The organism is Acidovorax sp. LjRoot129, assembly GCF_964253765.1.
In the GTDB taxonomy this organism is placed as follows: domain Bacteria; phylum Pseudomonadota; class Gammaproteobacteria; order Burkholderiales; family Burkholderiaceae_C; genus Acidovorax.
In genome coordinates, this window is the sequence record NZ_CAXUSE020000001.1 from 4604215 (window position 1) to 4661292 (window position 57078).

General features: G+C 64.8%; 46 protein-coding genes and 2 pseudogenes (2 of these 48 cut by a window edge). 19 read left to right on the plus strand and 29 right to left on the minus strand.

Annotated elements, in window-relative coordinates:
* From ACSQ3Q_RS21000 to ACSQ3Q_RS21030, 7 genes are all read left to right on the plus strand, one after another.
* Nucleotides 1-856: the 3' portion of a peptide chain release factor 3 gene (locus ACSQ3Q_RS21000; RefSeq protein WP_436136265.1), read on the plus strand. It extends 776 nt beyond the left edge of the window; 856 of the gene's 1632 nt are visible here — the last part of the coding sequence; its start codon lies beyond the left edge, outside the window; its stop codon occupies nucleotides 854-856.
* A gap of 302 nt (nucleotides 857-1158) precedes the next feature.
* Nucleotides 1159-2595, plus strand: coding sequence for a hypothetical protein (locus ACSQ3Q_RS21005; protein WP_436136266.1), 1437 nt, complete (start codon nucleotides 1159-1161; stop codon nucleotides 2593-2595).
* 768 nt (nucleotides 2596-3363) lie between these two features.
* Entirely contained in the window at nucleotides 3364-3711 is a 348-nt protein-coding gene (locus ACSQ3Q_RS21010; RefSeq protein WP_436136267.1) for an EamA family transporter, read from the plus strand.
* 8 nt (nucleotides 3712-3719) lie between these two features.
* A complete protein-coding gene (locus ACSQ3Q_RS21015) occupies nucleotides 3720-4703 on the plus strand; it encodes a glycosyltransferase family 2 protein (protein WP_436136268.1) in 984 nt (327 codons plus the stop codon).
* Nucleotides 4704-4834: 131 nt separating this feature from the next.
* A complete protein-coding gene (locus ACSQ3Q_RS21020) occupies nucleotides 4835-6259 on the plus strand; it encodes a hypothetical protein (RefSeq protein WP_436136269.1) in 1425 nt (474 codons plus the stop codon).
* Nucleotides 6240-8096 (plus strand): hypothetical protein, encoded by a 1857-nt coding sequence (locus ACSQ3Q_RS21025; protein ID WP_436136270.1) that lies wholly within the window; start codon nucleotides 6240-6242, stop codon nucleotides 8094-8096. Before ACSQ3Q_RS21020 ends, ACSQ3Q_RS21025 begins: the two co-directional genes overlap by 20 nt.
* Before the next feature lie 52 nt (nucleotides 8097-8148).
* On the plus strand, nucleotides 8149-8976 hold the full coding sequence (locus ACSQ3Q_RS21030) for an HAD family hydrolase (protein WP_436136271.1): 828 nt from the start codon (nucleotides 8149-8151) through the stop codon (nucleotides 8974-8976).
* A gap of 58 nt (nucleotides 8977-9034) precedes the next feature.
* Here ACSQ3Q_RS21030 and ACSQ3Q_RS21035 read toward each other — a convergent pair whose 3' ends face one another.
* Nucleotides 9035-11125: a hypothetical protein gene (locus ACSQ3Q_RS21035; RefSeq protein ID WP_436136272.1), complete on the minus strand. Its 2091-nt coding sequence runs from the start codon at nucleotides 11123-11125 to the stop codon at nucleotides 9035-9037.
* 498 nt (nucleotides 11126-11623) lie between these two features.
* On the opposite strand from ACSQ3Q_RS21035, the pseudogene ACSQ3Q_RS21040 reads away from it, so the two are divergent.
* Nucleotides 11624-11795, plus strand: a pseudogene (locus tag ACSQ3Q_RS21040) (HAD family hydrolase); the annotation flags it as partial.
* A gap of 120 nt (nucleotides 11796-11915) precedes the next feature.
* Here the strand turns inward: ACSQ3Q_RS21040 and ACSQ3Q_RS21045 are convergent.
* The 5 genes from ACSQ3Q_RS21045 to ACSQ3Q_RS21065 all read right to left on the minus strand — a co-directional run bounded on the left by ACSQ3Q_RS21045 (nucleotide 11916) and on the right by ACSQ3Q_RS21065 (nucleotide 16667).
* Complete coding sequence (locus ACSQ3Q_RS21045; protein ID WP_436137045.1) at nucleotides 11916-13067, minus strand: ROK family transcriptional regulator; 1152 nt, start codon at nucleotides 13065-13067, stop codon at nucleotides 11916-11918.
* Nucleotides 13068-13207: 140 nt separating this feature from the next.
* Nucleotides 13208-13660: an RbsD/FucU family protein gene (locus ACSQ3Q_RS21050; protein WP_436136273.1), complete on the minus strand. Its 453-nt coding sequence runs from the start codon at nucleotides 13658-13660 to the stop codon at nucleotides 13208-13210.
* A gap of 152 nt (nucleotides 13661-13812) precedes the next feature.
* Nucleotides 13813-14619, minus strand: a complete 807-nt coding sequence (locus ACSQ3Q_RS21055) for an ATP-binding cassette domain-containing protein (protein ID WP_436136274.1) — start codon at nucleotides 14617-14619, stop codon at nucleotides 13813-13815.
* Nucleotides 14619-15578, minus strand: coding sequence for an ABC transporter permease (locus tag ACSQ3Q_RS21060; protein ID WP_436136275.1), 960 nt, complete (start codon nucleotides 15576-15578; stop codon nucleotides 14619-14621). The genes ACSQ3Q_RS21055 and ACSQ3Q_RS21060 overlap by 1 nt, the downstream gene beginning before the upstream one ends.
* 81 nt (nucleotides 15579-15659) lie before the next feature.
* Entirely contained in the window at nucleotides 15660-16667 is a 1008-nt protein-coding gene (locus ACSQ3Q_RS21065; RefSeq protein ID WP_436137046.1) for a sugar ABC transporter substrate-binding protein, read from the minus strand.
* A 135-nt stretch (nucleotides 16668-16802) separates the two neighbouring features.
* Here ACSQ3Q_RS21065 and ACSQ3Q_RS21070 point away from each other — a divergent pair, with 135 nt between their 5' ends.
* A complete protein-coding gene (locus ACSQ3Q_RS21070; protein WP_436136276.1) occupies nucleotides 16803-17927 on the plus strand; it encodes a PfkB family carbohydrate kinase in 1125 nt (374 codons plus the stop codon).
* 75 nt (nucleotides 17928-18002) lie between these two features.
* Here ACSQ3Q_RS21070 and ACSQ3Q_RS21075 read toward each other — a convergent pair whose 3' ends face one another.
* Both ACSQ3Q_RS21075 and ACSQ3Q_RS21080 read right to left on the minus strand, forming a co-directional pair.
* Complete coding sequence (locus tag ACSQ3Q_RS21075) at nucleotides 18003-19682, minus strand: NYN domain-containing protein (protein ID WP_436136277.1); 1680 nt, start codon at nucleotides 19680-19682, stop codon at nucleotides 18003-18005.
* Between the two features lie 85 nt (nucleotides 19683-19767).
* A complete protein-coding gene (locus ACSQ3Q_RS21080) occupies nucleotides 19768-20730 on the minus strand; it encodes a Bug family tripartite tricarboxylate transporter substrate binding protein (RefSeq protein ID WP_436136278.1) in 963 nt (320 codons plus the stop codon).
* 229 nt (nucleotides 20731-20959) lie between these two features.
* On the opposite strand from ACSQ3Q_RS21080, the gene ACSQ3Q_RS21085 reads away from it, so the two are divergent.
* A complete protein-coding gene (locus tag ACSQ3Q_RS21085) occupies nucleotides 20960-22210 on the plus strand; it encodes a GGDEF domain-containing protein (protein WP_436136279.1) in 1251 nt (416 codons plus the stop codon).
* 24 nt (nucleotides 22211-22234) lie between these two features.
* On the opposite strand, the gene ACSQ3Q_RS21090 is transcribed toward ACSQ3Q_RS21085, so the two are convergent.
* Nucleotides 22235-22666 carry an Lrp/AsnC family transcriptional regulator gene (locus ACSQ3Q_RS21090; RefSeq protein ID WP_436136280.1) on the minus strand — a complete coding sequence of 144 codons (432 nt, stop codon included), beginning with the start codon at nucleotides 22664-22666 and terminating at the stop codon, nucleotides 22235-22237.
* Between the two features lie 121 nt (nucleotides 22667-22787).
* Here ACSQ3Q_RS21090 and ctlX point away from each other — a divergent pair.
* A pseudogene (ctlX, locus tag ACSQ3Q_RS21095) lies at nucleotides 22788-23719 on the plus strand (citrulline utilization hydrolase CtlX).
* Nucleotides 23720-23914: 195 nt separating this feature from the next.
* On the opposite strand, the gene ACSQ3Q_RS21100 reads toward ctlX, so the two are convergent.
* Nucleotides 23915-24259: a hypothetical protein gene (locus ACSQ3Q_RS21100; protein WP_436136281.1), complete on the minus strand. Its 345-nt coding sequence runs from the start codon at nucleotides 24257-24259 to the stop codon at nucleotides 23915-23917.
* 373 nt (nucleotides 24260-24632) lie between these two features.
* Between ACSQ3Q_RS21100 and ACSQ3Q_RS21105 the strand changes: the two genes are divergently transcribed.
* The 3 genes from ACSQ3Q_RS21105 to ACSQ3Q_RS21115 are packed head-to-tail and all read left to right on the plus strand — an operon-like array spanning nucleotide 24633 to nucleotide 27392.
* The gene (locus ACSQ3Q_RS21105; protein WP_436136282.1) at nucleotides 24633-25655 is read left to right on the plus strand and encodes an ABC transporter substrate-binding protein; all 1023 of its coding nucleotides are present in this window, start codon (nucleotides 24633-24635) and stop codon (nucleotides 25653-25655) included.
* On the plus strand, nucleotides 25652-26539 hold the full coding sequence (locus ACSQ3Q_RS21110) for an ABC transporter ATP-binding protein (protein WP_436136283.1): 888 nt from the start codon (nucleotides 25652-25654) through the stop codon (nucleotides 26537-26539). The genes ACSQ3Q_RS21105 and ACSQ3Q_RS21110 overlap by 4 nt, the downstream gene beginning before the upstream one ends.
* On the plus strand, nucleotides 26532-27392 hold the full coding sequence (locus ACSQ3Q_RS21115; protein ID WP_436136284.1) for an ABC transporter permease: 861 nt from the start codon (nucleotides 26532-26534) through the stop codon (nucleotides 27390-27392). The genes ACSQ3Q_RS21110 and ACSQ3Q_RS21115 overlap by 8 nt, the downstream gene beginning before the upstream one ends.
* Before the next feature lie 126 nt (nucleotides 27393-27518).
* Here ACSQ3Q_RS21115 and ACSQ3Q_RS21120 read toward each other — a convergent pair whose 3' ends face one another.
* The 6 genes from ACSQ3Q_RS21120 to uvrA all read right to left on the minus strand — a co-directional run bounded on the left by ACSQ3Q_RS21120 (nucleotide 27519) and on the right by uvrA (nucleotide 39564).
* Nucleotides 27519-27908 carry a 4Fe-4S binding protein gene (locus tag ACSQ3Q_RS21120; RefSeq protein ID WP_436136285.1) on the minus strand — a complete coding sequence of 130 codons (390 nt, stop codon included), beginning with the start codon at nucleotides 27906-27908 and terminating at the stop codon, nucleotides 27519-27521.
* Nucleotides 27905-29563, minus strand: a complete 1659-nt coding sequence (locus ACSQ3Q_RS21125; RefSeq protein WP_436136286.1) for an FAD-dependent oxidoreductase — start codon at nucleotides 29561-29563, stop codon at nucleotides 27905-27907. The genes ACSQ3Q_RS21120 and ACSQ3Q_RS21125 overlap by 4 nt, the downstream gene beginning before the upstream one ends.
* A gap of 96 nt (nucleotides 29564-29659) precedes the next feature.
* Nucleotides 29660-31471 carry a twin-arginine translocation pathway signal protein gene (locus ACSQ3Q_RS21130; protein ID WP_436136287.1) on the minus strand — a complete coding sequence of 604 codons (1812 nt, stop codon included), beginning with the start codon at nucleotides 31469-31471 and terminating at the stop codon, nucleotides 29660-29662.
* 68 nt (nucleotides 31472-31539) lie between these two features.
* Nucleotides 31540-32721 (minus strand): sigma-54 interaction domain-containing protein, encoded by a 1182-nt coding sequence (locus tag ACSQ3Q_RS21135; protein ID WP_436136288.1) that lies wholly within the window; start codon nucleotides 32719-32721, stop codon nucleotides 31540-31542.
* A 234-nt stretch (nucleotides 32722-32955) separates the two neighbouring features.
* Nucleotides 32956-33459, minus strand: a complete 504-nt coding sequence (locus ACSQ3Q_RS21140) for a hypothetical protein (protein ID WP_436136289.1) — start codon at nucleotides 33457-33459, stop codon at nucleotides 32956-32958.
* A gap of 171 nt (nucleotides 33460-33630) precedes the next feature.
* Complete coding sequence (gene uvrA / locus ACSQ3Q_RS21145) at nucleotides 33631-39564, minus strand: excinuclease ABC subunit UvrA (protein WP_436136290.1); 5934 nt, start codon at nucleotides 39562-39564, stop codon at nucleotides 33631-33633.
* 220 nt (nucleotides 39565-39784) lie between these two features.
* On the opposite strand from uvrA, the gene ACSQ3Q_RS21150 reads away from it, so the two are divergent.
* Nucleotides 39785-40900, plus strand: a complete 1116-nt coding sequence (locus ACSQ3Q_RS21150) for an ABC transporter substrate-binding protein (RefSeq protein ID WP_436136291.1) — start codon at nucleotides 39785-39787, stop codon at nucleotides 40898-40900.
* 179 nt (nucleotides 40901-41079) lie between these two features.
* Complete coding sequence (locus ACSQ3Q_RS21155) at nucleotides 41080-42168, plus strand: ABC transporter substrate-binding protein (protein ID WP_436137047.1); 1089 nt, start codon at nucleotides 41080-41082, stop codon at nucleotides 42166-42168.
* A gap of 167 nt (nucleotides 42169-42335) precedes the next feature.
* Here ACSQ3Q_RS21155 and ACSQ3Q_RS21160 read toward each other — a convergent pair whose 3' ends face one another.
* From ACSQ3Q_RS21160 to ACSQ3Q_RS21190, 7 genes are all read right to left on the minus strand, one after another.
* Nucleotides 42336-42539 (minus strand): hypothetical protein, encoded by a 204-nt coding sequence (locus ACSQ3Q_RS21160; RefSeq protein ID WP_436136292.1) that lies wholly within the window; start codon nucleotides 42537-42539, stop codon nucleotides 42336-42338.
* A gap of 158 nt (nucleotides 42540-42697) precedes the next feature.
* Entirely contained in the window at nucleotides 42698-44371 is a 1674-nt protein-coding gene (locus ACSQ3Q_RS21165; protein WP_436136293.1) for an MFS transporter, read from the minus strand.
* Between the two features lie 168 nt (nucleotides 44372-44539).
* Nucleotides 44540-45193: a 2-hydroxychromene-2-carboxylate isomerase gene (locus tag ACSQ3Q_RS21170; RefSeq protein ID WP_436136294.1), complete on the minus strand. Its 654-nt coding sequence runs from the start codon at nucleotides 45191-45193 to the stop codon at nucleotides 44540-44542.
* Between the two features lie 155 nt (nucleotides 45194-45348).
* Nucleotides 45349-45660, minus strand: a complete 312-nt coding sequence (locus ACSQ3Q_RS21175) for a DUF1289 domain-containing protein (protein WP_436136295.1) — start codon at nucleotides 45658-45660, stop codon at nucleotides 45349-45351.
* Nucleotides 45657-46184 carry a YbaK/EbsC family protein gene (locus ACSQ3Q_RS21180; protein WP_436136296.1) on the minus strand — a complete coding sequence of 176 codons (528 nt, stop codon included), beginning with the start codon at nucleotides 46182-46184 and terminating at the stop codon, nucleotides 45657-45659. Before ACSQ3Q_RS21180 ends, ACSQ3Q_RS21175 begins: the two co-directional genes overlap by 4 nt.
* Nucleotides 46185-46209: 25 nt before the next feature.
* A complete protein-coding gene (locus ACSQ3Q_RS21185) occupies nucleotides 46210-47118 on the minus strand; it encodes a hydroxymethylglutaryl-CoA lyase (protein WP_436136297.1) in 909 nt (302 codons plus the stop codon).
* Nucleotides 47119-47295: 177 nt separating this feature from the next.
* Nucleotides 47296-48216 (minus strand): LysR family transcriptional regulator, encoded by a 921-nt coding sequence (locus ACSQ3Q_RS21190; RefSeq protein WP_436136298.1) that lies wholly within the window; start codon nucleotides 48214-48216, stop codon nucleotides 47296-47298.
* Nucleotides 48217-48328: 112 nt separating this feature from the next.
* On the opposite strand from ACSQ3Q_RS21190, the gene ACSQ3Q_RS21195 reads away from it, so the two are divergent.
* From ACSQ3Q_RS21195 to ACSQ3Q_RS21205, 3 genes are all read left to right on the plus strand, one after another.
* On the plus strand, nucleotides 48329-49309 hold the full coding sequence (locus ACSQ3Q_RS21195) for a 3-hydroxyacyl-CoA dehydrogenase family protein (RefSeq protein WP_436136299.1): 981 nt from the start codon (nucleotides 48329-48331) through the stop codon (nucleotides 49307-49309).
* A complete protein-coding gene (locus ACSQ3Q_RS21200) occupies nucleotides 49306-50154 on the plus strand; it encodes a 3-keto-5-aminohexanoate cleavage protein (RefSeq protein ID WP_436136300.1) in 849 nt (282 codons plus the stop codon). Before ACSQ3Q_RS21195 ends, ACSQ3Q_RS21200 begins: the two co-directional genes overlap by 4 nt.
* Before the next feature lie 75 nt (nucleotides 50155-50229).
* On the plus strand, nucleotides 50230-51288 hold the full coding sequence (locus tag ACSQ3Q_RS21205) for a Bug family tripartite tricarboxylate transporter substrate binding protein (RefSeq protein ID WP_436136301.1): 1059 nt from the start codon (nucleotides 50230-50232) through the stop codon (nucleotides 51286-51288).
* 35 nt (nucleotides 51289-51323) lie between these two features.
* On the opposite strand, the gene ACSQ3Q_RS21210 is transcribed toward ACSQ3Q_RS21205, so the two are convergent.
* The 6 genes from ACSQ3Q_RS21210 to ACSQ3Q_RS21235 all read right to left on the minus strand — a co-directional run.
* Nucleotides 51324-51782: a DUF3592 domain-containing protein gene (locus tag ACSQ3Q_RS21210; RefSeq protein WP_436136302.1), complete on the minus strand. Its 459-nt coding sequence runs from the start codon at nucleotides 51780-51782 to the stop codon at nucleotides 51324-51326.
* A 42-nt stretch (nucleotides 51783-51824) separates the two neighbouring features.
* A complete protein-coding gene (locus ACSQ3Q_RS21215; protein ID WP_436136303.1) occupies nucleotides 51825-52745 on the minus strand; it encodes a 2-hydroxyacid dehydrogenase in 921 nt (306 codons plus the stop codon).
* 93 nt (nucleotides 52746-52838) lie between these two features.
* Nucleotides 52839-54878: an acetyl-CoA carboxylase biotin carboxylase subunit gene (locus ACSQ3Q_RS21220; RefSeq protein WP_436136304.1), complete on the minus strand. Its 2040-nt coding sequence runs from the start codon at nucleotides 54876-54878 to the stop codon at nucleotides 52839-52841.
* A gap of 2 nt (nucleotides 54879-54880) precedes the next feature.
* Nucleotides 54881-55600: a DUF4126 domain-containing protein gene (locus tag ACSQ3Q_RS21225; RefSeq protein WP_436136305.1), complete on the minus strand. Its 720-nt coding sequence runs from the start codon at nucleotides 55598-55600 to the stop codon at nucleotides 54881-54883.
* A gap of 171 nt (nucleotides 55601-55771) precedes the next feature.
* A complete protein-coding gene (locus ACSQ3Q_RS21230; RefSeq protein ID WP_436136306.1) occupies nucleotides 55772-56575 on the minus strand; it encodes an enoyl-CoA hydratase/isomerase family protein in 804 nt (267 codons plus the stop codon).
* On the minus strand, nucleotides 56572-57078 hold the 3' portion of the coding sequence (locus tag ACSQ3Q_RS21235; RefSeq protein ID WP_436136307.1) for a DinB family protein. It continues 39 nt past the right edge of the window; the window shows 507 of its 546 coding nt (coding positions 40-546); the start codon falls outside the window, past its right edge; the stop codon is at nucleotides 56572-56574. Before ACSQ3Q_RS21235 ends, ACSQ3Q_RS21230 begins: the two co-directional genes overlap by 4 nt.

Below are 57078 nucleotides of genomic sequence, written 5' to 3' on the forward strand. Positions count from 1 at the left end.
CAATTTCGGTGTGATGGAAGTGTTGGACGCCGTGGTCGACATGTCGCCGCCGCCGGGCCCGCGCGTGAGCACCCTCGAAGTGAACAAGCAGCCGGTCGTCAAGACCATCCAGCCCGAAGATGCAGGCTTTGCCGGCGTGGTGTTCAAGGTGCAGGCCAACATGGACGCCAACCACCGCGACCGCATCGCCTTCGTGCGCGTGGCGTCCGGCAAATACATGCCCGGCATGAAGCTCAAGGTGCAACGCACCGCCAAGGAGCTGCGTCCCACCTCGGTAGTCACCTTCATGTCGCAGCGCCGCGAGGCGGTGGAAGAAGCCTACGCGGGCGACATCATCGGCTTTACCACCCATGGCGGCGTGCAGCTGGGCGACACCATCACCGACGGCGCCAATTTGCAGTTCACCGGCCTGCCTTTCTTCGCGCCCGAGATGTTCATGACCGTGGTGCTCAAGAACCCACTGCGCACCAAGCAGCTGCAGCAGGGCCTGGCCCAGCTGGGCGAAGAAGGCGCGATCCAGGTCTTCAAGCCCGACGCTGGCGGCAACATGCTGCTCGGCGCCGTGGGCCAGCTGCAATTCGAAGTGGTACAGCACCGGCTCAAAGCGGAGTACGACGCCGATGTGCGCCTGGAGGGCTGCCAGTACACCGGGGCACGCTGGATCACTGCGGATACCCCGGCCGATTTGCGTGCCTTCACCGACGCTTACCCGCTGCGCCTGGCGCACGATGCGGCGGACACGCTGGCGTATCTCTGCACGTCACCGTATGACGTTCGGCTGGCGCAAGAGCGGTTTCCGAAGATTCATTTTCATCCGCTGCGGGAGCATGCGGGGTTGGCATTGCAGGGCGCTTGAATCTGGACATATTCTGTAACCAAGAAACAATTTCGACATTGCTTTGGCACGTAAAATGTTTCCGCAGTTCAACGTCACTTTGTGACCGCAGAGCAAATCACTGATTAACTGATTGAATTTATCCAGGATAGTCGACGAGACTGCGAAGTACCACCAGCCTTAAGCACCCTGCATAGGGATGGCAGGCAAGAAAATCGATCTACCTGTTCGAGTCCATTCACTCAGCAATATTCATTCTTCAGTTACGCCGCGAGGTGCTGCACTGCCATACGTCGCACCGTGGCGTTGCCACAGACATCACTGTGGCTAACTACATTTTCTTATCACAAAGTTATTCTATGCCGCAGAAAAGCATTGTGGCGCCAACTCTTTCAAATGACCGGTTTCCCTGGCATCCATTTACGGTATTCCTGGGACTCTTGGTGCTGGTGTATGGCAGCTGGTTCATAGCATTCTGGCCTGGCGTTCTTGGCGAGGATAGTCTAGCGATACTGCGCGAGATCGAGAACCCGTCTAAACATCACTCAGGCAAGCCAGATTTCTGGTTCGCATTTGTACGCCTCATGTACGAAAGTACTCGACGTGTCGAGGTGCCGATAGCATTCCAGCTGACATTTACCGCTTGTGTTTTCGCGCGGCTTTTGGCTTGGCAATGGCAACACGATCTTCCGAAAATTGCGGTAGTGCTATTGCTACTGGTCTGTGCCGCTCCTCAGATGGTGTACTTCGCCGGATCGCTTTATCCGGACGGTATTTACGCTGTGGCGGCTACAGGGTTACTCTTCGAAATTTGGCGTGTTGTACGGGCCAATCGGGTTGACTTTGCCGGGCTGGCGTTCATAACCATGACGTTACCTTTCGCAGCCTTTGCTCGCCCCAATGGCATTGTTTTTCTGCTGCCTGTCGTTCTGGCCATCTGTTGGCTACGCGGCCTTGGGCGAATTCTCTTAGCCGCAGTGACTCTGCTCTGGATTGGGCTAAATGCAGTGGCCGATACGGGCCGACAATCTACCCCCACTCACGGCGTGCTATTCCCGTTGGCTATTTATGAAACCGCCAATTTCTTACAACCTCGGCCCATGAAAATTTGGACGCCCTCGCCGCGCGTGGCCCCGGAAACCATTCAGCTTTTACAGAGCCATGGCATATATGAGAAGGTCATAGAGTACTACGACCCCGACTATTGGGACCCACTCCTTTTTCGCGCGGATGGCCCGCGTGTGATGAGCATGCCGGAGGCTGACCGCGATGCTATCGTTAAGCAGTTTTTCACTTATAATCTTTGGCGCAATATTCCAAAATTTGTTGGCAGCCGAGTAAATGTATTTTTAGTAGCCGCCCTGGCGCAGGGAGGTCTTCCTGGGCACCATTACGCGCCATTCATACTCGAGCAAATTGATTCGCATTCCATCTTTCGCGCATGGCATTGGAAGAAAGGAGAATCTGCCCTATTTTCGTTATACGAATGGTCTGCGAAATGGCGCTGGCTACTATGGACGCCGCTCATTGGAGTCGGACTCACGTTGTGGGCCACCATAGCCGGTTGGAGGCAGCGTGATCGAGCACTCCTTCTCATGGCGGTTCCTATGGCAATCCAAATTGGGGCCATAGGGTTTTTTTCTATTGCTGGAGAATACCGTTACCTCCTGCCTTTTTTTATATTACCTGTTGCCATCGTTCCTGCGATCCTCCGAGCGGGCTCACCGACTAATTTATCGGAGGAACTAGAGATTATATGACTCCAGAAAAATTCAACCCTTATTTTTATATCCAATCTCGCTAAGGATGTCCTGCACCAATCCCTGAGCACTGTGATTGTTCAAGCCTGACGCCAAGACAATACGTGCAGCGAACCATTCTTAGGCCTGCAATACAGTCAAGCGGACGCCGAAGACAACAGCCTTTTCAGCGTAGACATGCAGGAAGAACATAGCACAGATGGTCACGCTGTTTGCGCGGTGCAATCTGTGGACGGCAAGCACAAGTTGATGGACTGCATAGGGCCACTTGTCTCCGAAGACTGCGGCACTAAGGGTATGTAATTTTTGGCTTAATTGAATAGCATCCGATATCGCCCGTCAGAGGAGAATAGCCTCCCGCGCCCATACAGTTTCAAGGGTTACCACTTTCTGCAACCTGCTTTTGCCATCGAGCAGTGACGTGTAGCTTTGGTCAACCCGCACTAGCATCACGAGTGCGAGAACAATACGAGAAATTCCTTTGCTATCGTTAGGAGAAGGGTATGTAGAGCTATTGATGAGTGACGTTTATGTTACCTACAGCGCATTCCGGACGATCTCATGCTCAGCATTGCGATGCATGCTGCCAATACCACCCATTGGGTGATCCCGAAGCGCAGGTTTTGGCAGGTGTGGCCATATACCACCTTAGTCCTATGAGGGTCGTGGCGCTTCCCAGCTCAGCGCTCTTACCGGCTCGCAACTCGAAAAATCCGCACGCTCACCTAGAATCCCCAACTTTCCGCCAGCCCCACTGACCTCCCAGGCATGACCCCTGCTCTCAGCTTCTACACCCTGCTCTGCGTCCTCTGCATCTCGATCGGCCAATTGCTCTTCAAGAAGGCTGCCGCAGGCCTGCCAGCAAGCCTTTCCCCTCTGGGGCTGCTGCAGAACGGGTGGCTCATCGCAGCGCTGGCGCTGTATGGGATCACCACGCTGGCGTGGATCTGGATATTGCGTCAGGCGCCGCTGCATCTGGCGTATCCGTTCATGGGACTTGCCTTCGTAATTGTTCCTACGTTGGCTTGGCTGCTCTTGGGCGAACCTATCGGGTGGCGCACCCTGGCCGGGGGCGCGCTGATTCTGGCCGGAGTAGCACTGGCGTCCACTAACTGAAGCACCCCATGCGCATAGCGGTCGCCATTCCTTGCTACAAAGTAACCCAACATGTACTGGACGTGATAGCGGCCATCGGCCCCGAGGTCGAGGCTATTTACGCCGTAGATGACGCCTGTCCAGACGCTAGCGGCAGGTTCATCGAGGAACGCAACCGGGACCCCCGTGTACGGGTGCTCTACAACCCTGAAAACCGCGGTGTGGGCGGCGCCGTCATCACCGCCTATAAAGCCGCCATTGCCCATGGCATGGACATCGTGGTCAAGATCGATGGCGATGGTCAAATGGATCCCGCACTTCTTCAGAAATTCGTGCGCCCGTTGCTGCGTAAAGAGGCCGACTACACCAAGGGCAACCGCTTTTTCCGACCCGAGTCGGTGCAGGGCATGCCCCCGGTGCGTTTGTTCGGAAACGCCGTTCTGTCGTTCATCACGAAACTCAGCTGCGGGTACTGGAATGTGATGGACCCCACTAACGGCTACACCGCCGCCCGTACTTGTGTACTGGCTGAATTGCCATTGGACAAGCTTGAGCAGCGTTACTTCTTCGAAACAGACATGCTGTTCCGCCTCAACACGTTGCGTGCGGTGGTCAAGGACATACCGATGGATTCGGTGTATGCCGACGAGGAATCGAATCTCAAGATCGGCAAAGTACTGCCGGAATTTCTGCGAAAACATGCTTCCCGCTTGTGGCGGAGATACGTGTACAGCTATCTAGTGCGGGACTTCAACGTCGGGACGCTTTACAGCATTTGCGGTACTTTGCTCCTAATCGCTGGCGGAGCGTTTGGAGTCCTCCAATGGTTTGATAGTGCACGCTCTCACAATCCAGCCACGAGCGGCACAGTTATGCTGGCTGCGTTACCTGTGCTCATAGGGATTCAGTGCCTGATTGCCTTTCTGCATTACGACGTCGGCAACCTGCCTACCGAGCCCCTGAGCAAATCACTTGAACCAGTCCCGCCGAAACTTCCTAAACAGAGCGACTGAACAACACACCGCTCGATAAGCCGTATTGATCAGGCATTCCTGAGCGTCGTACGCGGTACTCCCGATAGGACGCTTCAGTGCTCCCGTATCCCCTGCTCCATTCCTTGATGCGCCATTTTTTAACCCGCCCGATGGCACGTTTCCTTGTGCTGCTGCTGCTGCTGGTGGGTGTCTATGGAGCATGGCTAGCCACGTTCTGGCCGGGCGTGTTGGGTGAGGACAGCGTGGCCGTCCTGCTTGAGGTACAGAACCCCGAAGCGTTCCGCTCCGGAAAGACGGTGGTGTGGTACTACTTCGTCAAGCTGCTCTACGGGACAACCGCCAGAGTGGAGGCCCCGGTCATCGCTTCGCTGTTGATCTGCGCAGCCCTGCTAGCCCGGATGCTGGCTTGGTACTGGGAGCACAGACTGTACAAAGTGTTCTGGTTTGCTTTGTTTGCCATAGCACTGGCGCCGCACATGATTTACTTCATGGGGTCACTTTACCCGGATGGTCTCTTTGCCGTGGCTTCGGCAGCTATGCTCTTTGAAGTCTGGCTGTGCGTGAAGCGCAGAACGGCGTCGACAGCGTCCTTGTCAGTACTGGCCTTGGCATTGCCATTTGCCGTCTTTGTGCGGCCCAACGGGCTAATTCTCCTAGTCCCGGTGGCACTTGGCGCGTTCTGGATGGAAGGTCGCGGCCGCGTTTGGTGGGTTGCGATCACGGTCTGCTGGTGCGCCATCGTGTCGATCGGCAACCAACTCCATCGTACGACCACTCAAGAGACTCAGTTTCCTTTGGCGGCATTCGAGACAGCAGGCTTTTTGCAGAAGCGCGCCATGAACGAATTGTGGAAGCTATACCCCCACATGAACGATCCATGGGTTCTCGCAGCGCCCAAGGTTTCACAGCCCTCAATCGAGGCCTTGAGCCGCCAGCATTCGCTTGAGAAGATCCAACAGTACAGAGACCCGGTGTATTGGGACATGCTCGTCTTTCACCCAGAAGGGCCTCAGGTTGGCGGGCTTTCTACGGAAGACAAACGCATCGTGGTTCGCGAGTTCTGGACATATAACTTGTGGCACAACCTTCCGGACTTTGTCGCCAGCCGCGTCAATGTATTTCTGTCTGCTGCGTTGGCCCAAGGCGGTTTCCCGTCCTTGTCTTACGCTTCGAACGTGCTGCCACGCGTGAGCTCGGAATCCACGTATCGCATTTTTCAGTTGGAGGAAGCGGAACACTGGTCACACAAAATACATGCGAAGAGCTACCGATGGCGATGGGTATTATGGACGCCTTGGCTTGGATTTGCACTCTTGCTTTGGGCTGCTGGCCGGTGCATCCGGTGCATCGACGTGCCCGTTTTACTGATCGTGTTTCCAATGATCCTTCAGTGGGGCGGCGTCTTCTTCTTTTCAATCGCAGGGGAGTACCGCTATCTCCTGCCATTTTTTACGCTCCCGCTTGCACTCCTTCCTGCCATAAGCAGTGCCACAAAGAATGCTGGCCTGGACAGTGCGCATAGAGTCGGTAACCCCCTTCCGCCACTTGATCCCCATGCGATCCCGCCGACTTAAACCCGTCTCGATATTTGTTGCCTTGGGAGCGTGTTTGGCAATTGGCGCCATCACAGAGTTAGCGGCGCAAACGATCCCCAATAGGCAGCGCGCCCCTTTGATTCTTGCGCCTGTTATCGAGGGGCTGCACATGTGTGACGAAGCAGCAATGGACCGCACGTTGAGCAGCGCGTATGACGTCGAAGCTCGATGCAGAAGCATGGGAATCAGTGGGGCGGCGGCCCTCAGCAGGCTGTTAGAGACGCTGGAACCCGGTGGCCCCAAAGGACGTGTGCAAGTAGGCTTCACCGCGACACTGCCACTGTTGGGACTCTACCGGCCAACCAGGGATGGATGGGAAATCGACGAGGCGCAACTCGACAACTTTCTGCGAGTCATTCGGGACGTCAGGCGACCAGTGGTGCTGTATTTACCAGCAGACCACTTCGACTCTTTTGGCCCTCTGAGCCGGGAACTGCTGAAAGACCCCGAAAACCTTCTTCAATTGCAGGGCGGCAGGCCTCTGGACTTGAACTACTTCGGCTACCAAGTCATCCCCTATACGCTGCAAACCGACCCCAAGCTACCGGTCAATCGGTATCGCTATGCCGCCTTGGAACACGTATCCCGCAAATTGCGAGCACTGCCGCCAGACGTGCAGAAGCGGATTGTGGCCATTACGTTCATGGGCGAGTTACACCATATGTTTCCGGATTTCGAGAACGGTATGGGTGCATTCAAGGAGGTCCGAGTCACCGACTACAGCCCTGCTTCCATCCAAGGATTCCGCTCTTGGCTGCAAAAGAGATTTCATACGGTGCAGCGGCTCAATATCGAAATGGGGCTGAAGCTCGCCACCTTCAGCAGGGTGGAGGCTCCATCCAAGGACGGGCGCAAGGAGAAACTCGCACACTTTAGCGAACACTACGACGCGTTCGCGGGAGGCAATCTCACTGTGGCAGGATGGGTTTGGGATCCCCACAACACAGTTCAGCAGTTGGATCTATTTGTGAACGGCAAGCACGTCGGGCCGATGGAACGCTATCTCAACCGCTTGGACGTTTACCGGGCAGTGGACGCCGTGACTGACCCGAATGTCGGGTTTCGCTTTCGTTATGACTATTCCGCGCTACCACTGGGCCGATACAAAGCGCAGGCGGTGGCGACCTCCGGCGGCAAGCAATATCTCCTTGGCGAAACCGAATTTGTTGTAGCCGCCCACGGGCGGCCTTCAGTCCCCTTGCAAACTGTGGCTGGGCTGACATCCCTACCTCTGGCCACTGAGAAACTTCCGGGACTGCGAGCCTGGTTGGATCTGCCAACTTCGGGAGGCGATGTTTACTACAACCCGCTAGCCCGCCTCTGGAACGAATACAGAGAGTGGCAAGTGCAGAGCCTGCTGAGAGAGTTTCACCACCGCGCCCTGCGTTCAGGCTTGCCCGCAAATAAGCTGTTTTCACACCAGATCATGCCGGGCGTGAACTCGTCCTGGAATGCCCAACTCCTCAGTGCCGATCAGACCCTTAGAGGCTCCATGCCCTGGAAGCAGGGCATCAACATGTACGGGGGCGCAACGAGCAGCCCATGGATGCGCCAATATCTGGCGAAAGAACGCATCACTGATTACGGCGTTCCAGAATTCCATCCGCAACAATGGAAATCCTCCACTGCTCACGCCAGGGCCCTGCAGGCGCAATACGACCAAGGCGCAAGGTTCGTAAGCCCCTACTACTTTTCGATTGTGCCCAAGCGTTTTGCCAATACCTTTGCCATCAATCGCCTGGAACTGAACCCTGAAAACAAGCAGGAAGGTTCAGATCAGTTGTACCGCGCGTTGGTTGAATTTGCAAAGAAGTAGCCCGGTGCCTGCACGCAGGCACGCACACAAAGACACCCATCTGGCCCCCGATATGACAACCTTGAGCCCACTTGCGCGATGGGTCGCTCCTTCCTCGCTGTTCGGGATCATGACCGACATCGACGACACACTAACCACCGACGGCGCCATCACGCCAGACGCCTTGCAGGCCATGGCTGACCTCAAAGCCTCGGGCCTCGCAGTCATTTCCATCACCGGTCGTCCGATTGGCTGGTGCGAGCCCTTCATGGCGGCTGGCCCTGATGCCGCCTGGCCCGTGGATGCGATGGTCGCGGAAAATGGCGCTGTGGCGTTTGTTCACGGCACCAGTTCCCAGGGGCCGCTGACCAAGCTCTATCAGCAGGACGCCGCCACCCGGCGCGCCAACCAGGCGCGCATGCGCGACATCGCGGCGCTGGTGGCGGCGGAGGTGCCCGGCGTCACCTTGAGCCATGACAGCGATGGACGCGAGACGGACATTGCGTTTGACTACGCCGAGTTTGCCCGGCACACGCCAGAGACAGTGCAACAGATCCTCGCCGTGCTGCAGCGCGTAGGCATGCAGACCACCGTGAGCAGCATCCACATCCACGGCTGTTTTGGCGATTTCAACAAGTGGCTGGGCGCCTGCTGGATCGTGCGTGAGCTATGGGGCCGGGACTTGGCGCAGGAGCTGGACCGCTGGGTGTTTGTCGGCGACTCGGGCAACGACCAGGCGATGTTCCAGCACTTCACGCACAGCGTCGGTGTAGCCAACATCGCGCGGTTTGTGCCGCAACTCCAGCACCTGCCGCGCTACGTCACCGAAGGCGAACGCGGCGCCGGGTTTGCCGAAGTGGCGCGAGCGATTCTGGTTGGAGGGGAGAGCGGGGGGCGGTGATTATGAAACGTACAGGTGGGATTCTTCAGTCAAAATGCCGCTCCGCGCTGGTGCATAACTAGCGCGGGTTCGGCAGACGTGGATCGTAAGATTGATATGGAAAGAATGCCGCTCCCTTTTTTATTAGCTCTCTACTAGCCTCTGCCAAGGTGGAACTCAGAAGCTCTGCCCCTCCCCACTTTATCTGAGTGCCGATTGGACAGGTAAATTTTAATCTCAGCTCACCACTATCGCGCGGCCGCATACTAAAGCCTCCACTGAAAGCGTAGGTGCGCATCTCGCCACCTCGCGACAGAAATACGCGTGGAGGCAGAGGCGATTTTGGGTTTTCCGGACGGGAGTAACTCACTTCCACATCCCGACAAGCACTTGGAATAATCCCGCGCAATTGCAACCTGATCCGCCATATTGCTTCATATACTTCCTCACTGCCCACCCTCAAACCGGGTGGAATATTAACCGGGACAACTAGTTCGGAAGGGTAGCCAGTAATTATCCACTCATTTTCCCCAATGGATTTCATCCCAATGGAGCTAGCGGCGCCGAATGCATCCCCGTCCAAAACCACAGTGGCAGGGCCAAGCCGATAGGGATCGGGGGAGAGTCTCTCATGCCGCATTGACCAGTTACTGGCCGTTTTATGTGCATAAATAAGCACCGTCATCAAAAAAATTTGCCCAGCCGCCCTCCTCCACTTGAACCTCGCATCACTCGCGGCGTTATTTGATGTCAGCGACAGGCGCACGTCCCGCGTTAGCACCGCCAGACCGACCGAAGCAAGGATAACAAAAAGTGGATCAAGAAATACTCCGTTGTAGCGCGCATTATAAAGTATGGGAAGAAACTGGATAATCATCCCTAATATAAGCGCGAGCAAAGCTGCGCAACAAAAAAGCATCCCTTTGGCTTGCGAAGAGGAGGCTACCAAGTTCGCCTGATACGGACTCTTGTGATCAAGGCTGGGCGGCACGAGTTGCTCAAGAATTGCAATCACTGCCCCACCACCTCGACGCAATGCGGCGTGCAGCAGCAGCAAAACTGCAGCACCAATCAGTATCACCATGGCTTGGCGCTTCCCGCGCCACTCCCGATCTAAGTAATGCTCTGCAGGGCTATACAAAAGCCATGCACGAGCCTTACTGGCAAAGAATTTAATATTGTCCACCAAACTTGTTTGCGCAATCATATGTAGCGCAATATCCTTTTGCCAGCGATCCGCCTCGACCTCCAAATTACCCCGAGTAGCGGGATTAATAGTAGATGCGGTGCGCCCTATGTCATATTGAAAATTGGTATAAAACGGCTCCTCCCCCATATGCAAGGGGTGTACACCATAATACAGACCAGCTCCCGCACCCGTCCCTATACTCCAACTATCAAAATAAATGCCGTTTTTTACTATGACCAATGCAGGGAGTATCAGCGCAAAAAGCATGGCACAAGCAGCACGATGGAAAACCTTTCTTATATATGCTCCAGAAACAAGGAGCAACCTCATTCGCGAGGCGACGTACACGACGAGCAAAAGAGCGAGTACTCCAAGGATGATGTATTGCAGCACTGGACGCGACAAAAGCGTTATCGCCAAACCGAAAGATGCCGTCGCGAACCAGCGGATTCTCGGATTCCCTGAAACGATTGCCTCCACCAGCCCGAAGACAAACAGCAAGAAACCGAACATGTACATAGCCTCCGTCAATACTTGCGGAATGGCATGCAGCAGAGTATGGGAGGTTGCCCATGTACCAGTAGCCGCAACAGCGGCTACGGCGCCTCCCAGCCTGAAGGCAATGCGCCACACTAAATAGATACAAATGAGAAAGAGTGCGCAGTTCGCCAACTTGATTGCGAACTCATTCACTCCCCAAATTGCACTCCATACATAGCCCAAGGGTGCTACGCTGTAGCTCAGAATATCGGTAGTAATAAAATCTAGCGGGTTTTCCAGGAGTTTTCTTCCGGCCGGCAGATAGACCCATTCTGCATCGCTGTTGCGCTTGCCTATCGACTGCACATAAACCTTGCGCAATCCATAGATGGCAATAATGTTTACGAACACTAGCCAGATCCAGATTAAAACTCTCTGCCCAGACGCTTTCTTGAGATTAAAAATATTCCAACGTTTCATTGAGTTTTTAGTCGCCGGCATGGGCACTTCAGCCCCCAAATAAAATTATTGGCCATGAATCCATGCTCCGCGTGTGCGACGAACTCATCAGCCACTTTCCCGGATGCACGCAATCAACCTCTGGCACTACCCCGAAACTGTCGGGTTGCCTGATGTCCTCACTGACATTGACGAGACTCTCGCAACTGGTTGCGCCATTACCCCAGGCGCGATAAAGGCACTCTGGAGTTTAAATTCCTCAGGGTGCAACATCATCCCCATCGCAGGCAGCCCGGCGGCTGGAGCGAGCCTTTCTCGCAGACATGGCCTGTGTCCGATGCCACCGTGGCTGAAACGGTGCAGTGCCTCTTGTTCGGCGGCGATGGTCCCTGGCAAAGCTGTAGAGCAGGATGCGTCCACTCGCCCGCTAATTTCGCGCGCATACAAAGGCGCTTCAGTAAACCCAGCGCGGCGCCCAAACGCCCACCGCGCCACAACTCCACGGATTCGGGGGCCGCGAGACCGTTGGCGACTCCCCCAAACGACCAGCCTATGTTCGAGCATTTTCCGTGCAGCGTGGGCGTGGCAACATTGCGCGGTTGTGCCGCAACTTCAACATCTGCCGCGCTACCTCACCAAAGGCGAGCGCGGGGCGGGGTTTGCCGAAGTGGCGCGGTCGACTCTGGCGGGGCGGGAAGGCAGTGGGCGCTGATTCTGAGGCCTCCTCAGCGCGCATTTGGTAGTCAAAATGGCCTCTAGCGCTTTATCCACAAGCGCCACAAGCTATTAATTTTATAGCAACTCATTTGACGCAGCCCAGCACAGTCCCGCTTCACGCCTTCAAAAAGATCTCCGTATCAGGCGCAAAGCAGGCATGCAGCGGCAGCAGCGCGCCGCCCAGCGCGCGGGCGTCGGAGCCGATGCTGCCGAGCTCCAGTCGGGGCGGCTGGTGCAGGCCTTCCCAGTTGTAGTCGGCCATTGACCGGCGGGCGCCTTCGCACAGCGCCTGGAGCAGCTCGGGTGCCGACGCTCCGTCCAGCACCACGGCATCGAGGTCGAGGAACGCGGTGGCTGACACGATGCAGTGCGCGAGCGCGGCCGCGGCGCTGTCGATCCAGGCGCGGCTGTGCTCGATCCACGGCGCCTGCAGCACTCGCTTGTCGTAGGCGGCCATGGGATCCAACCCGTGGGCACGAAAACGCTGCTCCAGCTCCCACAGCGAGGCCTGGCTGATCAGTTGCGCGGGCGTCTGCCCCGGCGGTGCTGGCGCGAGCGGCAGTGAGGCGACCGCCCCGGCGTTGCCGTGCAGGCCGCGGTGCAGGTGCGAGTTGATGACCAGCCCGCCGCCAATGAAGGTGTCCATGAACAGGTACAGAAAACTCGGGATATCGCGGCCGCGGCCCTGGAGCAGCTCGGCTACGCAGGCGGCCGAGGTGTCCTTGGCAAAGCTCACCGGCAGGTCGGTCATCTGCTGCACCTGCTCGCCCAGGTCCAGGTCATTCCAGGCTTCAGACTGCGCCTCGGTCAGCCCCAGCATGCGGTGCCACCCGCCGATCTGGAACGGTGCGGCCACGCCCACGCCCACGACCCGGGATCGCAGCGGGCCCAGGCCGTCCAGCAGCTGGTTCAGGTGCTGGCGGATGGCAGGCAGCAGCACGTCGATGTCGGGGAATGCGTAGTCGAGCACCACGCGCTCGCGCACGTGGCCGGTGAAGTCCACCAGCAGCCAGTCGGCACTGCGGCGGCCGATCTTGATGCCGATGGAAAACGCGCCGTCGGGGTTCAGGCCGATGGGCACCGAGGGCTGGCCTACGCGGCCGCGCACGGGCGCTTCGCGGCGCAGCAGCTGGTCTTCGTCCAGCCGCGCGGTGATGAGGCCGATGGTCTGCGCCGTGAGGCCCGTGACCCGCGCCATCTCGGCCTTGGCCAGGCTGCCGTGGGTGCGCAGGGCCTGCAGCACGACGCGTTCGTTGAACTGGCGCATCCCCACGTTGTTGGAGCCCCGCTGGCGCAGGCGCACAGGGCCGTTGCCGGCGGCGGCGTGGGGCTCCGGCGCTTCGGCGCTGGTGGTGGGCAGTTCTGCGGAATCTAAGGGAGTCACGGTGGCAACGGCGGAAAGGGGTCTCAAGGCAGCAAAGTGTCGCCGATGACACCCTTGCGCAACAGGAAGTTTCCCCAGGGCTGGGCTTCGCCCGTCACGACAATGGCGTAGGCGCGCTTGACGCGTTCATAGAACGCAAAGCGCTCTATGCCTTCTGCCTGCTCATGCCTCACCCCTTCCCGGGCGAGCACCTGCAGTGTTTCGCGCTGCAGGGCCGATTGATAGGGCGCCTCGGTGCCGCCCACCTGCATGTAGGCCACCGGGTGGGGCACGTCCTGGGCCAGCGGCAGCACGCTGGCCACGGCCTGCATGGCACGCGCCATGCCGATGCCGGGCAGTCGCAACACCGGCTTGCCGGCGCCCAGGCTCATGGCGGTGAAATTGGCGTCGGCCAGCACGATGGCGTCGTCGTGGCCCATTTCGGCCAGGACTTTGAGCAGGTCGGGGGTCAGCAGCGGGTCGATGTTCTTGAGCATGGGGGCGGAGTCACTTCAGGAGTTCAGTGCGCGAAGAAGGACCTTGCGCTGAACAGGCAACGGTCACTTGCGCTGCGGCAGGCGCGCAGGACGGCCTCCCGCGCAAGGGAGGGAGCGAAGGCGCCGCGCACCGCTCGGGCCACCAAAGCACCTCAAGCCAGCACCTCTGCCGGCAGATCAGACGCCTGCATGGCGCCGGTCATCACGGCGACGGTGTCGCTCATGCTGATCTTCTTCGGATTGACCACCGCCGCCCGCTTGCCCAGCCGGGCGATGTGGATGCGGTCAGCGATCTCGAACACGTGGGGCATGTTGTGGCTGATGAGGATCACCGGCAGGCCCTTGTCGCGCACGCGGCGGATCAGCTCCAGCACCATGTTGCCCTCCTTCACGCCCAGGGCGGCGGTGGGCTCGTCCATGATGACCACATGCTGTGCAAAGGCTGCGGCGCGTGCCACGGCCACGCACTGGCGCTGCCCGCCCGAGAGCGTTTCCACTGCCTGCGTCATCGATCGGATGCCGACCTTCAACTCGTTCATGCGCGCCACGCTTTCTTCGAGCATGCGTTTCTTGTCGAGCATGCGCAGCAGGCGGCCTGCGATGCCGGGGCGCAGCAGCTCGCGGCCTAGAAAGAGGTTCTCTGCAATCGTCATGGCCGGGGCCACGGCCAGGTCCTGATACACCGTCTCAATGCCCGCCTTGCGCGCATCGATGGGGCTTTTGAACTGCACCAGCGCACCGTCGAGCAGGATGCTGCCTTCATCCGGCACGGTGGCGCCCGATAGCGCCTTGATCAGGCTGGACTTGCCTGCGCCGTTGTCGCCGATCACGGCCATGATCTCGCCCGCGCGCAGTTCAAAGTCGGCACCGTCGAGCGCCACGACCTGGCCGTAGCGTTTGACCAGGCCCTTGGCCTGCATCACCAGCGGTGCAGATGTAGTGTTTGCGGCGGCGTTCATCAACGCACTCCTTTGCGCGAGAGTTGGTCGGTGGCCACGGCCAGGATCACGAGGATGCCGGTGACCAAAATCTGGTAGACCGAAGACACGCCCATCAACGTGAGCCCGTTGCGGAATACGCCCACGATGAGCGCGCCCACCAGCGTGCCCAGAATCACACCACGCCCGCCGAACAGGCTGGTGCCGCCCAGCACCACGGCGCTGATGGCGTCGAGGTTTTCAGTCTGCCCCGCATTGGGGTCGCCCGCGCCGGTGCGCGCCACCGACAGCAGTGCAGCAATGCCGTAGAAAGCGCCTGCGAGCATGTACACGCCCAGCAGCACCTTGTCGGTCGCAATGCCCGTCAGCCGCGTGGCCTCAGGGTTGTTGCCCACCGCGTACACATGCCGGCCGGGCGCTGTCTCGCGCAAGAAGAACCACATCGCCACGTACAGCGCCAGCATCAACAGCGCCCCCCACACCACGGCCGTGCCGCCGACCTGGAAGGTGTTGCCGAGCATCGTCATGCCGTCCGGAATGTCGGTGATGGTCTGCGCGCCCGAATACAGCTGCGTGGCGGCAAAGGCGATGTTCAGCGTGCCCAGCGTCACGATGAACGGCGGCAGCTTGACCTTGGTGACCAGGAGGCCGTTGACCATGCCGAACAGCGTGGTCACCGCCATGCCGCAGGCAATGGCCACGGGGGCAGACAGCCCATAGTCCGACGCCACCTTGGTCATGACGATCCCGCCCAGCGCCATGACCATGCCGCACGACAGGTCGATGCCCGCGGTCAGGATGACCAGCGTCTGCCCGATGGCGATCACGCCCACGACCATCACCTGCTGCAGGATGAGCGCGAAGTTCTGGCTCGACAGAAATCGGTCGCTCTGCAGCGCAAAGAAACCGCAGGCCAGCAAGAGCGCGATGAAGGGCCCGAGGGTTGCCAGCGGGGGGAGCTTGGAGGCGGTGGTGTTCATGGCAATCGAGGATCCATCAAGTCAATCCGCGCACCGGGCACGGGCCCGGCGCAATAGGGTCACGCGGCTACGCGGCCTGGCTTACTTGGCGCCCCAGCACAGGTCGGTGCCGGTCTTCACGTCCTTGCTGTCCACGCCCGGCAGGGCCTTGGCGGCGATCAGCGTCACGCCGGTGTCGGTGTAGCCGCTGACCTTCTTGCCGGACTTTGCATGTTCGACGCCAGCTGCAACACCCAGGGCGGCCATGCGCAGCGGGTATTGCTGCGATGTCGCGGCGATCACGCCCTTGCCCACATCCGCCACGCCGGCGCAGCCGCCGTCCACCGACACGATGATGGTGCCCTTGTCCTTGCCTGCCGCCTTCAGTGCGTTGTACGCGCCGGCCGCTGCGGGTTCGTTGATGGTGTAGACGAGGTTGATGTCGGGGTTCTTCTGCAGGCAGTTTTCCATGCCGGTCTGGCCCTTGGCGCGGTCGCCAAAGCTGTCGGCCATGCACACCACCTCGGCGGGGCGCGACAGCTCGTTGCTCTTGGCGTCGTTGGCCTGCAGGCCAAAGCCCTTGAGGAAGCCGTTGTGCCGCTGCGCACCCACGGGGTGTCCGGGGAACAGGTCGAGCATCGCGATCACCGGCTTCTTGCCGGCCAGCGCGGCCTTGGCATATTGGCCGATCAGTTCGCCGGCTTTGTAGTTGTCGGTGGCAAACAGCGCGTCGGTCGCGTCGGCGGGCTCGGTGGGGCTGTCGAGCGCAATCACCATCACGCCCTTGGCCTGGGCTTTCTTGATGGCGGGCACGATGGCCTTCGCGTCGCTGGGCGTGATCAGGATGGTGGTGGCGCCCGCGGCGATCAGGTTCTCCATGGCCGTCACCTGGCCGGCGTTGTCGCCGTCGGTCTTGCCCGCGGCGGACACCACCTTGGCGCCGAGCTTCTTGGCCTCGGCCGTCGCGCCTTCCTTCATTTTTACGAAGAAGGGGTTGGTCTCGGTCTTGGTGATCAGGCCGATCACGGGCTCGGCAGCCTGGGCGAGGCCGCAGGCCAGGACACCAGACAGGGCAATGGCGGACAGCACGGAAGCGGGGGCACGTTGAATCACGGTGGTCTCCTTGGAATGGACGGCAAAGCCTGCGCGCCCACACGGTGTGACGCCTCAGGTACACCACTCTTGTCGGGTGGATGGGATCGAACTATAGTCCGATGCAATTTAATAAATCAAGTGGATTTAGTTATGGTTTTCCCTAGCCAAACCGTGTCGGAGGCCGTTCTCTCCTCCAACGAACAAGCCCCGAGCAGTGCGGCTTTACCGGGCGCAGCGACGCCTGCGCAAGTGTCTCGCGCCCTGCAAGTGGCCACAGCCGGCGAAGCCCTCTTCGACCTGATCGAAGAGCCCGATGGCCGCCTGAAGCCGTGCGCGGGCGGCGCGGTCTACAACCTGACGCGTGCACTGGGCCTGCAGGGCGTGGGCACGCTGTACCTGAACCCGTTGTCGGGCGACTTGCTGGGCCGGCAGCTGGCGCAGGGTCTGCACGATGCGGGCGTGGCGCTGGCCGCCCCCGCACCCGTGCGCGAGCCCAGCGCCCTGGCAGTGGCCGCGCTGGATGCCGAGGGCAAGGCCAGCTACAGCTTTTATCGCGACGGCGTGGCCGACCGCCAGGTGACCGCCGACGCGCTCAACGCTGCCTGCACCGCACAACCCGGCCTGCAGGTCGTCGCGACCGGCTGCCTGGCCCTGGTGGCGCAGGACGCAGCCATCTACCTGCCCTGGCTGGCCGCGCAGCGCGCCGCCGGGCGCATGGTGGTGGTCGATGCGAACCTGCGCTTGTCGGCGGTGGACGACGCCCCGGCGTACCGCGCCAACGTGATGGTCGCGCTGCAGCATGCCCACCTCATCAAGGTGAGCGACGACGACCTGGAGGCCCTGGCCGTGCCCGGCGAGACTTCATTGCAGCGCGCCCACCACCTGCTGGAGCGCACCCGCGCCCAGTGGCTGGCCCTGACGCTGGGGCCCGGCGGCGCGTGGCTGTTGCAGCGCGGGGACGAGGCGGTGCATGCGCAAGAGGACGCCCCCCTGGTGGTGGCCGACACCGTGGGCGCCGGAGATTGTTTTCTGGCCGGGCTCATCACCGCGCTGCTGGCGGGGCCGGAGCGGGGCCAGGAAGCCCTGTGCGAGCGCCCCGAGGGCCTGGTCGCCCTGCTGGCCCCCGAGCGCTTGCGCGCCGTGTTGCAGCATGCGTTGGCCAGTGCCAGTCACTGCGTGGAGCAGGTGGGGTGTGTGCCGCCCAGCTACGAGGCGGTGCGGCAACGGCTGACTGATCAGGCCGGCACGCCTGCGATGCAGGCCGCCTCCGCGTAAGACCAGGGCTGCTTGGCTGGCACCGCTTAGCAGCCGCGCGGCCAGGCGTTCAGCCCGGCCGGCGGCTGGCACCGGTCACTCGGCAGGCTTGGTGGTTTTGCCTGCGCTGCGCGGCTTGCGGGCGCGGGGCGCTGCGGTCTTTGCAGCGGCCTCTGGAGTTGCTGCTTCTGCTGCTGCGGCGGCTTTGGGTTTGGCCGACGCTGATCGTGGCTTGGGCGCTGGCTCGGCTTGCGACGCGGCTGCCGGTGCCGCAGAGCCGCCCGCTGCCGCCTTGCGCCCGCTGGTCTTGCGCGCTGCCGATCCGGCACGGCGACTGCGGGGCTCAGGGGTGTCGGTTTCTTCGGCTGCCTCGGCCATCGCGGGTGCTGGCGCTTGGCGGTCGGCATCGTCGGCCCCAAATTGCTGGCCTGAAGCGCCGAACTCGTCCTCTTCATCATTCAACACGGCATCGCGACGCGATGGGGTGTCCACCGAAGCGGGTGCTGGCGTCATCGCCGGTGCAGCCACCGGCTGGCTGAAATAGCTGCGGGTCGGGCGCTCCGGCTGCTCGTCATCCTGCGCATTGCGCGAATGCCGGGTATCACGGGTATCACGGGCATCACGAGAGTCACGAGAGTCACGAGAGTCACGAGAGGGATTTTCATCGCGGGCATCCAGGGCCATGTCGGGCTGCTGGTCGGGATGACCCTCTGCCTGCGCATCGTGGCGCATTTCTGCCTGCTGCGGTGCTTGCGAGCGCCCAGCGCCCTCGCCCCGCCGCCCGCGCGAGCGGCCACCGCGCCCACTGCCGCCACCACCTTCACCATGGCCTGCCGAGGTGTCCGGCACTGACGCCACAGCATGAAAATCATGGCGGAAGTAACCGGCTGCACCGCCCTGCGCCTCAGCACCGCGGCCACCAGCATCCGGCGCACCACCTGCAGCGCCGCCCAGCGAGCGGAACACATACGCTCCGGACCTCTCGTCGCGGCCAAACTCCAGCAGGCCGCGTGCCTGCGCTTCTTCCAGCAAATTGCCGAACGTGCGAAAGCCGTAGTAGCTCTCGCTGAAATCAGGCTTGCGGCGCTTGATGGCTTCCTTGAGCACCGAGGCCCAGATCTTGCCGCTGTCGCCGCGCTCGGACAGCAGGGCCTCGAAGGTCTCGACGGCCAGTTCCACACCCTGGGTGCGGCGCTCGTCCTGGGTTTCCTTGCGGTTGCGCTCTTCCTCCGGGCTGCGGCGTGGGGCGGGGGGATTGTTGTTGCCGGGGTTCTGGCGGCGGGCCTGTGCGCGCTGGTTCTCGCGCACCAGGTCGTCATAGAAGATGAATTCGTCGCAGTTGGCGATCAGCAGGTCCGACGTGGACTGCTTGACGCCCACGCCGATGACCTGCTTGTTGTTCTCGCGCAGCTTCGACACCAGGGGTGAAAAATCCGAGTCGCCGCTGATGATGACGAAGGTGTTGACGTGCGACTTGGTGTAGCAAAGGTCCAGCGCGTCCACCACCAGGCGGATGTCGGCCGAGTTCTTGCCCGACTGGCGCACATGGGGGATTTCGATCAACTCGAAGTTCGCCTCGTGCATGGTGGCCTTGAAGCCCTTGTAGCGCTCCCAATCGCAATAGGCCTTCTTGACCACGATGGAGCCCTTGAGCAGCAGGCGCTCCAGGATGGGCTTGATGTCGAACTTTTCGTACTGCGCATCGCGCACGCCCAGGGCGACGTTTTCAAAGTCGCAGAACAGGGCCATGCTGATGCTGTCGGAGGGGGATGCCATGGTGATATGTGTCCGTTCTGAATGCGGATGCGATCATCACACGGAACCCGACCTACCCCTCCGCAAGCCCCCAAAACGGGACCGCTCAAGCGGGTTTTGCCAGCCCCAATTTTTCAACCAGCGCCTTCTCCCGCGTGAAGGTGTCCTGCGCAAACTTCTTGTACGCCGAAGTGCTCATGTACATGGGCACCATGTCGTAGCGGGCCAGGGCCGTGCGGTAGCTCTCCTGCTCCATGGCCTGCTTGAAGGCATCGTGCAGGCGCTTGACCACCGCGTCGGGCGTGCCCTTGGGTGCGCCAATGCCGAACGGCGAGTTCTGCACCAGGTTCAGCCCCAGCTCCTTGAGCGTGGGCGCATCGGGGAACTTGGCCAGACGCTCGGCGCCCCAGGTGTTGAGCACGCGCAGCTTGCCGGCCTCGACCTGCGGCGCGAAGCCCGTGGAGTCGGCCGCCGCCATGATCTGCCCGCCCAGGATGGATTGCATCAGGTCGGCGCTGCCCTTGTAGGGCACGTGCAGCAGCTCCAGCCCCAGTTGCTGGGCGATGAGCTCCATCGTCAGGTGTGGGCTGGTCATGGTGCCGGTGGAGCCGTAGCTCAGCTTGCCGGGGTTGGCCTTGGCCCAGGCCACGAAGTGGGTCCATGTCTTGAGCGGCGAGTCGGCCGGCACCACCAGGCCGAAGGCATAGCCGGTGACGTTGAGCACGTAGCTGATGTCCTTGACCGGGTCCCAGTTGATCTTGGTGGTGTAGGGCAGGCGGAATACGCCGAGCGGAATCTGCGCCACGGTGTAGCCATCGGCGGCTGCGCCCTGCAGCGCCTGCGCGGGCAGCGTGCCGCCAGCGCCGGGCTTGTTTTCCACGATCACGGTCTGGCCCAGGATCTTGCTGGCGTTGTCGGCCAGCGCGCGCATGGTGATGTCGGTGGGTCCGCCGGCCGGGAAGGCGATCACGAGTTTGATGGGTTTGACCGGAAAGCTTTGGGCCTGCGCCATGAATGCGGGGGTAGCGAGGCTGGCGGCTCCCCATTGGATGATCTGGCGACGTTGCATGGCGGGGCTCCTGGCGAGAAAAAACTCCTATTGAACTGCACCTGCGGCGGCACTGGATCAAGGAAAGCCCGTAGTTGCTGTCGCAAAGGTTGCAGCGGCCGCGCCGAGCCCAACAGCCGGCACCACCAGCCCGGGGTATCGAGGCTGGGGCACTTGCTGTAACCTCAATGGCGCGCACCCGGACGCACCCCTGGACGCACGCCCGGCCGCACGCTCCCCGCGCAAGCCCATGCAGATAACCCCCCTTCCGCACATCTCGCTCTGGCGGGCCGAGTTCACCGACCCGGCCACCGAGCACGCCTACCGCGCCGACGTGCAGCACCGCATGGCGCGCCAGCTGCGCACGGCGCTGTGGGTGTGGGCGGCGCTGATGCTGCTGTTTGCCGTGCCGGACTACCAGGCCCTGGGGCCGAGCCCGGTGTTCTGGACCCTGTTCGCGTACCGCGCCGCGACGGTGCTGGTGTTGTTGCCCACCGCGTACGTGCTGCGCACCCGAACGCATCTGGCGCCGCAGGGTTATGTCGCCATGGGCCTTGAGCTGGCGGGGTTTCCGTTCTTCTTTCTCTTTTTGCTGCTGCGGCCCGAAATGCGCGTCTGGACCGTGGGCATGGTCATGGTCCTGAACCTCAGCCTGTTCATCTTCCTCCCGGGCCGCGTGGTCCTCGGGGCCTGGGTGGCGCTGTTCAGCATCCTGGGCACGGTGGCCACCTCGATGCTGAGAGGGTCCGACCCGGCCCTTGCGCCGGGGCTGGCCATGCTGCTCACGCTGCCGGCCGTCGTGGGCTTTGTCTCGGCCAATCGGCTGCAGCGCGTGCAGCGGCAGGAATTTGTGGTGCGCACGCGGCTGCAGCAGGCCAACGCAGCGCTGCAGGACGAGATTGCGCGCGGGAACGCGCTGCAGGCCGAGCTTCAACGCCAAGCCACCACCGACCCGCTGACCGGCCTGTTCAACCGGCGCGAATTCGGGCGGCGCTTTGCGCTGGATCTGGCGCGCGCCGACCGCGACGGGCATCCGTTTTCGGTCGCGCTGTTCGATCTGGACCACTTCAAGCAAATCAACGACCAACACGGCCATGCTGCCGGCGACGATGTGCTGCGCCATGTGGCGCGCCTGGCCCAGGATTGTTTTCGCAACATCGACAGCGTGGGCCGCATGGGCGGCGAAGAGTTTGCGGTGCTGCTGCCCGGCGCCAGCCTGCTCGATGCCGCGGCGGTGGCCCAGCGGTTTGTCCAGCGGCTGGCGGCCACCCCGGTGGAGCAGGGTGAGCTCACCATCCACCTGACGGCCACCTTGGGCGTGGCACAGCGCCTGCCTAGCGAACGGCTGCTCGACGATGTGCTGCAGCGCGCCGATGCCGCGCTGTACGAGGGCAAACGCGCAGGCCGCCACTGCGTGATGCTGGCCATGCCCCATGGCCCGGCGCGGCGCCATGCCCCGCCCTCCCAGCCCGCTGTCGCTTCGGCCGGACCGGCGAGCTGATCCACACGCGCCCTGCTGGGGGCCTCAGGCCTTGTAGGTGGACAGCAGGATGCTCGTTTCGGTATTGGCAATGCCCGGCGTCAAGCGGATGCGGCCCAGCGCCGCGTCGAAGGCCTCCAGGCTCTCGGCCCGGACTTCGGCCACGATGTCCCAGCGGCCGTTGGTGGTGTGCAGCGTGCCCACCATGGGCTCGCCACGCAGAGCGCGGATGACCTCGGGCGCGGCGTTGCCCTCCACGGCGATGCTCATCCAGGCGCGGATGCGCTGGGGTTCGGAGTCGGGCCGCAGACGCACGGTGTAGCCCACGATGACACCGCCCTCCTCCATCTTGTGCAGGCGGTTCTGCACGGTGCCGCGGGAGACGCGCAGTTTGAGCGCCAGGGTGGCCACGGGCGTGCGCGCGTCGGCCCGCAGGATGCTGAGGATTTCGCGGTCGGTGTCGTCCAGCCTGTTCATAGTGGGCCTTGGGGTGATCAGAACGCCAGATTTTGCTGCATTTCGATCAATTTGAAGTCTTTTGGTTGACCGGTGCTGTGCGGAAAATTCTTGCACCGCCCACCTGCAGCCATCGATCGCCATGCCCTCACCCGCCTCTGCCCAAGCCCCCTCCGCCGTCGTGATGGTCCGTCCCCATCGCTTTCACCCCAACCCGGACACCGCGCACGACAACGCCTTTCAGGCAGTCCACACCACCGCCGCTCCGGACGACATCGCGCGGAAGGCATATGCCGAGGTCACGCAGGCCGCAGCAGAGCTCGAAGCCGCAGCGTGCGCGTGCACCTGTTCGAAGACCTGGGCGAGCGCCACGCACCGGACGCGGTGTTCCCCAACAACTGGTTCTCCACCCACGCCGGCGGCCACGTAGCCGTGTATTCGATGTACGCCGCCAGTCGGCGGCGCGAGCGCCGCAGCGACGTGCTGGACCTGCTCAAGGCCCAGTACCGCGTGCAGGACGTGATCGACTACTCGGGTCTGGAAGCAGACGGCATGTTCCTGGAGGGCACCGGCGCGATGGTGCTCGACCACATCGGCCGCATCGCCTACACCGCGCAATCGAACCGCGCCAACCCGGTGGCGCTGGAGCGGTTTTGCACCCACTTCAACTACGAGCCCATGGCCTTTGCCACGGCCGATGCGCAGGGCCAGCCGTGCTACCACACCAACGTGATGCTCTGCGTGGGCACCAACTTCGCGCTGGGCGGATTCCACCTGATCACCGACCCCGCGCGGCGAGACGCGGTGCGCGAGCGGCTGCGTGAGACCGGCCGCGATGTGGTCGAACTGAGCGCCCAGCAGATCGGCGAATTCGCAGGCAACGCGCTGGAGCTGACCGGTGCTCAGGGGCGCCTGCTGGCGTTGTCGTCGCGCGCTGCGGCGAGCCTGACGGGCGAGCAAAGAGCCGTCATCGAGCGCAGCGCCACACTGCTGCCGCTGGCCGTGCCCACCATTGAGCTGGCCTGCGGCTCGGTGCGCTGCATGCTGGCGGGCGTGCACCTGGCGCGGCGCTAGGCTTCAACGGCCCTGCCGCGCTGACAACCCCGAAGGCGCGGCTTCGGTACGCGTCAACCCCTATTTCTAACCGGAAATATGAATGAAAATGGTGCCTAGCGCTTGATATGTAAGCACTCTTAGCTATATTTTTAATAGCAATGGCATGGGGATGCTCCCCCGCATTCAGGCGGGTTGCCCGCAGCACGCGGCGAACTACGGGCGAGGCACCTCGGTCGTCGTCAGTCGCGCATCGCACCCCACGCCTGCGGCAATCCAGCGCCGGGCCAGCCAGGCCAGCGGCGCTGCAATCCAGCGGTGGCGCAGGCCGGTCACGCTGCCGGGGTCGGCCACCATGCCGCACAGATAGCGCGTCTGCGCGTCGTCCCAGCGCAGCGCTACACACGCGCCATGGCGGCGGCGCGACACCAGCATGCCCAGCGGGCAGGGCTCGGCCAGGCAGCACAGGCCGCAGCCGTTGCAGGGCGCGCCTTCGGCCGGCTTGGGCGGTGCATCGGCGTGCAGCCAGACCACGGCAGGGCGCGGGGTGGAGGGCGTCATGGCGCCATTGTGCCGACCGGGCCGTCTGAAGGTACCCAGGCTCTGGCCCGGGCGTCGCCGCGTGCGGGCTGCTGGCTTTTCAACACCTGGTGCCAAAACACGCAACCGCTGCTGCAAACCCAGCAGCACGGCAACGCCGCACGCATGCATTGATGTGCGGCCACCCCGGCCTTTGCGGGTGGAGGTACGCCCTCGCCTCACAGGCTCGCGCCCAGCGCCCGGCCCATGTGCGATTTCCGCATAAGCAGCCTCGACGCCATGGCACGCGGGTTGCGAAAGTGGCCGGGTCATCGACCGCGGCGGCGGCAACGCCCGGTCTTTGTGAACGGACACACCACCACCCACTGAACCCACTGGAAAGAAGGAACCCCTGATGCTTGATCTGTCGAAACGCTTCCTGCTGGTATCGGCCCTGGCGCTGGGCCTGGCGGCCCCTGCCGCCGCGCAAAAGCTGGAGAAATCCGAAATCCGCTACCAGGGCTGGGCGGGCCAGGTGGTCTGGATCGAACTGGCCGAGGACCTGGGCTACCTCGCCCCGCTCAAGACCAAATGGGTCGGCAACACCATCAGCGGCCCGCAGGACATCCAGGCCGTGGTGACCGGCGATGTGGACGTGGGTGGCGCGTTCTACGGCGCCATCGCCAAACTGGCGGCCAAGAAGGCGCCCATCAAGGCCGTGCTGGGCTACTACGGTTCGGACGACAACACCTACAACGGCTACTACGTCAGGGACGACAGCCCCATCAAGGGCCCGCGCGACCTCATCGGCAAGAAGGTCGCCGTGAACACACTGGGCGCGCACCACGAGTTCATGCTGCGCGAATACCTGGAGCGCGGCAAGATCACCACCGCCGAGGCCAAGCAGGTCACGCTCGTCGCCACGCCCCCGGTGACGGGCGAGCAGGCGCTGCGCCAGGGGCATGTCGAGGTCTCCACGCTGGGCGGCGTGCTGCGCGACAAGGCGCTCGAGCGCGGCGGCATCCGCCCGCTGTTCAAGGACCGGGACCTGTTTGGCAACTTCACTGGCGGCGCACTGGTGCTGCACACCAAGTTCATCGACCAGAACCCCAACACCAGCCGCCACCTGGTGTCGGCGCTGGCGCGCTCCATCGAGTGGGCGCGCAACGCACCGCCGGCTGAAGTGCAGGCGCGCTTCACCAAGATCATCGACGGCCGCAAGCGCGCGGAGAACGCGGATTCCATCCAGTACTGGAAGAGCACCGGCGTGGCTGGCAAGGGGGGCCTCATCACCGACAAGGAGCTGCAGATCTGGATCGACTGGCTGGTGAAAGACGAGGTGATCAAGCCCGGCCAGCTCAAGGCGGCCGACCTGTACACCAACGCGTTCAACCCCTATGCCAACGGCGGCGTGGACAAACTGGCGGCCAGCAAATGAGCAACATCCTCCATCCATATTCCACCGCCACGGCCCCGGCCAAGATCCGCTTCGAGCACGTGACCAAGGAGTTCACCGTGCGCGCCGACGATGGCGGCCCGTCCAAGCGCTTCGTGGCCGTGCAGGACGTGACGCTCGACATCCGCCCCGGCGAGTTCCTGGTGCTGGTCGGCCCGAGCGGCTGCGGCAAGTCCACATTGCTGGACCTGCTCGCGGGCCTCACGCCGCCCACCAGTGGCCAGGTGCTCATCGACGGCAAGGCTATCACCGGCCCTGCGCGGGACCGGGGCGTGGTGTTTCAGCAGTACGCGCTGTTTCCGTGGCTCACCGCGCTGGACAACGTGGCCTTCGGCCTCGAAGTCGCGGGCCTGGGCAAGCGCGAGCGCCGCGAGAAGGCCGCGCACTACCTGCAGCTCGTGGGCCTCTCCGACTTTGCACAGCGCTACCCGCACGAGCTGTCGGGCGGCATGAAGCAGCGTGTGGCGATTGCCCGCAGCCTGGCGTATGAGCCCCAGGTGCTGCTGATGGACGAGCCCTTTGCCGCGCTGGACGCGCAGACCCGCGAGACGCTGCAGGAAGAGCTGGTGGACATCTGGCAGCGCACCGGCAAGACCATCGTGTTCATCACCCACGGCATTGATGAGGCCGTGGTGCTGGGCCAGCGCGTGGCGGTCATGACCACCCGCCCCGGCCGCATCAAGGAAATCGTGGACATCCCCGAGTCGCTGCGCGCCGACACCGACGACATCCGCTCGCTGCCGCTGTTCGGCGAGCTGCGCCACCGCATCTGGGGCCTGCTGCACGACGAGGTCGCGTCCGCGCGCCACGAACGCCGCAGCCGCATCGCTGCCCAACCCGTCATCAAGGAGTCTCACCATGTCTGACATCGCCCTGCCCGTGCAAGGAGCGCAGCTCCCCGCTTCATCTTCCACTCTGCCGACAGCGCCCCAGCTGCCCACGCTCTGGCTGCGCCTGGCGCGCCGCGTGTTCAACGGCGCCTGGCGATCGGGCCTAGTGCTGGCACTCGCTGCGCTGTGGGAGCTGGCGCCCCGGCTGGGCCTGACCGACCCCACATTTTTGCCTCCACTGACCGAAGTGCTGGCCGCAGGCTGGGTGCTGGCGCAAAACGGCCAGCTGTGGGAACACACCTCCATCAGCCTCGCGCGCTCGCTCGGGGGCCTGTCGATTGCCGTCGCGATTGCCATTCCGCTCGGCCTGGCCATTGGCTGGTACCAGCGCCTGGGCCAGGCGGTCAACCCGCTGATCGAGCTGCTGCGCAACACCGCGCCGCTGGCGCTGCTGCCGGTGTTCTTGCTGTTGCTGGGCATTGGCGAGGTGTCCAAGCTGTCCATCGTGGTTTACGCCTGCGCCTGGCCGCTGCTGCTCAACACCATCGCCGCTGTGCGCCAGGTGGACCCGCTGCTCATCAAGTCCGCACGCACCATGGGCGCCACGCCGCGCCAGCTGTTCGTCAAGGTGATCCTGCCCGCCTCGGTGCCCACGATCTTCGTCGGCATCCGCCTGGCTGCTGCTTCGGCCATGCTGGTGCTGATCGCGGCAGAAATGGTGGGCGCGAAGGCCGGGCTGGGCTACCTGATCATCTATGCGCAGTACAGCTTCCTCATCGGCGACATGTACTTCGGCATCATCGCGATCACGGCCATTGGTGTGAGCCTGAACTTCGCTCTGCAAAAGCTGGAGCGGCATTTCACTGCCTGGCAGGGTATGGCGCGCTGAAGCGGTAGTGGCCCGACATTCGTCGGCGTCACCCCAGCAAAAAGGCCACTGCGTGCAAACGCGGTGGCCTTTTTGGTTGGGGTGCAGAGACAGGGGTGCGGGCGCTGCGCACTTGTGCGCTTGAGTTCAGCGCAGCGCGGCGCCCAGCAAGTGGTAGCTCTGGTCCAGCCGTGCGGTGCTGCCGTCGCGCACATCCCAGCCTACGGCGCGGCGGTAGCTGCCCCACAGCGGGGCCGTCGGCTGCGCAGGACTCCCATCGGCCTGGGCCGCGGCAAGCGTTGCCAGGGGCACGGTCTGCGGCGCCACGTACAGCGCGTCCACCGGGCAATACAACTCACACATGAAGCAGGTCTGGCAGTCCGCCTGCCGCGCAATGGCCGGCAGGCCCACAGCGTCCGTGCCCGACGCGGCAGGGGCCGCAGGGGCCACAGGGGCTGCATCAAACACGCGCGTGGGGCACACCGCCACGCAGATGTTGCAGCCCGTGCAGCGGGCAGCGTCAATCAGTTCGATCATGCTGCGGCCACCTCACGCTCGGTGGAGGTGCCACGGCCAGCCGGCTGGCGAGCCACCCACACCTGCGGCAGCCCGCCCACCACCACATGGTGCTGCTGGGCTGGGTCCAACTGCGCAAAGTCGGTGCGGCGGTGCATGCCCCGCGTCTCGGTGCGTGCCAACGCGCTGCGGTACATCCAGCGCGCGTGGGCCAGGAGGGCCACGGCCTGGCGCGTGCGGCGCTGTGCTTCCGGCAAGGCCGGGGCACTGCGCTCGGCCTGCGCCCATAGCGCGTCCAGGCGCTGCAGCGACGGCTCCAGCCCATCGCGGCTGCGAAACCAGTTGCGCTTCAGCGGGAAGACTTCGGCCTGCACGGCCGCCACCAGGGCTTGCGGGTCAATGCGCTGCGTCGCGGTCGCGGTGCTGACGTGCGAGCGCGCCGCCGCCAACCCCACCTGCCCCGCACGCCAAACCGGCGCGGCGGCAGGCCTGCTGCGATGCGCCAGTGCGTGGTCGGCCGCCCCGGCCCCGGACCAGAACCCGGTGGACAAGGCCCAGGCCGCGTTGTGGCTGCCGCCGCCAGTGAAGCCCCCGCAAATGGGCTCGCGCGAGGCCACGTCGCCCGAGGCGTACAGCCCCGGCACGCGCGTTGCGCAGTCGAGCCCCTGCAACTGCAGGCCGCCGGTGCCACGCACGGTGCCTTCGAGCCGCAGGGTGATGGGAAACGGCTGGGTGAAAGGGTCCTGACCCAGCCGATCAAAAGGCAAGAAGAAATTGGGCTGGGCCTGCCGCATCCAGGAGCGCACCGCACCATCGGCCTTGTCGAGCACGGCATACACCGGCTCGCTGATGAGGCGCCGCGCAATGATGCTGCGGCCTTGCGAAGAGCCCGCGCCTTCGATCACGGCACCGCCCGGCTCGCGAAAAGTCGCCCAGTTGTAGAACAGCGATTTGGTCACGCTGGAAAACGTGGGCCCGAGGCCGTAGGCGCTCGAGAACTCCATGCCCGAGAACACAGCGCCCGCCTCGGCCGCCATCAGGTGGCCGTCGCCGGTGAGCACGTCCGTGCCCAGCGCCTTGCTGAGGAAGGCACAGCCACCGCTGGCCAGCACCACAGCCCCTGCGTGCACCGCCCAAGGCGTGTCGCCCGGCTCGGCCACGCCGGTGGCACCGCGCACCCGGCCGTGGGCATCTACCAGCAGTTCGAGCGCGGGGTGGTGATCGAGGATGCGCACCCCCGCCGCCTTCACCCGCTTGCGCATCAGGCGCATGTATTCGGGGCCCTGCAGCGAATTGCGCCGCTCGTTGCCCGCATCGTCCACCGGGAAGGGGTAGCCCCAGTCGGCCAGCTGCTGCAGGTTGTGCCAGGTCTGGTCCAGCACGCGGTCCATCCACTCGTGGCTGGCCAGAAAGCCGCCCGGTGCCTCGCGCTGCGCCTTGGCAGCGGTGCGGGCCTGCAGGTCGGGCGGCACCCACCACGTGCCGGTGCCCGAGGGTGCGGTGGCACCCGAGGTGCCGCAAAAGCCCTTGTCCACCAGGATCACACGCGCCCCGCGGGCTGCAGCGGCAATGGCGGCCCAGGTGCCGGCCGGGCCGCCGCCGATCACCAGCACATCGGCTTCGTGGGTGGGGTGCGCCAGGCGCTCGGCGCGGCGGGTGTCGAAGGTTTCAGTCATGAAAAACTCCAAGGGGGTGAAACAAGAACGGACTGCGCACGACGGCAGACCGCCGCTGCCGTGCCCGCCACACGGACTACGGCAGCGGCGGGCGCATCAGATCGTGATGCGGGTGCCGTCGAAGCGTGTGAACGAGAAGCCCTCGAACGGCTCGCGGAAGGTCTGCTTTTGTTCGCGCAGCAGACTGATGACCAGGGCCTCGCCCTGCGCATAGGCGGCAGCGGCATCGGAGCGCCAGTGGATGCCGGCAGCCGTGCGGCCCGAGCCGTAATTCAGCGCCAGCTTGTTGAGCTCGCCCCCCACGGTGAGCGCCGGGCCTTGGTACGGGATGAGCCGCGTGGGGTCGCTCGGATCGGGCTGCACCGGGTTGGCGATGACCAGGGATTCGTCGTAGAAGGCCTTGAGCAGCGTGGCGGTGACGGCCGCGATGATGGCCGCGCCGCCGGGGTAGGACGAATGAATGGGCGCGCCCTCCGGGTACACCTGCGGCAGCAGGTAGGTGCCGTTCTTCGCGCGGCTGCGCTCCAGCGCCTGCGAGCCCAGAAAGGACTCATGGATCGGGTACTCATTGACCCGGTTGGCCAGGCGGTGGTGCACCAGCCCGCCAAACGCCTCGGGGCGCAGGATGCGCTGCTCGTACCACTTCTGGTAGTAGTTGACGCGGATGGCCAGCGATGTGGCCAGCGACAGCACCGACTGGAAGTAGGCCGAGCCAAAGGTGCCCGAGGCACCGCCGCTGGTCTTGAGCTTGAGGTACGGATTGCTCGGCGCCAGGCTTTTGTCGCCCGCAAACAGCCCGCCGTAGCCCGGCTGCGCCGCCGACAGCGGTGTCCCCAGCAACTGATTGGCCGCAAAGCTGAACGCCACCGCCGCATGCGCGTAGGCCGCCAGGTCGCGCGTGGTGGCGATGTAGCGCAGCGTGGGGTCGAACGCAATGCGCCCAGCGGGGGCCTTGCCGTTCTGCACGTTGAGCCACTCGTCGTAGCCCGTGAGGAACTCGTTGGCCGGTGTGTAGGTGCGGATGCGGGCCGACAAGGTTTGCGGGCCCAGGGGCACATCGCGGTACAAAAACTGCGAAATGTAGGGCCCGTCGGTCACGCCGGGCGGGGTGGCCCAACGGCCAGTGCGCCCCGTGCGGTCGTTGCTGTCCACATACCACGCCGCGCCACGGAACAGCGTCTGCGGCGTCACCTTGCCGTTGACTTTGGGGCCGTGAAAGTCCGGCGCACGGCTGAGTTCATCGGCTGCGGCAATCACATCGGCGTGCCGCGTGCCGTCCTGGAACTCGCTGAAGGGCACGTCGCGCAGCAGCGCCACCCAGTAGATCTCGGCGGCCTCGCCCGCACGCTGCGTGCCCGCCAGCGTGGGCGCAGGCGGCAGCGAAAACTGGGCGGCATTGAGGCCGTCCAGGCTCACCGCCAGGGTGCCGATGGGGTTGACCAGCTTGCGTGTGCCGCCGAGCACGATCTTCTCAAAATCGGCCGGGTCGCGCGATGCGAACGCGGCCGTGGCCAGGTTCCAGGCGGGCAGGTCCACCTCGCCGCGGGCATTGTGGGGCAGGCCCCGGGTGTCCGATCCGATCTTGTTGGCATACAGCGCATCGTCGCCGTTGACAGGGTGCGGGGGAATCGGCACGGCCGCGCTGGCGCGCGCGAGGTCGATGCGGACCTGCTCGGTGCGGCGTACAAACTGAGCGTCGTAGCCCGCAGCGGCTGCGCCCCCGGCACCTGCCGATTGCGCCTGTGCGGCGGCGCTGCCCGCCAGCAAAGCAGGCGCCACCGCGGCGCCGCCGGCCAAGCCCCCCAGGCCGGCCAGGCCAGCACCCGCCTGGCCCAGAAACTGGCGCCGGGGCGAGCTGTGCGGGGCGCCGAGGGTCGGCGCTGCGGGTTGTGATTCAGATGGATGCATGATAACTCCCTGGGTTGTTGTGATGGCGAATGGATGAGCGGCCGCGGCGCGCTTCGGCGCGTTGCGGCTCACTGCGCGTAGCGCAAGTGGCCGGGCGTTGAAGAGGGGACCGGAAGGGGCCGAGGGCTGCTCGCAAGCGCAGGTTCGGCCAACAGGCCGTGGCGCTTGAGTAGGGTGCGCAAGGTGTTGCGCGTCACCCCCAGCAGCCGCGCCGCCTGCACCTGGTTGGCGTCGGCTTGTTCGAACACACAGCGCACGAGCGCCGCCTCCACCGACTCGAACAGCCGGGGGGCGCCCTGCTCCACCAGGCTCTGCAACGCGGCCTGCAGCGATTCGGTGGCGGACGATGGTTGTGGCAGCCGCCCTGCGGCGTGAACAATCGCCTGAACAGGCGTGGGCAAAAGCGCGGGCACCAGCCGCAGGTCACCGGGCTCGATCACGCCCCGATGCGCCACGATCAGCGCGAAGTGCACGACGTTTTCCAGTTCGCGGATGTTGCCGGGCCAGGCGTACGACAGCAGTGCCTGCTGTGCGGCCGCCGACAGCTGCGCGGGTGGCTGCCCCAGGCGCTGCGCATACAGGGCCATGAAATGCTGGGCCAGCGGCAGGATGTCACCGGGGCGTTCGCGCAACGGCGGAAGCGCCACAGGGGCCACATTGAGCCGGTAGTACAGGTCCGCGCGGAAGTGTTGCGCCTGGACGGCGCGCGCCAGGTCGATGTTGGTAGCGGCCACCAGGCGCACGTCCAGTGCCACGGGCTTGCGCGAACCCAGGCGCACCACCTGGCGCTCCTGCAGCACACGCAACAGCTTCACCTGCAGCGACTGCGGCAGGTCGCCGATCTCATCCAGAAACAGCGTGCCGCCCTGCGCGGCCTCAAACCATCCGGCGCGTGCCTGCGCAGCCCCGGTGAAGGCCCCGGCTTCGTGGCCAAACAGCTCGGCATCGATCAGCGACTCGCTGAAGGCCCCGCAATTGACCGCCACAAACGGGCCGCTGCGGCCGCTCTGCTGGTGGATGTGGCGCGCGATCAACTCCTTGCCCGTGCCGGTTTCCCCGACCACCAACACCGAAGCATCGCTGCGCGCAATGCGGTCTACGTGGTCCAGCAGTTGGGCTGAGCGCGGGTCGCGAAACAGCAGCGCCTTGGCGCGGATCGTTGGCGCGGCCCCGACAGGCGCATCGGGCAGCGTGAGCAGGCACTGGGACGGGGGGCCTGCGGCCGCTGGCGAGGGCGTGAAGCTGGACATGGGCGCCAGACTACGGCGCGCTCACCGCTTTGCGAACGCAGCATTCCGCATGTGGATATGCGGGAAATACCAGCGGGCAGTCCACGCACCAATGCGCTTAAGGAACTGCTGCGCAGGGCCTCAACGAGGGATGGTGCAGGCAAAAAAAAGGCCCCGCGTTGCCAGGCAATGCGGGGCCAATCCGATCGATGAAGATCGGGGGAGGGAGACAAGCAATCGGGAAACAGGGCGCGATCAGCAGCCCAAAGGACGGTTCGGGCGCATCGGGATGACACCGGTCACGCGCAGGGTGGCGTTCGAGCCGTCGGTGGCGGTCAGCACCTTGTTGCTGAAGCGGATCTGGTTGCTTTCGCGGACCACGGCGGTGTCGGTCGGTTCGCCGCTCGCGTATTCCTTGCTGTCGAAGGTAATGAAAGCTTGGTGCAGGCCGGTAGCGTCCGGACGGTAGCGCAGGTCGCCAAAGGCCAGGGCGGCCGATCCGACCTTGCCGATACCGTCAAAGTTGAACGCGCACAGTTCTGGAACGGAACCCACGGGGTTTTCCTTGTCCACGTCAGAAATGTTGATCGTGCCGTTGCCGTACACGCCATTCAGACCGGCGACCGTGGCGCTGGTGACGGTCAGCACGCCGGGCTCATTGCTCGGCGTCGGGTCGTCATCGTTGCCGCCACCGCCGCAAGCGACGAGCAACACGGAAGTAGCCGCGAGGGCAACACAGGTTTTGAGCATGGAGTTCATGGTGATGGGTGTCCGTAGGAGTTGGTAGAGCTTTGCGGGGCCGCTGCGCCACGTGGCGCCAACCCCTGCACTGCATCCTAGGAAACCCCCACCACGCAACACGTGCGCCATGTTCCGCGGTGCACGTAGGACATGGGCCGACAGCAGCGTGCGCCACGGTCGGCCTTCCCATCACCGCGCCAGCACCGCCGCCAGCGCCTTGCCGGTGTGTGTGCCCAGCCGCACCACCTCTTCGGGCACGGTGGCCGCCACAATGCGACCGCCCGCGTTGCCGCCTTCAGGCCCCAGGTCGATGATCCAGTCGGCCTCGGCGATCACGTCAAGGTCATGCTCGATCACGATCACGCTGTGGCCCCCATCGACCAGCCGATGCAGCACACGGATGAGCTTGTCCACGTCGGCCATGTGCAAGCCCACGGTGGGCTCGTCCAGCACGTACAACGTGTGCGGCGCCTTCTGGCCACGGCGGCCCACTTCGTCGCGCACTTTGGTCAGTTCGGTCACGAGCTTGATGCGCTGTGCCTCGCCACCGCTGAGCGTCGGGGATGGTTGTCCCAGCGTGAGATAGCCCAGCCCCACGTCCTTCAACAGCTGCAGCGGGTGCGCAATGCTGGGCATGCTGGCGAAGAAGTCCACGGCCTCGTCCACCTCCATCTGCAGCACGTCGCCGATGCTCTTGCCACGCCAGGTCACGGCCAGCGTCTCGGGGCTGAAGCGCGCGCCGTGGCAGGTCTCGCAGGGCACCTTCACGTCGGGCAAAAAGCTCATCTCGATGGTGCGCACGCCTGCGCCTTCGCAGCTGGGGCAGCGGCCTTCACCGGTGTTGAAGGAAAAGCGCCCGGCCGCGTAGCCCCGGGCCTTGGCCTCCAGCGTTTCGGCAAACAGCTTGCGGATCGTGTCCCAAAAACCGATGTAAGTCGCAGGGCAGGAACGCGGTGTTTTGCCAATCGGCGTCTGGTCCACCTCCAGCACGCGGTCGATGCTCTCGAAGCCCGACAGACCCGTGCAGCCCACCAGCGGCGGTGCATTGCCTGCATCCATTGCGTCACGGCCCGCCTTGGTACTGCGTTGCTGCACCCACGCCTGCACATTGGCCAGCAGCACGTCGCGGGCCAGTGTGGACTTGCCCGAGCCACTCACGCCGGTCACCGCCACCAGGCGGTGCAGCGGCACCGTGGCCGTGACGTTCTGCAGGTTGTGCAACTGCGCGCCATGCACCGTGAGCCAGCGGATAGCGGCACGCGCCTTGGCATCCTCCAGCGCGCTGGCGGCCAGCGATGCGGCCTGCGCTGCGCGTTTCTTCACGGCAGCGCTCTGCCGGCCCTTGGGCGCGTCCACCAGGTCGCCCAGTGCGGCGTCGGCAGCACTCAGCTCCCCAGGCAACATGCTGCGGCGCAGCTGCAGCGGGTGCTTCATCGCGTGCAGCAGGTAGCGGCCCGTCTGCGACTCGGCCGCGCCGGTGATGTCGTCCACGCTGCCCTGCGCCACCAGGCGCCCGCCGCGTTTGCCGGCGCTGGGGCCGATGTCGATGATGTGGTCGGCGCGGCGGATGGTGTCCTCGTCGTGCTCCACCACCACCAGGGTATTGCCCTTGTCTCCGAGCTTGTGCAGGGCGTTCAACAGAATCTGGTTGTCGCGTGCATGCAGGCCGATGGTGGGCTCGTCGAGCACGTAGCACACGCCCTGCAGGTTGCTGCCCAGCTGCGCTGCCAAGCGAATGCGCTGCGCCTCGCCGCCGCTGAGCGTGGGGGCACCGCGGTCGAGCGTGAGGTACGAGAGCCCCACTTCCTCAAGGAATTCGAGGCGGCTCTGGATTTCGGGCACCAGGTCGCGGGCGATGTCGGTCTCGCGCTGTGTCATACCGCCTTCAATGCGCAGCGATTCGACCCAGCGGCGCACGTCCGTGACCGAGAGCGCCGCAATGTCGGTGATGCCCACACCCGCGAACCTGACCGCGCGCGCCGTGGCGTTGAGCCGCGAGCCACTGCATGTCGGGCACGCGGTGTCCACCAGGTCTTCGATCTCGGGCTCGGCAAAGGTCTGCTCGCGGCCTTTTTCCTTGTCGTCCTGCACCGAGTCGTCAAACACCTTGCGCTGGTCGCGCGTGAGCTTGACGCCCGTGCCCACGCAGTCGGGGCACCAGCCGTGTTTGCTGTTATAGCTAAAGAGACGCGGGTCCAGCTCGGCGTAGCTCATGGCGCACACCGGGCAGGCGCGCTTGGTGGAGAACGCCTGCAGCTGGCCGATGCCCGCCGTGGGCCGGCCGTCTTCCATCGCAGCGCGCAGGTCGGTGATGCTGCTCAGCACATGCACCACGCCCTTGCCGTGCGTGAGCGCGTCGGCCAGCGCGGCGCGCAGTGCGGCTTCGTTCTCAGGGGAGACATCGAGGCTGGCCACCGGCAGCTCGATCGTGTGCTCCTTGAAGCGGTCGATGCGCGGGAAACCGGTGGTGGGCAGGAAGTTGCCATCCACGCGCAGGTGCGTGTAGCCCCGCGGGCGCGCCCAGTCGGCCAGCTCGGTGTAAACGCCCTTGCGGTTCATCACCAGCGGCGCGAGCAGCCCGATGTGCTGGCCGCGGAACTGCGTGAGCAGCTGGGCGGCGATGCTCTCGGGCGTTTGTGGCTGCACTGCGGCGCCGTCGCGTATGCAGTGCTGGGTGCCAAGCTTGACGTACAGCAGGCGCAGGAAGTGCCACACCTCGGTCGTGGTGCCCACGGTGGACTTGCGGCCGCCGCGCGACAGGCGCTGCTCGATGGCCACGGTGGGCGGAATGCCGTACACCGCATCCACCTCCGGCCGGCCCGCGGGCTGCACGATGGAACGCGCATAGGCGTTGAGCGATTCGAGATAGCGGCGCTGGCCTTCGTTGAACAGGATGTCGAACGCCAGGGTGGACTTGCCCGAACCGCTCACGCCGGTCACCACGTTGAACTTGCCGCGCGGGATGTCCACGCTCAGGTTCTTGAGGTTGTGTTCCTTCGCGTTGACGATTTGTATGGCATTTTTGGCCGCTGGCGCTTGATCCATAAGGGCCAGGCGCTCCTTTTTTCGTAGCGCAGCGGCTTTTTCGTGCACTGAGTGGCCGCCGATGCCCAGCGTGAGCTCGTACTCGCGCAGCGCCTGGCCGGTGTGTGAGGTGGCATGAGCGCGCACGTCTTCGGGCGTACCTTCGGCCACGACCAGGCCGCCGGCGTACCCGCCTTCGGGCCCCAGGTCGATGAGCCAGTCGCTCGCGCGGATCACATCGAGGTTGTGCTCGATAACGATGAGCGAATGCCCCGCATCGATGAGCTTGCGCAGCGCGCGCATGAGCTTGGCGATGTCGTCAAAGTGCAGACCGGTGGTGGGCTCGTCAAACAAAAACAGCGTGCCTTTGCGTGCGACGGACTGGCGGGACTTGGACGCGCTGCGTGCCGCCTCGGCCAGGAAACCCGCGAGCTTGAGGCGCTGCGCCTCGCCGCCGCTCAGCGTGGGCACGGGCTGGCCCAGCGCCACATATTCGAGCCCCACGTCCACGATGGGCTGCAACGCGCGGATCACGTCGCGGTCGCCCGCAAACAGGTCGGCCGCCTCGGCAACGGTGAGGGCGAGCACGTCCGCCACGTTGAGGTTGCGCCCCCCCCGCTCGATGGTTATTTCCAGAATTTCGGGGCGGTAGCGCTTGCCATCGCAGTCCGGGCAGCGCAGGTACACGTCCGACAGGAACTGCATCTCCACATGCTCAAAGCCCGAGCCGCCACACGTCGGGCAGCGCCCGTCGCCACTGTTGAAGCTGAACTTGCTGGCGGTGTAGCTGCGCTGGCGCGACAACGGCGCCACCGCAAACAGCTCGCGGATGCTGTCCCACGCGCCGACGTAGCTCACGGGGTTGGAACGCGCGGTCTTGCCGATCGGCGACTGGTCCACAAACACCACGTCCGACAAGTGGTCGGCGCCCAGCATGCGGTCGTGCGTGCCAGGGGTGTCGGTGGCCTTGCCAAAGTGGCGCAGCAGCGCCGGGGCCAGCACGTCCTGGATCAGGCTCGACTTGCCCGAGCCGCTCACGCCCGTCACGGTGACCAGGCGCTGCAGGGGGAACTCGACCGACACGTTCTGCAGGTTGTGCTCGCGCGCGCCTTCGAGGATGAGGCGCGGCGTAGCCTCGGTCACCATGCGCTTGAAGCCAAAGCCCACATGCTTGCGACCGCCCAGATAGGCGCCAGTGAGCGTGTCGGCATTGCGCAGGTCGGCCGTGGTGCCGTCGAACACGATCTGCCCGCCCAGGCGGCCGGGGCCGGGGCCCATGTCGATCATGCGGTCGGCCGCCAGCATCACGGCCGGGTCGTGCTCCACCACCACCAGGGTGTTGCCTGCATCGCGCAGGCGCAGCATGGCCTCGGTAATGCGGTGCATGTCGCGCGGGTGCAGGCCGATGCTGGGCTCGTCCAGCACGAACAGCGTATTGACCAGTGAGGTACCGAGCGCCGTGGTGAGGTTGATGCGCTGCACCTCGCCTCCGCTCAGGGTCCGGCTTTGCCGGTCGAGCGTGAGGTAGCCAATGCCCACGTCGCACAGGTATTTAAGGCGCGTGGTGATCTCTTCGTGCAGCAGCTTCAGGGCCTGCGCGTCGCCGCCGGCCGCTGCGTCGCCCACGGGCAGTTCCATCCGGTCAAAGAAGCGGCGCAGGCGGTCGATGGGCAGCAGCATCAGGTCGTGCAGGCACAGGCCAGGCAGGGCTTCGAGCTGTTCGCGCGACCACTGCACGCCTTCAGGCATGAAACGGCGCGCGGGCTCGATGGCGGCGTCCGCATCGTCCTTGCTGCCCACGCGCCAGATCAGGCTTTCGGTCTTGAGGCGCGCGCCGGCGCAGGTGGGACACGGCGTGTAGCTGCGGTACTTGGACAGCAGCACGCGGATGTGCATCTTGTAGGCCTTGCTCTCCAGGTACTCGAAGAAGCGCTTGATGCCGTACCACTGCTTGCTCCACTGCCCATCCTTGTAGCCGGGCGTGCCACCGATCACCCACTTCTTCTGGTCGTCGGTCAGCTTGTACCAGGGCGTGTCACGCGGGATGCCGGCCGCCTCGGCGTGGCGCATGAGGTCGTCCTGCGCTTCTTTCCACGCGGGGGTCTGGATGGTCTTGATCGCGCCAGCGCGCAGCGTGAGCTTGTCGTTGGGGATGACCAGGCCATAGTCCACGCCGATCACGCGGCCAAAGCCCCGGCAACTCTCGCAGGCACCCACGGCGGAGTTGAAGGAGAACATCGACGGGATGGGGTCGCTGTAGCGCAGGTCGCTATCGGGGCAGTGCAGGCCGGTGGAAAAGCGCCAGAGTTCGGGTGCAGGTTCCGCCTGCGCTGAGCCGGTCGATGCACTTTCCCGGCCTTCGACAGGCTCAGGCTGAACGGCCTGGGCTGGAGAGAGCACATAGACATTCAACCGCCCCGTACCGCGCTTCAATGCCACCTCGATGGCCTCGACCACACGCGCCTTCTCGGCATTGCTCAGGCGAAAGCGGTCAGCCACGACATCGAGCACCTTGCGCGGGCCGGTGGGCGTGGCGACTTCGCGCTCGGCCTGCACCTTGGTGAAGCCGCTGGCAGACAGCCATTGCTCGACCTGCTCGGCCGACGTACCGCCGGGCAGCTCGACCGGAAAAGTCAGCACGACGCGCGGGTCGCCGGCCTCGGCGCTGCGCCGCTGCAGCTCGGCATAGATGGTCTCGGGCGAGTCGTGGCGCACCGGCTGTGCGGTCTGCTTGTCGAACAGCTGGCCCGCACGCGCGAACAAAAGCTTCAGGTGGTCGTTCAGCTCCGTCATCGTGCCCACGGTGGAGCGGCTGGAGCGCACGGGATTGGTCTGGTCGATGGCAATGGCGGGCGGCACGCCCTCCACCTTGTCGACCGCTGGTTTGTCCATGCGGTCGAGAAACTGGCGCGCGTAGGCGCTGAAGGTCTCCACGTAGCGGCGCTGGCCTTCGGCGTACAAAGTGTCAAACACCAGGCTGGATTTGCCCGACCCGCTGGGGCCGGTGACCACGGTGAGCTCGCCGGTGCGGATGTCCAGGTCCAGGTTCTTGAGGTTGTGCTGGCGTGCACCGCGGATACGGATCAGTCCCTGGGTCATGGAGGCGTCTTTCGGGTGTAAGGCGAAACATTCTAGGGACGCATGGCCTGCCCTGCCCGCGCGGCGGGATTACCCCCGGATCACGCTGCGCTGGCGTTTGACAAAGCACAAAGACCCGCCTGCAAAGGATGTTTCTGTGTGAATTAACCCTTTGCACGCTACAAATGCATGCGCTTAGACTGAACTCTTACGCACCGACACAAACAACAAGGAGACAGCCATGAACCGATGGCAGACATGTGGGGCCGCTGCGGCCCTGGCGCTGGGGCTGTGCACGGCCAGCCAGGCGCAGATCCTGGTCGGGCAGACCGCGGGTTTCTCGGGCCAGGTAGCTGCCGGCGTGAAAGAGACCACCGACGGCGCCAAGCTCTTCATCGACGCTGTCAACGCCAAGGGCGGGGTCAACGGCCAGAAGATCGAGCTGACTTCGCTGGACGACAAGTTCGACCCCAAAATCGCTGCCGAGAACGCGCGCAAGCTGATCGAAGAGAACAATGTCGTGGCGATGTTCCTGACCCGCGGCACGCCCCACACCGAATCCATCATCCCGCTGCTCGAAAAACACGGCGTGGCCCTGGTGGCGCCCTCTACCGGCGCCATGGTGCTGCACCAGCCGGTGCGCAAATACATCTTCAACGTGCGCGCCACCTACCAGCGCGAGGCCGAAAAGGCCATGACCCACTTGGCCTCCATGGGCATCACGCGCATTGCGGTGGTGTATGCCGACGACAGCTTTGGCGCTGACGGGGTGACGGGGGCCCAAAAAGGTTTGGCTGCCGCCAAGCTCACCCCCGTGGCACTGGAAAAATTCGACCGCGCCAAGCCCGATTTTTCAGCCACCGCAACCAAAATCGCCAAGGCCGACACACAGGCCGTGCTGATCATCGCCTCGGGCTCGACGGTGGTGGATGCCCACGCCGCGTTCCGCGCAGCGGGCTCGGCCGCGCAGATCGTGACGCTGTCGAACAATGCCTCGGGCGGTTTCATCAAGAGCCTGGGCACCAATGCGCGCGGCGTGATCGTGACCCAGGTCTACCCCAATGAGCGCGCCGTGACCTACCCCATGGTCAAGGAAGCGCAGGAGCTGGCCAAGGCCAAGGGGCTGACCGAGATCAGTCCCGCCATGCTCGAAGGCTTTGCCGCTGCCAAGGTGCTGGTGGAAGGCCTCAAGCGGGCGGGCCCCAAGCCCACGCGCGACAAGGTCCACGCCGCGCTGGAGGGCTTGCGCAAGTTCGACCTGGGCGGCCTTGAGGTGTCGTACGGCCCGGACGACCATACCGGGCTCGACTTTGCCGACCTGTCCATCATCGGTACGGACGGCCGGTTCCGCCGCTAGCGTTTTATCCGCGTTGCCGCCCGCGGCCCCCTCCTTTGCGATCTGACGGCTTGCCGGGCGAGCCCCTACGTGGTTCTACGGCTTTACTTGTCACCAGTTGTATCTATATTGGATTCAACAATAGGCAGATTCAGGAGACAAGCATGGCATTCACGCAACGGCTTCGCAGGGGCGCGATCATGGCGTCGGTTCTGGCAATGGTGGGCGGTGCGGTACATGCGCAGATCCTCATTGGCCAGACGGTGGGCATCACCGGATCGGCCGCGGCCACGGTGGCCGAATCCATGCAGGGCGCGGCGCTGTACATCGACCATGTGAACGCCCGCGGCGGCGTGGCCGGACAGAAGGTCGAAATCGTGTCGCTCGACGACAAGTTCGACCCCAAGCTCGCGCTGGAAAACACACACACCCTCATTGAACAAAAGGGCGTGATCGGTATGTTCATGTCGCGCGGCACGCCCCACACCCAGGGCCTGTTCCCGGTGCTGGAGCAGCACGGCGTACCGCTGGTGGGCCCCTCGACTGGAGCGATGGTGCTGCACCAACCGGTGCCAAAGTACGTTTTCAACGTGCGCGCGCCTTACCAGCGCGAGGTGGAAAAAGCCATCACGCACCTCAACACCCTGGGCATCAAGCGCATCGGCGTGGTGCATGTGGACGACACCTTTGGCGCCGACGGTCTCGCCGGGGCGCAATCGGGCTTCAAGGCCAACCACCTCGAAGCGCTGTTCATCGAAAAATTCGACCGTGCCAAGCCTGACTACAGCGCCATTGCACCCCGCGTGGCGGGCCTGCAGCCCCAGGCGGTGATCTTTATCGGCACTGGCGCGGCCGTGGTGGACGGCATCAAGGCGCTGCGGGCCGCGGGTGTCTCGGGGCAGATCGTCACGCTGTCCAACAACGCATCCGGCGGCTTTGTGAAAGCGCTGGGCGAGCAGGCCCGCGGTGTGGTGGTCACGCAGGTGTTTCCGTCCGAGCGTTCGGTGAACTTCCCGGTCATCAAGGAGGCCATGGAACTGGCGCGCGCCAAGCACCTGCCCGACCTCACGCCGGCGATGGTGGAAGGCTTCGTGACGGCCAAGGTGCTCATCGAAGGCCTCAAGCGCGCGGGCCCCAAGCCCGATCGCGCCAAGCTGCATGCGGGCCTGGAAAGCATCAAGAAATGGGACCTGGGCGGCCTGGAGCTGAGCTACGGTCCCACCGACCACAGCGGCCTGGATTTTTCGGACCTGGCCATCATCGGCAGCGACGGCCGCTTCAAGCGCTGATCCCGCGGGCGCGGCGCCGGCCCCTGTCAAACGCAAAAAAGCCCGGTGCCTGCATGGCCCCGGGCTTTTGTGCTTGTTGAGTTGAAGGCTGCGCGACAGGGGCACGAGGCTACACGCTCCCCCGCCACCCGTCAGCTCACCGACTCATCAGCTCATCGCTCCAGAAATCACTGCGCGCTAGCAGCCGATGCGGGTGCTGACGCAGCCGGCACGGCAGCCGCAGCAGAGGCCCCGCTGGCAGCAGGCTCAGGGGCGTGCACGGCATCGCCGCTGTGTTTTTCGCCGCCCATGTCGGCCTTGTCGCCCGCCGAGATGATCACGTACATCGACAGCGCAGCAAACAAAACGAAGCCAACCACAATCTTCCACATATCAATATCTCCTTCAAGGATGGGTTTGTTCAATCAAGGGGCCTGGGGCGCGGCGCGCTAGAACCTGTTTTTTGCTTGTACTGGTGCAGCACAAGCCCCTTGATGGAACACAGGGCCCGTCCCTTGCGGGGCGGGCCCTGCACACCGATCAAAACCGATCAGTCGTTGGCGTAGATGTCAACGTCCTTGGTTTCCCTGATGAACAGGCCACCAATCACCACCGTGGCACCCGCGATGATGATGGGGTACCACAGGCCGTTGTACATGTTCCCCGTGGCCGCCACGATGGCGAAGGCCGTGGTGGGCAGCAGGCCGCCGAACCAGCCGTTGCCGATGTGGTACGGCAGGGACATGGACGTGTAGCGGATGCGGGTCGGGAACATTTCCACCAGCATGGCGGCGATGGGCCCGTACACCATGGTCACCAGCAGCACCAGGTAGGTCAGGATCATGATGACCTTGAACTTGTCTACCTTGGCAGGGTCCGCCTTGGCGGGGTAGCCAGCGGCCTTGAGCGTATCGGCCACGTCCTTCTTGAACGCTGCAATGCCCTTCACGCTGGCTTCATCAAACTTGCTGTTGACTACGTTAGCCACTGGAGGGGAGATGACCTTCTCGCCGATCTTCACGGTCGCGGGCTGACCTGCGGGGCCGGCCACGTTCTCATAGCTGACCGAGCTTTGCGCCAGGAAGCGCTTGGCGATGTCGCAGGAGGAACGGAAGTCGATCTCGCGTGCAATGGGACTGCCCTGGAATGAACAATCCTTGGGGTCGGCCGTGACAACCACCTGGGTCTTGGCCTGCGCAGCTGCCAGATCTGGATTGGCTGCTTTGGTCAGCGCGGAGAACACCGGGAAGTAGGTCACCGCGGCCAGCAGGCAGCCCGCCAGGATGATGGGCTTGCGACCGATCTTGTCCGACAGCGCGCCGAAGATCACGAAGAACGGCGTGCCAATCAAGAGCGACGCGGCAATCATGATGTTGGCCGTAGCGCTATCGACCTTCAGGGCCTGCGTCAGGAAGAACAGGGCGTAGAACTGGCCCGTGTACCAGACCACGGCTTGGCCGGCGGTGAGGCCCACCAGCGCCAGGATCACGATCTTCAGGTTCTTCCACTGGCCAAACGATTCGGTCAGCGGTGCCTTGGAGGTCTTGCCCTCGGCCTTCATCTTCTGGAACGCGGGGGATTCGTTCATCGACAGGCGAATCCAGACCGAGACGGCCAGCAGCAGGATCGACACGAGGAACGGAATGCGCCAGCCCCAATCGCCAAAGGCTTCTTCGCCCATCGCCGTGCGGGTACCGAGAATCACCATCAGCGACAGGAACAGGCCCAGCGTGGCGGTGGTCTGGATCCACGCGGTGTAGGCGCCGCGCTTGCCGTGCGGAGCGTGCTCGGCCACATACGTGGCAGCGCCGCCGTATTCACCGCCCAGCGCCAGGCCCTGCAGCAGGCGCAGCACGATCAGGATGACCGGAGCGGCCACGCCAATCGTCGCGTACGTGGGCAAAACCCCGACGATGAAGGTCGACAGGCCCATGATCAGGATGGTGACCAGGAACGTGTATTTGCGACCGATCATGTCGCCCAGGCGGCCAAAGAATATGGCGCCGAACGGCCGCACCAGGAAGCCTGCAGCGAAGGCCAACAGCGCAAAGATGAAGGCGGATGTTGGATCCAGGCCGCTGAAGAACTGCTTGGCGATGATGGCCGCGAGCGAGCCGTACAGATAAAAGTCGTACCACTCGAAAACAGTGCCGAGCGACGAAGCGAAGATGACCTTCCTCTCTTCGGCTGACATCGGCCGCGGTGCGGGATGAACGGTTGCCATGTGTGTCTCCTGTTGATTTGTCAGGCCCGCATGACGGGCTGTACGCATTCTTGGAGATGGCACTGACCACGCTCTGACGCGAAACCAACAAGAGCTTTCACCAAACTGACCGCTCTCTGACAACTTAGGGTGAAACCCGCAGCACCCCTTTCAGCATCCGGAAATTGCTCAGGGCTTGCCGGGTAAACCCGATGGAAGCTGGCTGACAGCATCCCAGCCCGGACCGTCAAACCACGCGTCGCCGTCCAGGTACGCGCGCAGCATCGGCAGACCATCGAGCCCCCAAAACACCTTGCCATCCACCTCGAACGCGGGCACGCCAAAAATGCCTGCCGCCTGCGCCGCTTCGGTGTTGGCGCGCAGCAGGGCCTTGGGGCCTTCGCTCGTGGCGTCCTGCCCGGGCCGTAGCTGGTCCTTGAGTTGCGCGGCCAGATCCGCCAGGCGCGTTGCGTCGAGCGCGTCGTGCCCGCCTTGCCACACATGGCGCAGCACGGCGCCGGCGACAAAGCGGTTGATGAGCCCATCGTCGCTGCAGGCCAGCGCGGTGCGCAGCAGCGGCAGCGGGTTGAACGGATGGCGCGCGGGCATCTGCAGCAGCGTGCCCTGCGCATGGCCGAGCCAGGTCACGTGGCGGTAGGTCCAGTCGCGCTTGGGTGCGATGCCCGCCGGGCCGGGGTTGCCATGCTGCTGCAACAGCGCGCCCAGCAGCACGGGCCGGTAGCCCACGCTGTAGCTCAGCCCCTGCAGCACTTCGGGCAGGCGCTCGAACGCAAGCCAGGCATAGGGGGACACGAAGTCAAGGTAGAACGTGATGCGTTTCATGGCGGTGTCTCTAGGAACCTGTTCAAGATCTTTGCGGGGCCGCGCAAGCACCTTGCCCGAAGGGTTGGAGTGAAATCGGGCCGATGAACTGGGGGTTTTGGCGCCCCGGCTGCTTGCATGGGCATGAGCCCATGCGGCGCATCCGAAGCCTCCACTCATTCCGATTGCACTCCAACGCGATCCCCGAAAAGATTTTGAACAGGTTCCAAGGCCTTGGGCGGCGCGGGCGGGATGCCGGCGCGGTCGAGCAGCTGAAGCCAGATGCCGCGGCGGAGGCCGGCGTCGGCGCGCGACCAGATGCGGATCTCGTCCAGCGTGCGAAAGCAGCCCTGGCAATGGCTGCGGTCGGCCGACATGCGGCACACCGAAATACACGGCGAGGGCACGGGCTCCATGTTTTCGGGATCAAAATGGCCGCCAGCGCTTATTTGATAAGCGCGAGTAGCTAGCAAATCGATAGCATTCATGCGGCGGGCTGCGCAGGGGCGTCCGAGGGCGCCAACACCACGTCCACCACCGGCGCACCGGTCAGGCGCTGCAGGTCGCTGGGGTGCAGCGGGAACACGCTGTGAGGATGCCCTGCTGCGGCCCACACCACATCAAAGCGCAGCAGATCCTGGTCGATGAGCGTGACAGGCGGCATGGCATGCGCCACGGGGGAGACGCCGCCGATGGAAAATCCGGTGCGCGATTTCACAAACTCCGCATCGGCGCGGCCGATCTTGCCGCCCACATGGGCCTCGACCTTTTTCTCGTCCACGCGCCGGTCGCCCGAGGTGACCACCAGCACGGCCACGTCGTCGCTCTTGCGCCGAAAGATGATGCTCTTGGCCACCTGCCCCACCAGGATGCCCAGCGCATCGGCCGCTTGCTGCGCGGTGCGCGCAGCGTCGTCCAGCATTTGCGGCATGTGGGGGTGGTTGAGGGTTTGCAGCGCCGCAGCCACGCGCTGCACGCCCTCGGGAAGATTCTTCAATTCAGCTCCACACACGGTCATCCTCTCCTGCGCCGGGGCGCTATCCAGCTCTTTTGGTCAGCAGCGCATTGGCTGCGCGGGAATTCGGTTTGCGATTCAGGAAGCCACTGATGTAGGCCCCCGCATCGATGAGCTTATCAAGATCGATGCCGGTTTCGATGCCCATGCCGTGCAGCATGTAGACCACGTCTTCCGTCGCCACGTTGCCCGTGGCCCCCTTGGCATACGGGCAGCCGCCCAGGCCCGCCACGGAGGACTGGTAGTTCCAAACGCCCAGATCCAGCGCGGACAGCGTGTTGGACAGCGCCTGGCCATAGGTGTCGTGGAAGTGCCCCGACACGTCGTCGATGCCAAAGTGCTGGAGCGTGGCTTCGAGCGCACGCTGCACCTTGCGCGGCGTGCCCACGCCGATGGTGTCGGCCACATCCACGCGCTGCACGCCGATGCCCTTGAGCAGGCCGGCGAGGTAGTCCACGCGCTCGGGCGCGATATCGCCTTCGTACGGGCAGCCCACCGTGCAGCTCATCGCACCGCGTACGCCGATGCCGGCCGCAAGCGCCGCCTCGACCACCGGCGCAAAGCGCTCAATGCTCTCGGCGATCGAGCAGTTGATGTTCTTCTGGCTGAAGGCCTCGCTGGCCGAGCCGAAGACCACGATCTCGTCAGGCCGGTCCAGCACGGCGGCCTCAAAGCCCTTGAGGTTGGGCGTGAGCACCGAGTAGCGCACGCCGTTCTGGCGCGAAATGCCCTGCATCACCTCATGGTTGTCGGCCATCTGCGGCACCCATTTGGGCGACACGTAGCTCGTGACCTCGATCTCTTTGAGGCCAGCCTCTTGCAAGCGGTGCACCAGCGCGATCTTGACCTCGGCGGGCACGGGCGATTTTTCGTTCTGCAGGCCGTCGCGCGGGCCGACATCGATGAGTTTGACGCGGGAAGGAATGCTCATGGGTGGGCTACCTGAAAAGAGAGGGCGGGGACAGCGGTCTGCGTGGTGCCACCAAGGGTGGTTGCAGAGCAGGGGCTCAGGCCGGACAGACGCCTCCCATTGTCCGGGCTTCGCGCACGCGGCACCACCTCATATCCTGCCAGACCACTCCCCGCTCGTGCCATTCATTGCGGCACCTCAGGCGGTATGGATCCCAGCACCCTCTTCCATCTCCTGGCGCAGCAGCGCCACCATCTGCACCGCCGCCAGCGACAGGCGCCGGCCCCGCAGCGTGACCAGGCCAATCGGCCGGCGCAGCGACGGCAGCTTGAGCGGCCGCGCCACCACCTCGGCCCGACGCACCACCTGCGCGGCCAGCTCGGGCAGCGCACTCACGCCCAGCTGCGCGGCCACCATGGCCGCGATGGTGGCCAGGTGCTCCACCTCGTAGCGCGGCGCAAAGCGGATGCGGTGCGTGAGCAGCGCTTCTTCGGCGTACTGCCGCACGCTGGTGCCGGCGGGCATGGAGATGTGCGGCAGGTCTGCCACATCGGCCCAGGCCAGTGCGCTGCGGCTGCGCGCCAGCGGGTGGGCGCGGCTGAGCAACAGCACAAATCGGTCGGACGACAGCGGGGTGTAGTCGAGGTCGGCATACGCCGGGTTGGCGGCCGTGAGGGCGAAGTCCACGCGCCCCGCGCGCACCATGTCAAACGCCGGGCCGGCCAGGCTGTCGAACAGCTCCAGGTGCACGCCCGGGTGCCCTGCCGCAAACCGCGCAAACGCGCGCGGCACCACCCCCGCTGCCAATGACGGCAGCGCTGCCAGCGCGAGCCGACCCACTTGCACCTGGGCGACGGCTTGCACGCGGCGCACCGTCTCATCCATCTGGTGGCGCAGAAAGCGGGCCTGCTCGGCAAACACCTCGCCCGCCTGCGTGAGCTGCACTGTGCGTGTGGTGCGGTCGAACAGGCGCGCGCCCAGCATGTCTTCGAGCCGCGCGAGCGTGCCCGACACCGCCGACTGCGACAGGTGCATCTGCAGCGCAGTGCGCCGAAAGCTCAGCGTCTCGGCCAGCGCCAGGAACATATCGACCTCACGGGCCGACCAATTGATCTTCATGGCCGATCAGTCTATCGAAAAATACGTCTGGACCGCGCAATACAGGCTCCCTAGACTGCCCCCAAGACACCCCACCGAGCCCCGGGGCCCAGCCAACACGAAGGAGACAGACATGGACATCAGTTCGCCGCGCAATGCACGCACGGTGGTCGTGGGCGGAGGCACCATGGGGGCCGACGTGGCCGTGGTCCTGGCCCGGGGCGGGGCCCGGGTCACGGTGGTGGACCCCCACGTCACACGGCGCGAGCACCTGCTGCCACACATCGCGGCCGAGCTCGAAGCCACCGGCCTGGCCGCGAGCGCCGGCCCCGTCGAGGTGTGTGCCAGCCTGCAAGAGGTCGCCTGGGACGGCGTGGTGCTGGTGGTCGAATGCATCACCGAGCAACTCGCCGCCAAGCAGCAGCTGTTTGCCGAGCTCGAAGCCACAGCGCCAGCCAGCGCCGTACTGGCCAGCAACAGCTCGGGCTTTCCAATCAGCGCCATCGCTCAGGGCTTGCCGACCGCACAGCGCATGCTGGGCCTGCACTTCTTCATGCCCGCGCACCTGGTGCCGCTGGTGGAAGTAGTGCTGGGCGAGCGCAGTGATCCGACCCTGGGCGAGTGGTTGCATGGCTTCATGCGCCGCTGCGGCAGCGTGCCGGTGCTGGTGAAGAAAGACAAGCCGGGCTTTCTGGCCAACCGCATGCAGCACGCGCTGTCGCGCGAGGCCTTTGCGCTCATTGACGAGGGCATCGCATCGCCCGAAGACGTAGACGCCGCCGTGCGTTTTGGTTTTGGCTTTCGCTTTCTGGCCGCGGGCCCGGTGCTGCAGCGCGACCACGCAGGCATCGAGGTGCATTGCGCGGCTGCGGCCACCATGTACCCCACGCTCTGCAACACCGACGTGCCTGCCCAGGCGCTGCGCGACCGCGTGGCGCAGGGGCACCTGGGCATGAAGACCGGCAAGGGTTTCTTCGACTGGCCCGAAGACCGCAAGCGCGCGGAGCGCGCCCGCTACGACGCGCTGCTGCGCCAGGGCCTGGCCTTGCTGGCCAGCGAGCTGCCAGCCGTCGAGCCCCCAGCGCAGCAGGACACCCCGGGAGTGGCTCCATGACCAATCTGCCTCCCATCGCCTGCCAATGGGCCGACCCGGTCATCATCACGGTGGCCCCCAACGGCGCCTACAAGCTGCCCACCGACCATCCCCGCGTGCCGATCACGCCCGCCACGTTGGCCGCCACCGCCAAGGCCTGCCTGGACGCCGGGGCGGCCATGATCCACATGCACATCCGCGACGCCCAGGGCCGCCACAGCCTGGACGTGGAGGGCTACCGCGAAGCCGAGCGCGTGGTGCGCAACGCAGTGGGCGATGCCATGGTGGTGCAGGTCACGAGCGAGGCAGCCGGCGTGTACCGCGCGCCAGCGCAGATTGCCATGGTCAACGAGCTGCAGCCCGAGGCCGTGTCCATCGGCCTGCGCGAGATCGACCAGCCAGAGATCGGGGAGGCGGGACTGCAGCGTTTCTTCAGCGGCCTGACCGAGCGGCAGACCATGGTGCAGGTCATCCTGTATGACGTGGTGGACCTGCGCCGCTGGCAAGGGTTGCGCGCCAGCGGCGTGGTGCCCGACGCGCCCTGGTTCCTGCTGTTCGTGCTGGGCCGCTACAGCGCCGGCCAGACATCGAACCCGCGTGACCTTCTGCCCTTCTTGGCCGCGCACGACGGGCCCGAGCCCTGGGCCGTGTGCGCCTTTGGGCCCGCCGAGAACACCTGCGTGACGGCAGCCACGTTGTTCGGCGGGCATGCCCGGGTCGGGTTCGAGAACAACCTGCGGCGCAAGGACGGCAGCACCGCGCCCGACAACACGGCCCTTGTCCTCCAGGCGGTCGAAGCCGCTGTCGCCCTGGGGCGCCCGCTGGCGACTGCATCCGACATCCGCCAGCGTTTCCGCGCTGGCTGAAGATTTCACGGTCATACCCCTCAGCCACCCCACAAGCCGCACCAGACGGCGCCTATCCATCCGAAGGAGACAGACATGCCACATCGCACCGCACTCAACGCCCCGGTTTTTGCCCCCACACGGAGCCCCCGTTCAGGCAGCACCCGGCGCTGCACACTCACGCATCTGGCCCTGGCCTTGCCCATCGCACTGAGCCTGGCCGGCCACGCCGCGGCCCAAACGCCCCCCGCTGCGTTCCCCACCAAGACCATCCGGTTTGTGGTGCCCTACCCACCGGGCGGCCCCACCGACCTGATGGCCCGCATGCTGCAGCCCGAACTGCAGAGCCGGCTGGGAGTGCCGGTGATCGTGGACAACAAAGGCGGCGCGGGCGGCAACTCGGGCAGTGCCGAGGTGGCCAAACAGGCACCGGCCGACGGCCACACTCTGCTGCTGGCGGCCAGCGGCCCGATGGCAGTCAACCCGTCGCTGTATGCCAGCATGCCCTTCAACCCGCTGAGCGACCTGGTGCCCGTGGTCCAGCTGTCGGCCTTTCCGCTGGTGCTGGAAGTGCACCCCTCGCTGGGCGTGAAAACCTTGCCCGAGCTGATCGCGATGGCCAAATCGGGCAAACCCGTCTTGAGCTATGCCTCTGCGGGCAATGGCACGCCGCAGCACCTGGCCGGTGAGCTCTTCAACACCACCGCGCACGTCAAGATGGGCCATATTCCTTACCGCGGCGCGGGCCCGGCGCTCAACGACCTGCTGGGCGGGCAGGTGAATGTGATGTTCGACATCCTGGGCAGCTCCCTGCCCCACATCCAGTCGGGCAAGCTCATCCCGCTGGCGGTGACGTCGCGCGAACGCAGCAAGGTGCTGCCCAACGTGCCCACCATGGCAGAAGCCGGTGTGCCGGGCTACCAGATCACCGGCTGGCACGGCATTGCCGTGCGCACGGGCACGCCGCAAGCCACCGTCGACAAGCTCAACGCCACGGTCAATGCGATCTTCAAGGAGCCCGCCTTCCGGGCCAAATGGGAAGCGATCGGCACGCCTGTGGTGGGTGGCACGGCAGCAGACTTCGGTGCGCTGATCAAAAGCGACGCCCAGCGCCTGGGCAAGCTGGTGCGCGATGCGGGTGTGACGGTGGATTGATGCGCCTGGTGCCGGCGCACGGCGCCAGTTGAGCGCTACGCTGCATCGCGAGGCCGCAGGCGCAGCAGCAGCCAGCCCGCCACCATGCCCGCAGCGCTGAACAGCAGCCACACAGCGCCCAAGAAAATTTTGAGGGTATTGGAGCTGCTGATCTCAGCCTGCGACGGGTTGTTGGCGGGGTAGCGCACGGTGACGGTGTCGCCCACATCGTGCACCGCCTGCAGCTGCCGCACCAGCGAGTCTGTGAACCGCACGGTGCGGCCATCGTTCGCCACAAACTCGACGACGCTTTTCTTGCCGTGTGCCTGGCGGCTGGAGGACCCGGTCACAACACTTTCGTGCGCCACCACGCGGCCCTTGGCGCTGTACGTATCGCCCACCAGATGCAAGCTCGTGGCCAGGAGCCAGGCGGCGATCAATGCGGTGATGGCGCTGGGCACCAGCAAGGCCCAGCCGAGAAGGCCGAAGAAACCGCGAAGGGAGTTGAAAGTCATGGGCGCCCTTTTCTGCGTTGAACGAGCCACCGGACCATCGGCTCAGTACCCACGCCCCGGGTCGACGGTGCCGGCCACCGCCTCGCCGCGTTGCATCGCGGCCATCTTGCGGGTGATCTGCGCAATGCTCTCTTCGCGCATCGTGCGGGCCGAAGTGTGCGGCGTGGCGGTGATCTTCGGGTGCGTCCAGAACGGGTGGCCCACGGGCAGCGGCTCCGTGCGGAACACATCCAGTGTGGCGCCGGCGATGTGGCCGCTGTCGATCAGGGCCAGCAAGTCGTCTTCGACCAAGTGCGCACCCCGCGCCACGTTGACCACATAACCGCCCGGCTGTAGGCGCGAGAGCGTGTCGCGGTTAATGATGTCTTGTGTGTCGGGTGTGAGCGGCAGCAGGTTGACGAGCACGCGGCTGGCGGCCAGGAAGTCGTGGAAGCTCTCCGCGCCGCTGAAGCCGTGCACGCCGTCCACCTCCTTAGGAGACCGGCTCCAGCCATTCACCGGAAAGTCGAAATGCGCCAGCGCCCGCGCCACGCGCTCGCCCAGCACGCCCAGGCCCATCACGCCCACCGGGAACTCCGAGCGCACGCGCGGCCGCCGAAAGCCCCAGCGGCCGGCCCGCATGTCGGCCTCGTACGCATCCAGCTCGCGGAAATGGCGCACCACGGCGTGGCACACGTATTCGGCCATCTGCACCGCCATGCCGCCATCATCGATGCGCACCACCTGACAGCCCGCCGGAATGCGCAGCTTGAGCAGCGCGTCCACCCCGGCGCCGATGTTGAACAGCGCGCGCAAGCCGGGCTGCTCGTCCAGGAACTGCTGGGGCGGCGCCCAGACCACGGCGTAGTCCGCCTGGGGTGCGCCCGGCTGCCACACGCTGATGTGGGCTTCGGGCAGTGCGGCAGCGAGTCCCTGCAGCCAGGGCTCGATCTTGGTGTCGGTGCAGCAAAGCGTGATGTTCATGCCGCCGAGATTACCTGCATCGGACCCTGCGGGCTGTCACCTGCGGCCTGCGGCGGGGTGCACCTGCCTTGCCCGCCTACCCTACCGGTCCACTCAAGCCGCCACGGCCACCGTGAGCTTGAGCAGCTCCGCGCCTTCGGTCACCTGGTCGCCAGGCGCGTACAGCAGTTCCTGCACCACGCCGTCGGCGGGGGCCGCAATCGTGTGCTCCATCTTCATGGCTTCCATCACCGCCAGTGGCTGGCCCTTGGTGACGCTGTCGCCCGCCTTTACCGCAAAAGACACGACCTTGCCGGGCATGGGCGCGGTAAGGCGCCCACCTTCGGCCGCAGACTCGCCCGAATGCGCGAGCAGGTCGATGGCGGTGATCTGCGTCGCGCCGCGCGGCGTGAAGATATGGTCCACCTCGCCCTGGGCGTACACCGCAGCACGAGTGCGCTGGCCGGCGAACTGCAGTTCGATGCCGTCCCCGTGCACGGTGAAGAACAGCGGGCCGGCCACCGCCGCGTCGCCCCCTTCTTTCACGCTCTCCACCTCCAGATGCAGCGTGCCATCGCGCTCATAGGTGAGCCAGGCCTTGGCATGCTCGCCGCCAAACTCGAACTCAAAGCGGCGGCGCGTGAGCGCATGGGAATGGAAGCCGTCACGTCGACTGAAAGGGTCCACGCCTTCGCTGGCGCGTTCATGCAGCACGGTCTGCGCCACGGCAGCGGCAGCAGCCAGCGGCAGGCCCACCGGCTCCTGGTGGAACAGCACGGCCTGCTCGCGCGGGATCAGCGCGGTGTCGAGCTGGGCACTGGCAAATGCACCGGTACGCGCCACGCGGCGCAAGAACTGCACGTTGGTCGCCAGGCCCACGATGTGCGTCTGAGCCAGGGCCTCGTCCAGCCGCGCCAGCGCCTGCTCGCGCGTGTCGCCGTGCACGATGAGCTTGGCCACCATGGAATCATAGAACGGGCTGATCGCATCGCCCTGGCGCACGCCGGAATCCACGCGCACCGCGCCTCTTTCAAAGGTGACGCACTCTGGCAGCGCGTACACGTTGAGCGAACCCGTGGCGGGCAGGAAGTTGTTGTCGGGGTTCTCGGCGCAAATGCGCGCCTCGATGGCGTGGCCGGTGATGCGCAGTTCGTCTTGGCGCAGCGGCAGCGGCTCTCCAGAGGCCACACGCAGTTGCCATTCCACCAGGTCCAGGCCGGTGATGGCTTCAGTCACCGGGTGCTCCACCTGCAGGCGGGTGTTCATTTCCATGAAATAGAACTTCATCTGATCAGGCCGCTCGTAGCCACCCGGCTGCTCCACGATGAACTCCACCGTACCGGCGCCCACGTAGTTCACCGCCTTGGCCGCAGCCACGGCGGCCTCGCCCATCTGCTGGCGCAGCGCGGGCGTCATGCCGGGTGCGGGTGCTTCTTCCAGCACCTTCTGGTGGCGGCGCTGCACGGAGCAGTCACGCTCGAAGAGGTACACCACGTCGCCGTGCGTGTCGCCGAACACCTGGATTTCGATGTGGCGGGGGCGCTGCACATACTTTTCGACCAGCACCGCGTCGTCGCCAAAGCTGTTGATGGCCTCACGCTGGCAGGACGCCAGCGCTGCGGCGAAGTCCTCGCTCTTGTCCACCGCGCGCATGCCCTTGCCGCCGCCCCCTGCGCTGGCCTTGATGAGCACGGGGTAGCCGATGCGGTCGGCCTCGCGCTGCAGCAGCGCAGGGTCCTGGTCGCTGCCGTGGTAACCGGGCACCAGCGGCACACCGGCATTCTCCATGAGCTGCTTGGACTGGGCCTTGAGCCCCATGTCCTTGATGGCCGAGGGTGGCGGGCCGATGAAGACCAGGCCCGCTGCCGCACAGGCGTGGGCGAAGTCTTCGTTCTCGGACAGGAAGCCGTAGCCCGGGTGGATGGCCTGTGCGCCCGTGGCCTGGGCGGCTTCGATGATGCGCTCCCAGCGCAGGTAGCTGTCCTTGGGCGCGCTGCCGCCGATGTGCACGGCCTCGTCGCACACGGCTACATGCTTGGCATTGGCGTCGGCATCGGAGTACACGGCGACGGTCTTCACGCCCATGCGCTTGGCCGTGGCCGCCACACGGCAGGCGATCTCACCGCGATTGGCAATCAGAATCTTTTTGAACATTTTTAGGCCACCTTGGCAGAACCAGAAAAGAAAGAAGACAAGCGCCGCACCACGGCGCGCAGAAACTTGAACAGCACCACCAGCAGCAGCACCGACACGGCCACCATCAGCACCAGTGCGACGCCGAAGGCCACCGGGTGCTGCGTGGCGAGCCACACCACAGCCACCACCAGGCCGTCTTCGAAGAAGGACAGCAGCCAGTTGGAGAACGGCTCGGGCGAGGTGTTGGCCGCTGCGCGCGTGGTCATCTTGGTGGCCATGGACGTGGCGGCCAGCGACCCGCCCAGCAAGCCCGCTACCACGCCCATGGTGGCGTTGTCGGCACCGAACACGCCCGCAGCCAGCAGGGCGCCGCCAGGCACGCGGATAACGGTGTGCACGGCATCCCAGGCGCTGTCGATCCACGGAACCTTGTCCGCAAAGAATTCGACCAGCATCAGGCCGCCCGCCACCAGCAGCACCAGCGGGTTTTGCAGTACGTGCAGGCCGGGCGGCAAGGGCATCCAGCCCATGGCTCCCATCGTGCCGACGATAAACACCACTGCGTACAGCCGAAACCCGCTGGCCCAGCCCAGCGCTGCGGCCAGGGCCAGCAGGCTGGGCATGTCGAGTTGCGCCGTGGCCGTGGCCGCCGCGTCACCTACGGCGCGCGCCGTGCCGCCATCCACATGCAGCCCCAGCGTGTGAAGCCACTGCACGATGTTGAACCATAGGGTGTCCATGTCAGTAGGTCTCCCCGGCACTGTGAAAGATCGCTGGCCGCGACAACTGGCGCGCACCAGGCCAGGGACGCCGAGCAAGGGCCGCCCCGCAGCGAGGGCGTCGTCCCCCTGCCCGGTGCGCGCAGCTCAACGAGAGCGGGGGGAAGGCGCGCAGCGCCTCACGGGGGTGTCTCATATCAGCCATGCAGGTTTGCGCTTGTTGAGGAAGGACTGCACGCCTTCCTTGCCCTCGTCGCTGGCGCGGATGTCGGCAATGCCTTGCACGGTGGCGGCGATGAGGCCCGCGTTGATCTCGCGCTCGGCCACATCCAACACCAGCTTCTTGCAGGCACGCACGGCGTTCGGGCTGGCGCTGGTCAGGGACTTAAGCAGTTCGTCGACCTTGGCATCCAGCTGGTCTGCAGCGACCACCGCGTGCACGAAGCCGGTGCGCAGCGCCTCGGCGGCATCAAAGCGCTCGGCCGTCAGGAAGTAGCGGTGCGCAGCGCGCGCGCCCATGGCACGGATCACGTACGGGCTGATGGTGGCGGGGATGAGGCCCAGCTTCACCTCGCTCAGGCAAAAGCCCGCCGTGTCCACCGCCACCGCCATGTCGCACGCGGCCACCAGGCCCATGCCACCGGCATACACATCGCCCTGGACGCGGGCGATGGTGGGCTTCTCGCATGCGTAGATCACGCGCAGCATCTCGGCCAGCTTGCCCGCGTCGGCCACGTTCTCCTCACGCGTGTAGTCGGCCATGCGGCGCATCCAGTTGAGGTTGGCGCCCGCGCAGAACGCGGGGCCCTGTGCGGCCAGCACCACGGCGCGCACGTCGGGGCGGCCGCCCACTTCGGTGAAGGCCGCCGTCAGCTCGGCGATGACTTCATCGCTGAAGGCGTTGCGGATCTCGGGCTGCGTGAGCGTGATGCGCGCCACGGCGCCTTCGTAGGTGATCTGCAGGTTGGTGCTGCTGGAGTGGGTGGTCGTGGTCATGGTGTGGCGCGGGCCTCTTGGGCTTGCTGGGCCTGCAGAAAGTAGACAAGGTCGAGTTCCGGGCTGGTGCGCCCCAGCGCGGTCAGCGCTGCGGTGATCTGCCCGCGGTGGTGCGTGCCGTGGTTGAACACATGGGCCAGCGTGGCGGCAAAAGGCAACGATGCCGCAGTGCCACGCATGGTGGTGTAGTCAAGCGTGCCGTCCCAGCGTTCGGCCGCAAAGCCTGCGATCAGCGGTGCCCAGCGCGCTGCGCCTTCGCGCAGGCTGGCGGCCAGCCGGGCGCGGTCGGGTTCGATCTCGGCGTCCAGCGCCACGCGGGGCGAGGTGCCTTGCGCAAAGCGCACGAACCACAGGCGGTGCTCGCCCACCAGCAGGTGGTTGAGCGTGCCGTGGATGCTTCGGAAGAACAGGCCCGCGTCGCGCCGGTAGTGGTCGTCCGGCAGCGGCTGCACGGCGGCGAGCAGGCGGTCGGTGGCCCACACGTTGTAGCGCGCCAGCAGATC

Excerpts from the sequence above, each read along its gene's own strand:
- ACSQ3Q_RS21010 (WP_436136267.1), top strand. The coding sequence starts at position 3,364 with ATGACCCCTGCTCTCAGCTTCTACACCCTGCTCTGCGTCCTCTGCATC.
- ACSQ3Q_RS21015 (WP_436136268.1), top strand. The coding sequence starts at position 3,720 with ATGCGCATAGCGGTCGCCATTCCTTGCTACAAAGTAACCCAACATGTA.
- ACSQ3Q_RS21020 (WP_436136269.1), top strand. The coding sequence starts at position 4,835 with ATGGCACGTTTCCTTGTGCTGCTGCTGCTGCTGGTGGGTGTCTATGGA.
- ACSQ3Q_RS21025 (WP_436136270.1), top strand. The coding sequence starts at position 6,240 with ATGCGATCCCGCCGACTTAAACCCGTCTCGATATTTGTTGCCTTGGGA.
- ACSQ3Q_RS21030 (WP_436136271.1), top strand. The coding sequence starts at position 8,149 with ATGACAACCTTGAGCCCACTTGCGCGATGGGTCGCTCCTTCCTCGCTG.
- ACSQ3Q_RS21035 (WP_436136272.1), bottom strand. The coding sequence starts at position 11,125 with ATGCCGGCGACTAAAAACTCAATGAAACGTTGGAATATTTTTAATCTC.
- ACSQ3Q_RS21045 (WP_436137045.1), bottom strand. The coding sequence starts at position 13,067 with ATGCGCCAGTTCAACGAACGCGTCGTGCTGCAGGCCCTGCGCACCCAC.
- ACSQ3Q_RS21050 (WP_436136273.1), bottom strand. The coding sequence starts at position 13,660 with ATGCTCAAGAACATCGACCCGCTGCTGACCCCCGACCTGCTCAAAGTC.
- ACSQ3Q_RS21055 (WP_436136274.1), bottom strand. The coding sequence starts at position 14,619 with ATGAACGCCGCCGCAAACACTACATCTGCACCGCTGGTGATGCAGGCC.
- ACSQ3Q_RS21060 (WP_436136275.1), bottom strand. The coding sequence starts at position 15,578 with ATGAACACCACCGCCTCCAAGCTCCCCCCGCTGGCAACCCTCGGGCCC.
- ACSQ3Q_RS21070 (WP_436136276.1), top strand. The coding sequence starts at position 16,803 with ATGGTTTTCCCTAGCCAAACCGTGTCGGAGGCCGTTCTCTCCTCCAAC.
- ACSQ3Q_RS21075 (WP_436136277.1), bottom strand. The coding sequence starts at position 19,682 with ATGGCATCCCCCTCCGACAGCATCAGCATGGCCCTGTTCTGCGACTTT.
- ACSQ3Q_RS21080 (WP_436136278.1), bottom strand. The coding sequence starts at position 20,730 with ATGCAACGTCGCCAGATCATCCAATGGGGAGCCGCCAGCCTCGCTACC.
- ACSQ3Q_RS21085 (WP_436136279.1), top strand. The coding sequence starts at position 20,960 with ATGCAGATAACCCCCCTTCCGCACATCTCGCTCTGGCGGGCCGAGTTC.
- ACSQ3Q_RS21090 (WP_436136280.1), bottom strand. The coding sequence starts at position 22,666 with ATGAACAGGCTGGACGACACCGACCGCGAAATCCTCAGCATCCTGCGG.
- ACSQ3Q_RS21100 (WP_436136281.1), bottom strand. The coding sequence starts at position 24,259 with ATGACGCCCTCCACCCCGCGCCCTGCCGTGGTCTGGCTGCACGCCGAT.
- ACSQ3Q_RS21105 (WP_436136282.1), top strand. The coding sequence starts at position 24,633 with ATGCTTGATCTGTCGAAACGCTTCCTGCTGGTATCGGCCCTGGCGCTG.
- ACSQ3Q_RS21110 (WP_436136283.1), top strand. The coding sequence starts at position 25,652 with ATGAGCAACATCCTCCATCCATATTCCACCGCCACGGCCCCGGCCAAG.
- ACSQ3Q_RS21115 (WP_436136284.1), top strand. The coding sequence starts at position 26,532 with ATGTCTGACATCGCCCTGCCCGTGCAAGGAGCGCAGCTCCCCGCTTCA.
- ACSQ3Q_RS21120 (WP_436136285.1), bottom strand. The coding sequence starts at position 27,908 with ATGATCGAACTGATTGACGCTGCCCGCTGCACGGGCTGCAACATCTGC.
- ACSQ3Q_RS21125 (WP_436136286.1), bottom strand. The coding sequence starts at position 29,563 with ATGACTGAAACCTTCGACACCCGCCGCGCCGAGCGCCTGGCGCACCCC.
- ACSQ3Q_RS21130 (WP_436136287.1), bottom strand. The coding sequence starts at position 31,471 with ATGCATCCATCTGAATCACAACCCGCAGCGCCGACCCTCGGCGCCCCG.
- ACSQ3Q_RS21135 (WP_436136288.1), bottom strand. The coding sequence starts at position 32,721 with ATGTCCAGCTTCACGCCCTCGCCAGCGGCCGCAGGCCCCCCGTCCCAG.
- ACSQ3Q_RS21140 (WP_436136289.1), bottom strand. The coding sequence starts at position 33,459 with ATGAACTCCATGCTCAAAACCTGTGTTGCCCTCGCGGCTACTTCCGTG.
- uvrA (WP_436136290.1), bottom strand. The coding sequence starts at position 39,564 with ATGACCCAGGGACTGATCCGTATCCGCGGTGCACGCCAGCACAACCTC.
- ACSQ3Q_RS21150 (WP_436136291.1), top strand. The coding sequence starts at position 39,785 with ATGAACCGATGGCAGACATGTGGGGCCGCTGCGGCCCTGGCGCTGGGG.
- ACSQ3Q_RS21155 (WP_436137047.1), top strand. The coding sequence starts at position 41,080 with ATGGCGTCGGTTCTGGCAATGGTGGGCGGTGCGGTACATGCGCAGATC.
- ACSQ3Q_RS21160 (WP_436136292.1), bottom strand. The coding sequence starts at position 42,539 with ATGTGGAAGATTGTGGTTGGCTTCGTTTTGTTTGCTGCGCTGTCGATG.
- ACSQ3Q_RS21165 (WP_436136293.1), bottom strand. The coding sequence starts at position 44,371 with ATGGCAACCGTTCATCCCGCACCGCGGCCGATGTCAGCCGAAGAGAGG.
- ACSQ3Q_RS21170 (WP_436136294.1), bottom strand. The coding sequence starts at position 45,193 with ATGAAACGCATCACGTTCTACCTTGACTTCGTGTCCCCCTATGCCTGG.
- ACSQ3Q_RS21175 (WP_436136295.1), bottom strand. The coding sequence starts at position 45,660 with ATGAATGCTATCGATTTGCTAGCTACTCGCGCTTATCAAATAAGCGCT.
- ACSQ3Q_RS21185 (WP_436136297.1), bottom strand. The coding sequence starts at position 47,118 with ATGAGCATTCCTTCCCGCGTCAAACTCATCGATGTCGGCCCGCGCGAC.
- ACSQ3Q_RS21190 (WP_436136298.1), bottom strand. The coding sequence starts at position 48,216 with ATGAAGATCAATTGGTCGGCCCGTGAGGTCGATATGTTCCTGGCGCTG.
- ACSQ3Q_RS21195 (WP_436136299.1), top strand. The coding sequence starts at position 48,329 with ATGGACATCAGTTCGCCGCGCAATGCACGCACGGTGGTCGTGGGCGGA.
- ACSQ3Q_RS21200 (WP_436136300.1), top strand. The coding sequence starts at position 49,306 with ATGACCAATCTGCCTCCCATCGCCTGCCAATGGGCCGACCCGGTCATC.
- ACSQ3Q_RS21205 (WP_436136301.1), top strand. The coding sequence starts at position 50,230 with ATGCCACATCGCACCGCACTCAACGCCCCGGTTTTTGCCCCCACACGG.
- ACSQ3Q_RS21210 (WP_436136302.1), bottom strand. The coding sequence starts at position 51,782 with ATGACTTTCAACTCCCTTCGCGGTTTCTTCGGCCTTCTCGGCTGGGCC.
- ACSQ3Q_RS21215 (WP_436136303.1), bottom strand. The coding sequence starts at position 52,745 with ATGAACATCACGCTTTGCTGCACCGACACCAAGATCGAGCCCTGGCTG.
- ACSQ3Q_RS21220 (WP_436136304.1), bottom strand. The coding sequence starts at position 54,878 with ATGTTCAAAAAGATTCTGATTGCCAATCGCGGTGAGATCGCCTGCCGT.
- ACSQ3Q_RS21225 (WP_436136305.1), bottom strand. The coding sequence starts at position 55,600 with ATGGACACCCTATGGTTCAACATCGTGCAGTGGCTTCACACGCTGGGG.
- ACSQ3Q_RS21230 (WP_436136306.1), bottom strand. The coding sequence starts at position 56,575 with ATGACCACGACCACCCACTCCAGCAGCACCAACCTGCAGATCACCTAC.